This window comes from Fretibacterium sp., from assembly GCF_057312375.1.
Genome location: NZ_DBHLDX010000013.1, coordinates 1 through 43,147, shown reverse-complemented (window position 1 = coordinate 43,147; position 43,147 = coordinate 1). Strand labels below are relative to the sequence as shown.

The 43,147-nt window shown below is 61.3% G+C and carries 32 protein-coding genes, 6 tRNA genes and 1 pseudogene; 22 read left to right on the top strand and 17 right to left on the bottom strand.

Annotation, left to right across the window (positions count from 1 at the left end):
* Window positions 1–265: 265 nt before the first annotated feature.
* The 3 genes and pseudogenes from ACO41U_RS03720 to ACO41U_RS03710 form a co-directional block, all read right to left on the bottom strand.
* Window positions 266–3,256: pseudogene (locus ACO41U_RS03720) on the bottom strand (efflux RND transporter permease subunit); the annotation flags it as partial.
* A gap of 40 nt (window positions 3,257–3,296) precedes the next feature.
* Window positions 3,297–4,478, bottom strand: a complete 1,182-nt coding sequence (locus ACO41U_RS03715) for an efflux RND transporter periplasmic adaptor subunit (protein WP_485941702.1) — start codon at window positions 4,476–4,478, stop codon at window positions 3,297–3,299.
* A 206-nt stretch (window positions 4,479–4,684) separates the two neighbouring features.
* A complete protein-coding gene (locus tag ACO41U_RS03710; protein WP_485941700.1) occupies window positions 4,685–5,263 on the bottom strand; it encodes a TetR/AcrR family transcriptional regulator in 579 nt (192 codons plus the stop codon).
* A 305-nt stretch (window positions 5,264–5,568) separates the two neighbouring features.
* Here ACO41U_RS03710 and ACO41U_RS03705 point away from each other — a divergent pair, with 305 nt between their 5' ends.
* The 6 genes from ACO41U_RS03705 to ACO41U_RS03680 are packed head-to-tail and all read left to right on the top strand — an operon-like array spanning window position 5,569 to window position 11,480.
* Window positions 5,569–6,333 (top strand): dihydroorotate dehydrogenase electron transfer subunit, encoded by a 765-nt coding sequence (locus ACO41U_RS03705; protein ID WP_485941698.1) that lies wholly within the window; start codon window positions 5,569–5,571, stop codon window positions 6,331–6,333.
* A 14-nt stretch (window positions 6,334–6,347) separates the two neighbouring features.
* Window positions 6,348–7,289 (top strand): dihydroorotate dehydrogenase, encoded by a 942-nt coding sequence (locus ACO41U_RS03700; RefSeq protein ID WP_485941696.1) that lies wholly within the window; start codon window positions 6,348–6,350, stop codon window positions 7,287–7,289.
* A 20-nt stretch (window positions 7,290–7,309) separates the two neighbouring features.
* Window positions 7,310–8,527 carry a hydantoinase/carbamoylase family amidase gene (locus tag ACO41U_RS03695; protein WP_485941694.1) on the top strand — a complete coding sequence of 406 codons (1,218 nt, stop codon included), beginning with the start codon at window positions 7,310–7,312 and terminating at the stop codon, window positions 8,525–8,527.
* Window positions 8,524–9,807, top strand: coding sequence for a dihydroorotase (locus ACO41U_RS03690; RefSeq protein WP_485941692.1), 1,284 nt, complete (start codon window positions 8,524–8,526; stop codon window positions 9,805–9,807). Before ACO41U_RS03695 ends, ACO41U_RS03690 begins: the two co-directional genes overlap by 4 nt.
* A gap of 2 nt (window positions 9,808–9,809) precedes the next feature.
* Entirely contained in the window at window positions 9,810–10,019 is a 210-nt protein-coding gene (locus tag ACO41U_RS03685) for a hypothetical protein (protein ID WP_485941690.1), read from the top strand.
* Window positions 10,020–10,022: 3 nt separating this feature from the next.
* Window positions 10,023–11,480, top strand: a complete 1,458-nt coding sequence (locus ACO41U_RS03680; protein WP_485941688.1) for a sodium:solute symporter family transporter — start codon at window positions 10,023–10,025, stop codon at window positions 11,478–11,480.
* Between the two features lie 194 nt (window positions 11,481–11,674).
* On the opposite strand, the gene eno is transcribed toward ACO41U_RS03680, so the two are convergent.
* Window positions 11,675–12,970, bottom strand: coding sequence for a phosphopyruvate hydratase (gene eno, locus ACO41U_RS03675; RefSeq protein WP_485941686.1), 1,296 nt, complete (start codon window positions 12,968–12,970; stop codon window positions 11,675–11,677).
* Window positions 12,971–13,075: 105 nt separating this feature from the next.
* Window positions 13,076–14,710, bottom strand: coding sequence for a hydroxylamine reductase (gene hcp, locus ACO41U_RS03670; RefSeq protein WP_485941684.1), 1,635 nt, complete (start codon window positions 14,708–14,710; stop codon window positions 13,076–13,078).
* 531 nt (window positions 14,711–15,241) lie between these two features.
* Here hcp and ACO41U_RS03665 point away from each other — a divergent pair.
* Window positions 15,242–16,654, top strand: coding sequence for a uracil-xanthine permease family protein (locus tag ACO41U_RS03665; RefSeq protein ID WP_485941682.1), 1,413 nt, complete (start codon window positions 15,242–15,244; stop codon window positions 16,652–16,654).
* 263 nt (window positions 16,655–16,917) lie between these two features.
* On the top strand, window positions 16,918–17,748 hold the full coding sequence (locus ACO41U_RS03660; protein ID WP_485941680.1) for a hypothetical protein: 831 nt from the start codon (window positions 16,918–16,920) through the stop codon (window positions 17,746–17,748).
* A 233-nt stretch (window positions 17,749–17,981) separates the two neighbouring features.
* On the opposite strand, the gene ACO41U_RS03655 is transcribed toward ACO41U_RS03660, so the two are convergent.
* From ACO41U_RS03655 to ACO41U_RS03610, 10 genes are all read right to left on the bottom strand, one after another.
* A tRNA-Met gene (locus tag ACO41U_RS03655) sits at window positions 17,982–18,058 on the bottom strand.
* A gap of 8 nt (window positions 18,059–18,066) precedes the next feature.
* Window positions 18,067–18,143 (bottom strand) — tRNA-Met (locus ACO41U_RS03650).
* 13 nt (window positions 18,144–18,156) lie between these two features.
* Window positions 18,157–18,243 (bottom strand) — tRNA-Leu (locus ACO41U_RS03645).
* A 46-nt stretch (window positions 18,244–18,289) separates the two neighbouring features.
* Window positions 18,290–20,338 (bottom strand): FtsK/SpoIIIE domain-containing protein, encoded by a 2,049-nt coding sequence (locus tag ACO41U_RS03640; protein ID WP_485941678.1) that lies wholly within the window; start codon window positions 20,336–20,338, stop codon window positions 18,290–18,292.
* A gap of 4 nt (window positions 20,339–20,342) precedes the next feature.
* Window positions 20,343–22,364 carry an ATP-binding protein gene (locus ACO41U_RS03635; RefSeq protein WP_485941676.1) on the bottom strand — a complete coding sequence of 674 codons (2,022 nt, stop codon included), beginning with the start codon at window positions 22,362–22,364 and terminating at the stop codon, window positions 20,343–20,345.
* Complete coding sequence (locus ACO41U_RS03630) at window positions 22,352–23,092, bottom strand: hypothetical protein (protein ID WP_485941674.1); 741 nt, start codon at window positions 23,090–23,092, stop codon at window positions 22,352–22,354. The genes ACO41U_RS03635 and ACO41U_RS03630 overlap by 13 nt, the downstream gene beginning before the upstream one ends.
* A gap of 25 nt (window positions 23,093–23,117) precedes the next feature.
* Window positions 23,118–24,290 (bottom strand): amidohydrolase, encoded by a 1,173-nt coding sequence (locus ACO41U_RS03625; RefSeq protein ID WP_485941672.1) that lies wholly within the window; start codon window positions 24,288–24,290, stop codon window positions 23,118–23,120.
* Window positions 24,291–24,390: 100 nt separating this feature from the next.
* A complete protein-coding gene (locus tag ACO41U_RS03620) occupies window positions 24,391–25,275 on the bottom strand; it encodes a triphosphoribosyl-dephospho-CoA synthase (RefSeq protein WP_298779618.1) in 885 nt (294 codons plus the stop codon).
* A 28-nt stretch (window positions 25,276–25,303) separates the two neighbouring features.
* Window positions 25,304–26,197 (bottom strand): YitT family protein, encoded by an 894-nt coding sequence (locus ACO41U_RS03615; protein WP_485941670.1) that lies wholly within the window; start codon window positions 26,195–26,197, stop codon window positions 25,304–25,306.
* A gap of 82 nt (window positions 26,198–26,279) precedes the next feature.
* A complete protein-coding gene (locus tag ACO41U_RS03610; protein WP_485941668.1) occupies window positions 26,280–27,230 on the bottom strand; it encodes a hypothetical protein in 951 nt (316 codons plus the stop codon).
* Between the two features lie 309 nt (window positions 27,231–27,539).
* Between ACO41U_RS03610 and miaA the strand changes: the two genes are divergently transcribed.
* The 10 genes from miaA (at window position 27,540) to ACO41U_RS03560 (ending at window position 37,812) form a co-directional block, all read left to right on the top strand.
* A complete protein-coding gene (miaA, locus tag ACO41U_RS03605) occupies window positions 27,540–28,532 on the top strand; it encodes a tRNA (adenosine(37)-N6)-dimethylallyltransferase MiaA (RefSeq protein ID WP_485941666.1) in 993 nt (330 codons plus the stop codon).
* On the top strand, window positions 28,526–29,380 hold the full coding sequence (gene ispH, locus ACO41U_RS03600) for a 4-hydroxy-3-methylbut-2-enyl diphosphate reductase (RefSeq protein WP_298779606.1): 855 nt from the start codon (window positions 28,526–28,528) through the stop codon (window positions 29,378–29,380). Before miaA ends, ispH begins: the two co-directional genes overlap by 7 nt.
* Before the next feature lie 24 nt (window positions 29,381–29,404).
* Window positions 29,405–30,946, top strand: coding sequence for a S1 RNA-binding domain-containing protein (locus ACO41U_RS03595; RefSeq protein ID WP_485941664.1), 1,542 nt, complete (start codon window positions 29,405–29,407; stop codon window positions 30,944–30,946).
* Between the two features lie 109 nt (window positions 30,947–31,055).
* Window positions 31,056–32,234: an Mbeg1-like protein gene (locus tag ACO41U_RS03590; RefSeq protein ID WP_485941662.1), complete on the top strand. Its 1,179-nt coding sequence runs from the start codon at window positions 31,056–31,058 to the stop codon at window positions 32,232–32,234.
* Between the two features lie 562 nt (window positions 32,235–32,796).
* A complete protein-coding gene (locus tag ACO41U_RS03585) occupies window positions 32,797–33,936 on the top strand; it encodes a double-cubane-cluster-containing anaerobic reductase (protein WP_485941660.1) in 1,140 nt (379 codons plus the stop codon).
* Complete coding sequence (locus ACO41U_RS03580) at window positions 33,936–34,871, top strand: transporter substrate-binding domain-containing protein (RefSeq protein ID WP_485941658.1); 936 nt, start codon at window positions 33,936–33,938, stop codon at window positions 34,869–34,871. The genes ACO41U_RS03585 and ACO41U_RS03580 overlap by 1 nt, the downstream gene beginning before the upstream one ends.
* Before the next feature lie 97 nt (window positions 34,872–34,968).
* Window positions 34,969–35,649, top strand: coding sequence for an amino acid ABC transporter permease (locus tag ACO41U_RS03575; protein WP_298778906.1), 681 nt, complete (start codon window positions 34,969–34,971; stop codon window positions 35,647–35,649).
* Window positions 35,646–36,398 (top strand): amino acid ABC transporter ATP-binding protein, encoded by a 753-nt coding sequence (locus ACO41U_RS03570; protein WP_485941656.1) that lies wholly within the window; start codon window positions 35,646–35,648, stop codon window positions 36,396–36,398. Before ACO41U_RS03575 ends, ACO41U_RS03570 begins: the two co-directional genes overlap by 4 nt.
* A gap of 62 nt (window positions 36,399–36,460) precedes the next feature.
* Entirely contained in the window at window positions 36,461–37,186 is a 726-nt protein-coding gene (locus tag ACO41U_RS03565) for an acyl-CoA dehydratase activase (RefSeq protein WP_485941654.1), read from the top strand.
* 161 nt (window positions 37,187–37,347) lie between these two features.
* Window positions 37,348–37,812, top strand: coding sequence for a rhodanese-like domain-containing protein (locus tag ACO41U_RS03560; protein ID WP_485941652.1), 465 nt, complete (start codon window positions 37,348–37,350; stop codon window positions 37,810–37,812).
* A gap of 253 nt (window positions 37,813–38,065) precedes the next feature.
* Here the strand turns inward: ACO41U_RS03560 and ACO41U_RS03555 are convergent, their stop codons facing one another.
* Together ACO41U_RS03555 and pcp are read right to left on the bottom strand one after the other, a co-directional pair.
* A complete protein-coding gene (locus ACO41U_RS03555) occupies window positions 38,066–39,751 on the bottom strand; it encodes a methyl-accepting chemotaxis protein (RefSeq protein WP_485941650.1) in 1,686 nt (561 codons plus the stop codon).
* 207 nt (window positions 39,752–39,958) lie between these two features.
* The gene (pcp, locus tag ACO41U_RS03550; RefSeq protein ID WP_485941648.1) at window positions 39,959–40,609 is read right to left on the bottom strand and encodes a pyroglutamyl-peptidase I; all 651 of its coding nucleotides are present in this window, start codon (window positions 40,607–40,609) and stop codon (window positions 39,959–39,961) included.
* Window positions 40,610–41,019: 410 nt separating this feature from the next.
* Here pcp and ACO41U_RS03545 point away from each other — a divergent pair, with 410 nt between their 5' ends.
* The 4 genes from ACO41U_RS03545 (at window position 41,020) to ACO41U_RS03530 (ending at window position 42,912) form a co-directional block, all read left to right on the top strand.
* A complete protein-coding gene (locus ACO41U_RS03545; RefSeq protein WP_298779281.1) occupies window positions 41,020–42,510 on the top strand; it encodes an L-lactate permease in 1,491 nt (496 codons plus the stop codon).
* A 139-nt stretch (window positions 42,511–42,649) separates the two neighbouring features.
* A tRNA-Thr gene (locus tag ACO41U_RS03540) sits at window positions 42,650–42,725 on the top strand.
* Window positions 42,726–42,743: 18 nt separating this feature from the next.
* Window positions 42,744–42,829, top strand: a tRNA-Tyr gene (locus tag ACO41U_RS03535).
* 7 nt (window positions 42,830–42,836) lie between these two features.
* Window positions 42,837–42,912: transfer RNA gene (locus tag ACO41U_RS03530), tRNA-Thr, on the top strand.
* The last annotated feature ends 235 nt before the right edge of the window (window positions 42,913–43,147 follow it).

The following is a 43,147-nucleotide window of genomic DNA, read 5'->3' as shown; positions in this document are numbered from 1 at the left end:
CTCTTTTTTCGTCAAAGCCCAGAGCCTTTGAGCGAACATCGGTCCCATCTCCTTGCAGATTCCGGAAAGGCCGGCTCGCGCCTGCGGAGTCGGTCCTCCCGCAGGCGCGGCGTCCTGTCCTCTTAAACACCGTCCCTCAACTCAGTTATGATAGCACCAGGAAGCGGGAAAGGGACGGCAGTCCTCGCAATGTTTTTACGGGCGGCCGTCCCCACCGTTATTTTTATGTATGCGGACAGGGAACGCGGTAGACGACGGCGGTCAGGACGGGGATGACGATCAGCGTCAGGATCGTGCTGACGGTCAGGCCCGCCATGATCGTGACGGCCATGGGCCCGAAGAGCAGGTCCCAGGTCAACGGGATCATGCCCAGCACCGTGGTGAGGGCGGACATGGCGACGGGGCGCAGGCGGCCGACGCCGTCCTCGACGATGGCCTCGTAACGATCCCTGCCGGCTTCGAAATCGCCGCTCACCTGGTCGAGGAGGACGATGGAGTTCTTGGCCAGCATCCCCACGAGGCTGAGCAGTCCGACGGTGGCCATGAAGCTGATGTCCATGCCGGCGATCCACAGCCCGCCGACGACGCCGATCACGATCAGGGGAAGGCAGCAGAAGATGATCAGGGGCTGACGGAAGCCGTTGAAGAGGAAGAGCATGATCGTGAACATGACCAGCAGGGCCGGCCCGAAGGCCACGGCCATGCCTGCCATCGCATCGTCTGACATCTCCTTCTCACCGCCCCACTCCAGTGAGTAGCCGACGGGCAGCTCGATCGCCTCGATCGACGGCCTGACGCGCCTGAGCATGGCGTCCGCGTTCCTGCCGAGTTTCACCTCGCTGGCCACGGTGATCGTGCGGCTGCGGTCGCGCCTCATGACGATGTTGTCCTCGAAGGCCACGTCCAGCGACGAGACCACCGTACCCAGCGGGACGGAGCGGTTGGCCGCCGGCGACCAGACCGGAATGGAGCGCAGGCGGTCGATGCGGTTGCGTTCTTCGGGGTTCAGGACGGCCAGGATCGGCAGCGACCTGTCCCCGTCGCGGAAAGCGCCAACCGTCAGGCCCGTCGTGCCCGTCATGATGGCTTGGTTGATCTGCGGACGGGTCAGCCCCAGGCTCTGCATCTGATCCTTCAGGACCCTCGGTCGGATCACCTCCACCGGCTCACGCCAGTCGTGGCGCACGAACAGGTGGCTTGGATCGTCCTCCAGGATATCCCTGGCCCTTCGCGCCAGCGCCCTCAGAACCTCGGGATCGTCGCCCGAAAAGCGTGCCTCCAGCTTCGGCACCATGCCGCTGCCGCGGGCAAAGGGCTTGCACGCGCCCTCGACGGAGGGCATCCGCTCGTCGATGTACCTCTGGGCCTTCAGCAGGTTGGGCCGCGTCTCCTCCGGGGCCTTCACCTCCACGAGGAGCTGGGAGTAGGCGCTGTTGGGGTCCGGCGGAGAATAGGTCAGCATGAAGCGCAGGCTGCCGCCGCCGACGAAACCGGAGACGTTCTTCACCTCCGGCAGGGAGCGCAGGTATCCCTCCAGGTCCTCGGTGGCCCGTCTCTGGGCGTCGAGCGACGTCCCCTCGGCGCTCCAGAGGTCCACGGTGTAGTAGACGGTATTGGCGTCCGGGAAGAAGGACTGGTTCATGTTCATGAGGGCGACGACGGAAAGGGCGAAGAGCGCCACCGTGACGGCCAGCGTCAGGACGCGGTGCCGCAGGCACCCCTCCAGCAGGGCGCGGTAGGCCTGGAACAGGGGTCTGTCGTAGGGGTCTCCTTCCTGTTTTCCGGGCTTGAGCATCAGCTGTCCCAGGACCGGCGTCACCGTGAGGGCGGCTACCCAACTCAGCATCATGGAGATGCCCACCACCTGCAGCAGGCTTCTGCAGAACTCGCCGGTCATGTCCTTCGACAGGCCGATCGGGGCGAAGGCCAGCACGGCGATGAGGGTTCCCCCCAGCATCGCCCATTGGGAGCCTTCCACCGTGTCCGACGCGGCGTCCTCCACCGCCACGCCGCGCTCCACGCCGACCAGCATCCCCTCGGAGACGACGATGGCGTTGTCCACCAGCGACCCCAGGGCGATGATCAGGGCGCCGAGGGAGACGATCTGAAGAAATATCCCCGCGGAGTTCATGACCGCGAAGGTGCCTGCGATGGTCAACAGCAGGACGATGCCGATGATCAACCCCGTCCTCAGCCCCATGAAGATCAACAGCACGCCCACGACGATCGCCAGCGACTCCGCAAGGTTGACGAGAAAGTCCTGGATGGACTTCGTCACCTGCTCGGACTGCATGTAGATATCCTCCAGCTCGATGCCGATGGGACGTCTTGCCTCCAACGCCTTCAATCGCTTCGCGACGGCCGTACCCATGCTGACGACGTTGCCTCCGGTCACCGTGGCGATGCCGATGCCGAGGGCGGGACGGCCGTTGAAGCGCATCATGAAGGTCTGGGGATCGACGTAGTCGCGGCGTACGGTCGCCACCTCGCGGAGCCGGGTCAGCCTCCCACCCTGTCCACCGACGACGAGATCGCCGATGTCCTCCACCGAGAGGATGGAGCCCGTCGGCGATATCCTCACGAAGCGGTCACCCAGCGTCGTGGTGCCGACGGCCGAGAGGCTGTTCTGCTGGTTCAGTACCGAGAAGACAGCGCTCGGCGAAAGACCGAGGGAGGCCATGCGGCTCGCGGAGAACTCGACGTAGACGCCCTCCTGCTGTTCGCCCAGAATTTTGACGCTGGCCACCTCAGGCACGAGTACCAGCTGCTTCTTGAGGAAGTCCGCGTAGTCCCGCAGCTCCTTCATGCCGTAGCCATCGCCCACCAGGGCATAGTATTGGCCGTACACGTCGCCGAAGTCGTTGTCGATCAGGATGGTGCTGCCCGATGGCATGTCCGTCTGCACGTCGTACAGCTTCTGGCGCAGGACGTCCCATACCTGGGGAAGCTCCTTTGACGTGTACTCGTCCTTGATGTCCACGTAGATGATGGCCAGGCCCGGAGTGGAGCGCGAACGGATGTGCTCGACCTCCCCCATGGACTGGACGGCATCCTCCACGCGGCTGGTGGCCTCCCTCTCCGCCTCGTAGGCGGTGGAGCCGGGATAGACGATCGTGACGACGGCCGTCTTGATTGTGAAGGCCGGGTCCTCCAGTTTGCCGATCTGAAAGTACGCGGCGACCCCCGCCACGGCGGTCAGGACGCAGAGGAACAGGACGACCGTCCGGCGACGGATGCTGGCCCTGGCAACGTTCATCGCCGCTCACCCGCTTTCGACCGGGGAAGCTCGTGCCGCCTCATCGGTCCGTCTCCTCCATCAAACGCACTTTCTGCCCGTCCCGCAGGAAGTGGACGCCGACCGCGACGATCCTGTCCCCGCTGCGCAGGTCCGGGCCGGAGACCTCCAGCATCCCGTCGTTATGAGGGGCGCCCGTCGTCACCGGCACGCGGCGCACCTGCCCCTCCTCGAAACGCCACAGGAAACAGCGGTCCCCGCCCTCGTTCAGGATGGCCGTAGCCGGGACGATATAGCGGTCCTCCGAGCTCATTGCGCTGGCGGAGAAGCGCACCGTCACCGTCGCCGCCATGCCGGGCAGTATCCGGACGTCGTCCGGCTGCGGCATGGTGACGGTCACGGGATAGGTCTTCGTGGCCGGGTCAGCCTGGGCCGTAAACTCCTTCAACCGCACCGGAAACGCCCGCGAAGGGACGGCGTCGAATCGCGCCTCCATGGAGTAGCTTTGGGTGTCCTTCACCAGTGTCTTGAGGTCTGCCGACGCGGGAAGGGGGGCCAGAAGTACGTCGTTGTCGGGAAGGGCGAACACGATCTCCAACGTCGAAATGTCCTGAAGAGAGATCACCGGCTGCTTGGCCGTCACGTCCTGAAAGTTTTCCACCATGCGGTCGGTGATGATGCCGTCAAAGGGCGCGTACAACTCCACGTCCTTCAGGGCGTCCATGGCGGCGGCCGTCTGCGCCTGCGCCGAGCGCAGCGCCGAGCGGGTCACCTCCAGCTGAGCCTTGTACGTGTCGTACGTGGACGCGGCGACGATCTTTTGTTTGTAGAGATTGTCATAGCGCCTGAAGTTGGCGGAGGCGTCGTCGTACTGGGCCTGCGCCTGAGCCTGGGCCCCCTGCGCCTGCTTCAGCCGCGTCCGGAAATCGCGGGGGTCGATGGCGGCCAAAAGCTCTCCTTTCTTGACCGAGGCCCCCTTCTCCACCCGAACCTGCTTCAGCGGACCCGAAACCCGGAACGAGAGCTCAACGCGCCTCGCGCCCTGCACGGTCCCAAAATAGCGTTTGGCCTTCTCGCCGCCAACGCTTTCAAGGGCGACGGTCCTCACCGGGCGATTCACCTCCGGCTCTGCCTCGGAAACCCCTTTCATGCGCAGAGCGCCCAGGCCCGCGCAGACGGCGAGGATGACGCAAAACCCTGCCGCTGCCCTCATCGGAGTGCCCAAAAAAACTCTTTTCATCATTTCACCTTCCTCAACTCTGCAGGACCGGGACGCCGGAGCGGAACGATCCTGAGCATCCGGCCCGTCCTCTTCATGGCGCACTATTCTATCAACAGACCGAACAACCGGATGGACACCTTTAGCGTTCTGTCAAGGAATACCGGCCCACCCTGGGCCGATGAGGTGTGCATGAAATGACGAAGCCTTCGTCGTCGCTTCCGAATTTTTCAAAAACGATCTTTTACGAGGGGTGCAGGCGGTCGGCCCCGTGGTTCCGGACCGAACCGAGCCTCCAGCAGAAGCTTGATCTCTCGAATGATGAATTCGGGCACAAAATTGCTCTCGTCGGATTTTTCGACAATAATGCCGACGATGCCGTATGCCAGAAAGGTGACCAGCGCTTCCCGCCGTTCCGTGTCAAGGTAAGCCGAGCTGACGTAGCGATACAGCAGGGGACGTATGTTTTCCTGTATGGCGTCGATGAGGACGGGCATGAGCCGGTCGCGCAGTTTTGCCGAGTTCAGCACACTCTTCAGGACGCTGCTGTGCTCCTTCATCGTCAAAACCACCGCGACAAGTGGATCCTCCACGGACTTTGCGCGGAGGAGCCGCGCCATCCCCCTCTCAAGCTCCAGGGATATCTTCCACTTGAAGACGTCGGCAATATCCTGAAAGTGGTAATAAAATCCCTGCCGCGAGATGCCGCAGCGTTCGGCCAGCTCGCGAACCGTGACCTTATCCAGTCCCTTGTCCCGAAGGATGTCCTTCAGTGCGTCGTAGACCCGCGCCTTTAAAACGTCCGACATTCTGCACCTCGCCAATCCGCAGACCTGTTTATTCCCCTCGCCCCTGAATTATACCAGCAGTGCGCCTTGCCCATGGCTGCACCCTCGGTGCAAACTCGCAGTGTCTTTTCCCGCTCATCTATGATAAGGTAAATCCAATGGGTAGAGCCCATGGGGGGGTCGATTCCTCCGTCATCGTCCGGCGTCATCGCCCCAGCGAATTTTCCGGCGCCCGTGGGCCGTTTTTTCACCGCCTGCGCAAGGGGCTGCAGGGCCGGGTGTCGATAAAGTTTTTTAGACGGAGCCGCAACGGGAAGGAGGCAGCAATGTACCTGAAATGCCGTGTGCTTCAACAGGTGAAGGTCGGCGCGGAGGCCTTCGCGCTCGACCTCGACGTACAGGATATGGCCGGGCTCTCCCGCCCGGGGCAGTTCGTCATGGTCCGCTGTTGGGAGGGCGACGATCCCTTCCTGATGCGTCCGTTCAGCATCAACTCGGTGGACAGAAAGAATGGGGTCATGACGTTGCTCTATCAGGTCAGGGGCCGTGGAACCAGCCTCATGTCCGCCCTGAGGCCGGGCGACAGCGTCGCGGTCCTCGGCCCGCTGGGGCGGGGTTTCCCCGTTTGGGAAGGTGCCTCGTGGGTCGCCCTCATCGGTCGGGGCATGGGGATCGCGCCGCTCCTTTTGCTGGCGCAGGACTACGCCGCCCATGGCACGGAGCTGCACGTCTACCTCTCCGCAAGGAGCGAGGAGGGCCTGTTCAACCGATCGCAGTTTGAGCGCCTTGGGGCCAGGGTGACGACGACGACGGCCCCCTCCCTCAACGTCACGGACCGGATGGCGGAGGACTGCCGCAGCCTGAAATTTGACGCCGCCTATTCCTGCGGTTCTCGTCGCCTCGGTCTGGGCATGAAGGAGCTGCACCTCAGGTACGGTTTTCCTGCCTACGTCTCCCTCGAAGAGCGCATGGCCTGCGGCCTTGGAGCCTGTAAGGGGTGCGCCTGCAGGACGCGACGCTCCGAGGCAGGGGGAGGGTACGCCCTGGTGTGCAGGGACGGTCCGGTCTTCGACGTGGACGAAGTGCTGTGAGACGGGGGACGACGATGTCGGAGCTCAAGTATCGGACGGATCTGTCGGTGAAGGTCGGCGGCATCACCTTTAAGAATCCGGTCATGCCGGCCTCCGGAACCTGGGATTGTTTTGAGAACAACGCGGGCCTTTTCCCCATGAGCGAACTCGGCGCGGTCATGGTCAAGAGCGTTCATCGCCTCGTGCGGCAGGGCAACCCGCCGCCGCGCATCGCAGAGGTGACGGGCGGCATGATCAACGCGGTGGGCATCCCTTCCATCGGCATCGAGGCCTTCATGACACAGGAGTTGCCGCGCTATGAAGGCATCGGTGCTCCGGTCGTCCTCAGCATATCGGGCAATCGAAAGGAGCACTACCGCGAGGCCCTGGAGATTGTCGCCAACGATCCGCGCATTGCAGCGGTGGAGCTCAACCTCTCCTGTCCCAACATCGGCACGGGGTTGGCCTTCTCCTCCACCCCGGACGTCCTTCGCGAGACCCTGAAGGCGGCGCGGGAGGCGACCCGGCTCCCGATCTTCGTGAAGCTCGCCCCCAACGTGACCGACATCCGCGTCAGCGCGAGGGTCAGCGAGGAAGAGGGGGCGGACGCCGTCACCATCGCCAACACGTGGCGCGCCATGCTGATCGACGTCGAGACGCGCTCCCCCGTCCTGAGCAACGTCTCAGGCGGCATGTCGGGGCCGGCCGTGAAGCCCCAGACCCTGTTCCTGGTCTGGCAGGCCCGCACCGCAACGGCCATTCCGATCATCGCAAGCGGTGGGATCGCGCGCTGGCAGGACGCGGTCGAGTACGTTCTCGCGGGGGCTTCGATGGTGCAGGTCGGCAGTGCAAACTTCCGAAATCCCGCGGCCATGATCCAGGTCATCGACGGCATAGACCGCTACCTTGCGGAGCACGGCTACAGGGCCCTCTCCGAGATACGGGGGCTTGCCCATCAGAGCCGTGGGATTTCCTGAACGGAGGCAGGAGGGATGTCATGCAGCACAGCGTTTCGGAGATAAGGTACTGCGGAGAGCTCTTTGAGGCCTTTTACGACGTGGGGAGCACGAGGGAAGGAGGGGTCACGCGGCTTGGGTACTCGGCCGTCGAGGACGAGATGCACCGCTGCTTCGAGGCCCTCGCCAGGGAACTGGGGTGCCGCGTCTTCGCGGACGAGGTGGGCAACACCTTTGCGTCCAACGGGGAGGAGGGGGACTACTACCTGCTGGGCTCTCACCTGGACTCCGTCGTCGATGGGGGGCGGTACGACGGCGTCGCAGGCGTCATCGCCGGCCTGATGGTCGTCAGGCGGCTGCGGGAGGAGGGGGTCCGAATTCCCATCAGGGTCGCGGCCTTTCGGTGCGAGGAGTCCAGCAACTTCGGGCTCTGCACCATCGGCTCCGGCCTGATCGCCGCTCAGGAGAAGTACGCTGTGAACGTCGGGAGCCTGAGGTCGCGGGACGGCGAGCGACTCGACGAGATATTTCAAAAGCGGGGGCTGTCCTTCTCGCCGAAGAAGATATCAGGGATAAAGGAGTACCTGGAGCTGCACATCGAGCAGGGCAAGGTGCTGGAGGAGACGGGAACGGAGGTCGGCATCGTCAGCACCATAGCGGGGCCGCGGCGTTTTCGGTTCATCCTGCGCGGCATGGCGGAGCACTCGGGCGCCACCCCCATGGGCCTGAGAAACGACGCCCTGTGTGCCGCGGCCGAGGTCATCCTGGCCGTGGAACGGATCGGGCGCGAGGAGGCGGCGAATCAATCCGTCGCGACCGTCGGCGTGGTGGAAAACCGCCCAAACGTCCTGAACGTGATCCCTGGCGAGGTGGCGCTGGGCATCGACCTGCGCGGCATCGAGGAGGATAGCCTGGACCGGATGGAGCAGGCCGTTCGCTCAAGGGCGCAGGACATCGCCAAGAGCCGCGGTGCGGCCTGCCTGGAGATGAAGATCAGCAGCGTTTCGCCCGTCGCCATGAGCTCTCGCGTTCAGCAGGGGCTGGAGCGGGCGGCATCACGCCTTGAGATCAGCTCAAGGAACATGCCGAGCGGCGCAGGACACGACGCGATGTCGTTTGCCGCGCTGTGCGACACCGGCATGGTCTTTATTCCCTGCCGGCACGGCGTATCTCATAACAGGAAGGAGTTTGCCTCGCTGTCCAGCATCTGCGATGGCGCAGCGGTGATCTGCGAGTACCTGAAAGGAGAAGCGGTATGATCCTGATTCAAAACGGGAGGGTTCTCGACCCCAAAAGCGGCCTGGACGAGGTTCTGGACGTCATCGTCCGGGACGGTCGGATCGCCGGCATGGGGAAGTACGCGAGGGGCGGGGAGTTCACGGAGGTCATCGACGCCGAAGGCTGCATCGTTGCGCCGGGCCTGGTGGACACGCACGTACACTTTCGCGACCCAGGGCTCACCTACAAGGAGGACGTTGCGACGGGGGCGGCGTCCGCCGCGGCGGGCGGCTACACGACGGTCATCTGCATGGCGAACACGAAGCCGCCGTTGGACGACGCGGAGGCGCTGAAGGACCTCAGGCGGCGCGAGTCGGACCTCCCCATCCACGTCCTGAACACGGCGTGTGTGACCCGCGGCATGAAGGGGCAGGAGCTGACGGACATGGACGCCTTGAAGGCCGCGGGGGCGATCGGCTTCACGGACGACGGCCTGCCCATCAAGGACGTCAAGCTGATGATGAGGGCGATGGAGCGGGCGCGGGAGCTCGGCGTGCCCATCAGCCTGCACGAGGAGGACCCGGACCTCATCGGAAGCCCCGGCATCAATCAGGGGAGGGTATCCAGGGAGGTCGGAGTGCCCGGCGCCCCTGCCGTCGCGGAGGAGACGCTGATGGCCAGGGACTGCCTTCTGGCCCTGCACACCGGTGCCAGGGTCAACATCCAGCACCTGAGCTCCGGCGTGTCCGTGGAGGTCCTGCGCCTGATGAAGAAGCTGGGCGCGGACGTCTGGGCGGAGGTCACGCCGCAGCACTTCTCCCTGAACGAGGAGATCGTCCTGGAAAAGGGAACGCTGGCCAAGGTCAACCCCCCGATTCGGACCGAGGAGGACCGATACCAGCTCATTCGCGGGCTGAAGGAGGGCGTCATCGACATCATCGCAACGGACCACGCGCCGCACGCCTCCGAGGAAAAGGCCAGGGACCTCATGGACGCCCCCAGCGGGATGATCGGCCTGGAAACGGCGCTGGCGCTTGGGATCACCAACCTGGTGCGAAAGGGGCACCTCACCCTGCTTGAGCTCCTGGAAAAGATGACCGTAAGGCCGGCGGAGCTCTACGGGCTCTCCTGCGGCAGCCTCCGAGAGGGCGGAGATGCGGACCTGGTGGTCTTTGACGAGCGGGAAAGGTGGACCGTGGGGAGCCGCTTCTTCTCGAAATCCTCCAACTCTCCCTTCACGGGAATGACGCTCTACGGTCGGGTAAAGTACACGCTCTGCGGTGGCAGGGTGGTCTATACGAATGGAAAGGACGTGAGGTAAACATGAAGCAAAAGCTGTTTGGTTGTGTCTTTCTGGTGCTGCTCCTGCTGGGGGCGCTGCCGCTGTCGATGACCTGGGGGGATCAGGGATACCTCTTCGGGTGGTTGCCTGTGGCCCTGGCGTACTGGTGGACCCTCATGCTCGTGAACCTGGCCTTTGTCCTCCTGGTCTGTCGGGAGTTCGTCAGAAGCAGCAAGAAAGGGGAAAAATAAGGCATGAACACAGGGGTATTGAGCCTTGGCGTGATCGTCGTCTACCTGGTGGCGATGCTGGTCATCACCGTCATCCATGGGCGACGCAAGAAGAAAGCCTCCGCACTGGACTTCTTTCTTGCGAACCGTGGGGTGAACTCCATCCTGCTGCCGCTCACCATGATCGCGGCCATGCAGAGCACCTTTGCCTTTCTGGGCTCGCCCGGAATGTACTACACCCACGGGATATCCTTCATCGTCCTCGTCCTGAGCCAGGTCTGGGTGGCGCTGATGGTGGTGTACTTCGGGAACAAGATTCGACTGCTGGCCAACGAGCGCGGCTACATGTCCCTTGGGGACTACCTGGAGGACCGCTTTCAGAGCCGATATCTGAAGGTCATGGCGGCCTGCGTCTCCGTGCTGATGACCATGATCTTCCTTGCGATGCAGTACGTGGGCAACGCGCGCGCCATGAGCGTGGTGAGCAGCGGGGCCATCAGCTACAACGCGGCGATCCTGGTCAGCGTGATCTTCTCCCTGCTCTACGTCCTGATCGGAGGGGCGGGCGGCGTCGTGCTGCTGGACGCCGTACAGGCCGTCATTCTGCTGACCGGCATCGTCCTCGCGGCGTGGGTCGCCCTGGTCCCATCGGGAGGCATCGTCAACCTGTTCACCCAGGTTCGCCAGACGGCCCCGGAGCTCCTGTCGCGGCCCGGCCTGAAGGGGCTGTACACGGACAAGTACTGGGTGATGCAGTTCATCGTCCTGCCGTTCGGGATATGGCTCTGCCCTCACGTCTGGAACAAGTCCCTGATGGCGCGGGACGAGGAGGCGCTGGCACGGTCCGCCATCAGCATCCCCATCTCGCAGCTCCTGATCTACGGCTTTTCGACGCTGTTCATCGGACTTGCGGGGCACATCCTGGTGAGCGCCTCCGAGGTCCACGCTGCGGACAACATCTTGCCGATCCTGATGCTGAAGTACTCCAACTGGTTTATTGCGGCGCTGATCATGGCGGCGGCCATCGCGGCCGGCATCTCCACCATCAACGCCATGCTCCTCGTGAGCTCGCAGCTCGTTTCCCAAGACCTCATCCTGCTGACCCGAAGGGGCCAGATCTCCAATGAGCAGAACATGCGGATATCGCGGATCATCGTGTTCGTGGTCGCCGCGATCTGCGGCCTGATCGCGCTGAAGCCGCCCGCAACCTTCGTGCAGGTCATCCAGGACGTGGCCTATACGGGCCTTGCGCAGCTCGCGCCCCCCTTCCTGCTGGGGATGTACTGGAAGAGGTGCTCTCGGCTGGGGGCCTCCGTGGGGCTGACGGCAGGGATCGCCATCCTGTTCGGCACGCGCATCCTGGGCGTTTCCCCGCTGGGGTGGCCGGGGTTCATGTGGGGTTTCTTCATCAACATCATCCTGACGGTCGTGATCTCCCTTCTGGGGAAAGAAGGGGAGGCGCCGACCGCCGAAGTGCGCTGACGGGAGCTGTGGGCTTGATTCAAACCGGGGCCGTCGAAATCCATCGACGGCCCCGGCTCGTACCCTGCTCCCGAGTGAGGGAGGCGGCGGACCTGCCGCGGCAGATCATTCCAACTCCCCCCTCATCGTGATGCTTCGTTGTTTTTTTGCTCTCTTTGCTGGGCGGTTTCGTCGCTCAGCCGGCCCGGTGCCCTTCAGCGATTGAACGCGTGGACGCCCGGATAGACGGCCGCGTTCCCCAGCGCCTCCTCGATGCGCAGGAGTTGGTTGTACTTGGCGGTGCGCTCTCCCCTTGACGGCGCCCCCGATTTGACCTGGCCCGTGTTCAGGGCGACGGCGAGGTCCGCAATCGTCGTGTCCGCCGTCTCGCCCGATCGGTGGGAGACGACGGCGGTGTACCCCGCCCTGTGGGCCATGCGGACGGCATCCAGCGTTTCGGACACGGACCCGATCTGGTTCAGCTTGATCAGGATGGAGTTTCCGCAGCCCATCTCGATCCCCCTGGACAGACGTTCCGTGTTCGTGACGAAGAGGTCGTCGCCGACGAGCTGCACCTTCCCGCCGAGCTGTCGGGTCATCTTTTTCCAGCCGTCCCAGTCCTCCTCGTCCAGCCCATCCTCGATGGACCAGATCGGATACCGATCGACCAGAGCCTCCCAATGGGCGATCAGCTCATCGGAGGTGAGGTCCAGGCCGGACTTCGGCTGATGGTAGAAGCCGACGCCCTTCTCGCTCTTCCACTCGCTGGACGCGGCGTCCATGGCCAGGACGAAATCGCGTCCCGGCTCATAGCCCGCCTTCCGGATGGCGTCGAGGATGGACCGAATCGCATCCTCGTCGTCCTTCAGGTCGGGGGCAAAACCGCCCTCGTCCCCCACGCCCGTCGCGCAGCCCCGCCCCTTCAGGATGCCCCGAAGGGAGTGAAACACCTCGGAGCACCAGCGGTACGCCTCGCGGAAGGACGGCGCGCCGACGGGCATGACCATGAACTCCTGGATGTCGAGGGAGTTGGCGGCATGGGCGCCCCCGTTCAGGATGTTCATCATCGGCACGGGGAGGAGGCTCGCGTTCACGCCCCCCAGAAAGCGGAACAGCGGCACCCCCATGGACTCCGCCGCGGCCCTGGCGCTGGCGATGGACGCGGCGAGGATCGCGTTGGCGCCCAGCCTGGATTTGTTGGGTGTCCCATCCGCCTTCAGCATGGCGAAATCGACGGTGTGGATGTTCTGAGGGTTCAGGCCCCTCAGGACGTCGTTGATGACCGTGTTGACGTTCGCCACCGCCCTGGCCACGCCCTTGCCGCCGAAGCGCTTTTCGTCGCCGTCCCGAAGCTCGACCGCCTCGAACTCGCCCGTCGAGGCTCCGCTGGGGGCGATCCCCCTCCCGACGGTTCCGTCCGACAGCATGACCTCCGCCTCCACGGTGGGGTTGCCGCGGGAATCCAGGATCTCCCTGCCCGTTACTTGCTCAATGGATGCATGTTTCAACATCGTTCTACGCGCCTCCTTTAACTGTTGTCCCCGTACCGCAATCCGGAAGGCCGCAGGGCAGTGGGCAGCAATCTGCCCCGTACCCCTGCGGCCTTCTTTCGGTCGTCAGGCGATCAGCAGTTTCAGGTCCTCATCCACGGTGCCGATCCCTGCGATGCCGAAGTTCTTCACCAGCACGCCCGCCACGTTGGGGGACAGGAAGGCGGGGAGCGTCGGCCCAAGGTGAATGTTCTTGACCCCCAAGTAGAGGAGCGCCAGCAGGACGATAACGGCTTTCTGCTCGTACCAGGCGATGTTGAAGGCCAGCGGCAGCTCGTTGACGTCCTTCAGGCCGAAGGCCTCCTTCAGCTTCAGGGCGATGAGGGCCAAGGAGTAGGAGTCGTTGCACTGCCCGGCGTCCAGCACGCGCGGTATGCCTCCGATGTCCCCCAGGTCCAGTTTATTATACCTGTATTTCGCGCAGCCCGCCGTCAAAATCACCACGTCCTTCGGAAGCTTGTCGGCGAACTCCGTGTAGTACTCCCGCGACTTCATCCGCCCGTCGCAGCCGGCCATGACCACGAACTTCCTGATGGCGCCGGACTTCACCGCGTCCACCACCTTATCGGCCAGCGCGAACACCTGCTCGTGTGCGAAGCCGCCCACGATGCTGCCCCGCTCGATCTCCTCCGGCGCAGGGCACGTTTTGGCCTGCGCGATGATGGCGGAGAAGTCCTTCACCTCGCCGTAGGCGCCGTCGATGTGCCTGCATCCGGGGAAGCCCGCCGCCCCCGTCGTCCACAGTCGGTCCTTGTAGCTCTCCGCCGGAGGGACGACGCAGTTCGTCGTCATCAGGATGGGGCCGTGGAAGCTCGCAAATTCCTCTTTCTGTTTCCACCATGCGTTTCCGTAGTTGCCGGCGAAGTGAGGGTACTTCTTGAAGGCCGGGTAGTAGTGCGCAGGCAGCATCTCGCTGTGCGTGTAGACGTCCACGCCCGTCCCCGCCGTCTGCTCCAGGAGCATCTCAAGGTCCCTCAGGTCGTGTCCGGAGATCAGGATGCCCGGGTTCTTCCTGACGCCGATCTCGACCTTCGTGATCTCCGGATTTCCGTAGGCTCCCGTGTTCGCCCGGTCCAGGAGCGCCATGCCCTCCACGCCGTGCTTGCCCGTTTCCAGCGTCAGGGCGACCAGGTCGTCCACCGTCAGGGCGTCGTTCAGCGTGCTCGCCAGCGCGTGCTGGATGAAGGCGTCCACGGCCTCGTCGTCCTGAAGCAGGGCGTTCGCGTGCTTGGAATAGGCCGCAAGGCCCTTCAGCCCATAGACGATCAGCTCGCGAAGGCTGCGAACGTCCTCGTCCGATGTTGCCAGGACGCCCACCTTCGCCGCCTTCGCCTCGAATTCATCCTTCTCCCCCTTCCAGGACGCCGCTTCGGGCAGGCCCGACGCATCCTTGACGCGCGCCAAAAGCTCCTCCTTCAGCCTCAGCGTTTCCTCGATTCGGGAAACGATCGCCTCCCGGTCGAAGTTCGCGTTTGTGATCGTTGTGAAGAGGTTCACGGTGACCCAATGGTTCACCTTCTTCTCCACTTCCTGCCCCTCGCTTCGCAGGCGCTCCGTGACGCAGGAAAGCCCCTTCGTCACATAGATCAAGAGGTCCTGCATCGCCGCCACGTCCGGCTTCTTGCCGCATACGCCGCTTTTGGTGCAGCCCTTTCCGCCCGCCGTTTCCTGACACTGAAAACAAAACATGCTGCAATCCATCTTCATATACCCCCCCATGTTTAGTTCCTGATCTGTTTTTGGCCCCAAGCCCAATGTCCGCTCCTTGCGCTTCGGGCTCGTGGCCTCCTGACGACAGCCTACGAACGTCTTTCTGCAAACACTATAGCCCCGCCCCGGCGGTTTGTCCGTTGTTATGACAACGAACCCTTGCTGACGTGTTGTGATGCGGTGAATTTTTGTCCGGAGGGTCGAAAAGACGCCTTGACGAAACCGGAAATGCCCGCTAGAATACCGTGAGTTTTAGAAATCGATCCATTGGGGGCAGTGAAGTGGCCGTTATCAAAGGGGAAAATTCTAACTCAATACAGAAATGCAGAGGACACACCGGAAAGATTTTTTCCGAGTGTGTCCTTTTTTTATACAGGGCTTTGGAGGCATGACCGCGCGGCGACAGGAGGCTTCCTCTCTGTGTCGCCCGACTTCCGGCTCCTGGCAGACGGGAAGGTCCGTTCTTGGCGTCGGGTTCGTTTTTCGCGGCCGTTCTTGACGTTGAAAGGAGATTAAATGACGATGATTGGGGAAATGAAAAGTATCGGCGATGAGGCCATCTACGACGCAAGGTCCCTTGGCGTGGGCAGGATGCTGATCTTAGGCCTGCAGCACCTGTTCGCCATGTTTGGGGCCACCGTCCTCGTGCCCCTTTTGACGGGGCTCAGCGTCAGCTCGACGCTCCTCTTTGCGGGGGTGGGCACGTTGTTGTTCCACATGATCGCAAAGTGGAAGGTGCCCGCTTTCCTGGGGTCCTCCTTTGCCTTTCTGGCGGGCTACGCGGCGATCGCGCCGAAGGGCGACCCTGCGCTTTTGCCCTATGCGTGCTTTGGGGTTGCCTGCGCAGGGCTGGTCTACCTCTTGCTGGCGGCGGCATTTCGCGCTTTTGGCGCCAGCAGGGTCATGCGATATTTTCCGCCCATCGTCACGGGGCCGATCATCATCGCCATCGGGCTGACCCTGTCGCAGTCCGCGATAGAGAACTGCTCGAAGGACTGGTTCGTCGCCCTGGTCGCCATCGTGGTCGTCATCGTCTGCAACATCTGGGGGCATGGCATGGTGAAGATTGTCCCGATCCTGCTCGGCGTGGCGGGTTCCTACCTGGCTGCGGTGGCGACCGGCGCCGTCGACTTCAGCACCATTGCAGCGAAGCCCTGGTTCGGCTTCCCCGTCGAATACGATCAAACGGTGTTCTCCATCTTCACCAACGGAACGGTCAACTTTGCCCTGTTGATCTCCTCGGTCATCACCATCGTGCCCATCGCCTTCGCAGCGATGATGGAGCATATCGGCGACATCTCCGCGATATCCTCCACAGTGGGTATCAACTACATCAGGGACCCCGGCCTCCACAGGACGCTGACGGGCGACGGCCTGGCGACGACGGCGGCCTCCCTCTTCGGTGCGCCGGCGAACACGACTTATGGCGAGAACACCGGAGTGCTCACGCTCACGAAGGTCTACGATCCGAGGATCATACGCCTGACGGCGGTCTTTGCCGTCCTACTCTCCTTTTGCCCCAAGTTCGCGGCGGCCATTGAGAGTATGCCCACGGCGACGATCGGCGGGATATCCCTCATCCTCTATGGCATGATCGCCTCCGTCGGCGTCCGAAACATCGTGGAAACGAACGTCGATTTCTCGCAGAGCCGCAACGTCATCGTCGCCGCTCTGATCCTGGTGCTATCGATCGGCATCAACTACAGCTCCGCCGGAGCCCTCAACTTCACGCTGGGTGGCATCAGCATCAAGTTCTCCGGCATCGCCACCGGCTCCCTGGTCGGCATCCTGCTGAACGCCGTCCTTCCCGGCAAGGACTACAAGTTTGACGATGACGCGCCCAACCCGACGGGGGTCAACCTGGAGATCGCTCAGGGCAAGAGCCTGGAGTGGGGGACCGATGGCGCAGAGGGGCAGGGGACGGTGCTCTCCTAGGAGAAACGGCTCAGCCGAAAGGGCGATCAGAAAACCGTAAAGCAAGGCCGCCGGCGATCGCGTGAGGACTGCAGAAGACGGTCCCTAGGCCGGATAGGGCGAAGTGAAGTGCCCGAAGTGTGGAGCAGGGATCATCCTGAGGAACAGGAAGAACGGGCCGTTCCGGTTCTGCGGCAGCTACCCGACGTGCCGTTCAAGCCCAGACAACGGCGGAAAATCCGTGTTCAAAAAAGCAGCATTAACGGGAGAGGAGAGTGGAATCCATGAAGAAATTTCGCGGAAGAGATATAGCGGTTTTTGTTCTGGGGCTAGGCATCCTGGCTGCCGGAGCGTATTTCCTGATGGGCAGCGGCTCCTTCATCAGTACGCCGGCTGCCGCTTCGATGACGCCCGAGGCGCTGACCGCAGAGAATGAGATGTTGATGAAGCAGGTTTATGATGCGTCAATGCAATTGCAAATGATCGCCTATGGCGGCTCGGAACCTGCAAAAGTATGGGTGGAAAAGTATTGTAAAGACGGGCGTGATGCTCCACTTCCGGAGGCTCCTGAAGCTGCCAATGCGGAGTTGAAAGCCCGTGTCCATGACGCACGAATCATATTTGAAGGACTTCAAGCAGAACAGAGAAAAGAAATGCACTGGCTGGCGCAGTATTATGGCGAAGAGAATGAAGAGACCCTGAAAAAGTTAGGAATCAGGAGCAAAAAAGCACAGATTCAGGGGGAGAAAATCACTAGCAAAATTATCACTAATCTCCGCAGCACAAAAGCGGCTCTTATTCTGTATTATGCAGATCATTTGGATGAAATTGGTAAGCAGAAAAATTATGACCTTGGCGCTGTTCTCGACACGCCGGAACACATCCAAGCTACTCTTGGCGTTTATGTAGAGGGTGCTATTGATTACAGCGATGGACGTTGGATATTTCGGAGTGAGGAGGAGCGTTGGTGGATAGGCTATAAGCTTGAAGGGGTATCTGAGGCGGACCGCCAAAGGCTCGTAGAAAGAGCTTCTGTGATAGGGCTTTTTAAGGCGCCTGACAGCAATAAAAATTCTTATGACGGTGGGGATGTTGTATTCATGATAGCCAGGTGATCATGCGAAGCGGACATAAGATGGCGGTCCGTGTACTTCTTAAGCGGGGCGGCGTTTGCCGCCCCGTTCTGTTCCGGCCGACTGCTCCTGAACATGAGGCCTTCCGCCAATTACATTGGTACGGATACAGGGGCAGCGTTCATAGGGAAAATCACAGTTTGGAATAAGGATAACAAAAAACCCCACTCAGAGCGGGGTTTGTAAATTCTATAAGACGTGGAAAAATTAACGAATGGTGGCGGCGACTGGAATCGAACCAGTGACACTGCGGGTATGAACCGCATGCTCTAGCCATCTGAGCTACGCCGCCCTGAAAGTTGGTTGCGGGGGCAGGATTCGAACCTGCGACCTTCGGGTTATGAGCCCGACGAGCTACCTGACTGCTCCACCCCGCGATGTCGTGTCCGCTGGTGCCGAGCGCGGGACTCGAACCCGCACGGACAAACGTCCACAGGATTTTAAGTCCCGTGTGTCTACCAATTCCACCAGCCCGGCGACACTCGAACATTATACCATCTTTTCTCGATACGTCAAACTTTTTTCAGCCTCTCAGAAATTCCGGGCCCAGGAGTGAGACGTCCGCAATCGGGCCCTGAAGGCGCTCGACAGCCGCACCGTCCCCAACCAGCATGTCGCCGTGTCCCAGCAGGTGCTGTGCCTGGGTAAATCCCTCGCCCAGGATGATCTGGCTGTTGCTCTTGCTCGCCACCTTCAGCGCCACGCGCAGTTGAAGGTTGGCCTTGATGACGCCGGTGACGATCTTCGCGTCCGGGCGTTGTGTCGCCAGCAGCAGGTGGAATCCGGCGGCCCTTCCCTTCTGGCAGAGTCGCTGGATGAAGTACTCGAGGTCCTTGGCCGTCTCCTTGCGCATCATGAGGTCGGCGTACTCGTCGATGATGAGGACCCGTCGCCGCAGCCGCTCTCCGGCGACGGCGTTGTAGTCCGTCAGGTGCGAAACCTTCGCCCCCTCCATGAGCTCATAGCGCCGCTCCATCTCGTCAACGGCTTTCTTCAGGGCCTCCATGGCTTCCTCGACGTCGCAGAGTATCCGCCCCTCCTCCAGGGCCCTCAGTGCCGCCAGATCGACGAAGGTGACTCGCTTGGGATCGATCAGGGTGAAGTTCACGCTGTCCTTCGGCGCGCAGAGCAGGAGCCCAATCACCACGGAGCGAAGCAGGACGCTCTTCCCGCTTCCGGAGGTTCCGCCGATCAATATACTGGTCATGGTCGGTTCCGACAGGTCGGCCCAGAAAACGCTTCCATCCACCCTCATCCCCAGGGGGAAGGCGGCCTCCGAACGAGGTCGGCTCTCCTCGCCTTGTCGGATCAAAGTTTCAAGGGAAAGCACCTGGCGGCTGGACCGTGGGACGTCAACGCCAACGTAGCCACCATAGGCCTGAATCACGGGGGGCACGGGAAGGTCCATCTGAACTTGAAGGTCGTCCGCCCGGTTATCTATCTTCTTCACGGTCGTCCCCTTGGCGGCGTCGGGTCGGACCTTCAAGCGTATGAAACAGGGGCCGCAGACGACCCCAGCGTCGGTGACCGACAGTCCAAGGTCCTTCAAGGCCTTAAGCAACTGTACCATACGCTCAAGTCCTTCTGCATTACAAAATATTTCTTGAAGGCCTTTGTCAAGGTCATCACGGGCTTTGCTGCCAGATTCGCTTCCTGGCTTCTCCAGAACAGTTTGAGGAACGGGGGGCGCGTCCCAATCGTTGGCGCAGTCCCCGCTCCACGGACACTGCAGGCAAAGCGCGGAGTTCACCGCCACGGGCAGGGGCAGGCGCCGCTCCAGAACGTCGAGGACCACGTCAAAAAGGCCCGGCAATGCGGAAATCATGCTCTTAACGTCGGACGAAGGGAAGGTAGCGGGATGCTCCTCCTCCAGATAGACAACCTGAACGGCGGGAAGGATACCCGTCGCGCTGTGAACCAGCCAGGCGTAGATCAACGCCTGAGAAAGGGCTACCGTCGGGTCGGAGCACCGGTGCCCCTTGAACTCGAACAGGGTCGCCTCGCAGGAGTCGGGATTGAACAGCAGCGCATCGTAACGCCCCGAAAGCTTCAGCACCCGTCCGTCGGAGGAAACATAGCTGGCCTGAAGCGTGCGCTCCGGCTCCAAGAACACGCGGTCCATCATCTCGCTGGGGGCGAGGTGCTCAAAGGGGATTTTGGCCAGGAAATCTGCCATACAGCCAGCCCAGACCGACGTCCCACGGGCCATGGATAGCGCCTGCTTTGTGGATAGCCCCGGCGCATACTGTTCCATAAAGGGGTTGAAAAAACGGACGCGGATGAGCTCCTCCAGGCGCTCTCGAATCGGAGCCTCCCCGGCACGCGTTCCGGAAAGGACCGCGCGAATCTCGCCTCTCACGGGGTTTTGGGGATCGGACGCCGCATCGAAGAAGGCTCCGGCGATGTGCTTGTGAAACAGGGAGCCGTACTTCTCGCCGCTCCCCTCGATGCCGACCTTCCAAGCCCCGCGCTCCCCCTCCCCGCGATAGGCCAGGAGTCTGGGGCAGCGCTGGCACAGCGCCGCGTCGCTGACGGAAACGGGGAGAGCTTTTTTCTGCGTTTGGGCAGTCATCTCGCTATACCCTCGAAATCAACGTGCCGTTTCCGGAGGAGTAGAGGCAAAAGAGCGCCTTCTGGCGGTTCAGCTCGGCCAACAGCGTTTCATGGACGACATCGAAGCCCTTATGGCGGAGCTCTTTTACCATAAACTCGGCGTCCATCATCTTCATGGGTGACCCCTTCAACAACGAAAGGACGGCGCCCGCCAGGCCTTCCTCCTCCGGCGCGCTGCCGCTCATATCCTTCAATCCACGGGTGGGAGGTGTGGGGCCTTCCACGCTCCCTGCGTTCCTGCTCCGGTCGCCATCACCGGTTTTCCCGCTCTCCCCGTCAAGGCCGAGAAGGTTCAGACGGAAGCCCTCCTTCATGTAGCCCGAAAGGTCCTCCGGCGTCGCCAGGCGAGGTTCACCCGATGGCGGGTAGAGGGTGACGTCTCCGTTGCAGACCTTGTTTTGGAACGCCACGAGGCCGTACCAGGCCGCGCGCCCATCCGGCTGGAGGACGACCGTCCTCCCCTTCAGGGCCCTGAACTGTCCGAGGAGGTCATGCACAGCCCTCCAGTTTTCGGGGCCCTTGAGCGCCCGTCCGTCCGTGACGTAACAGCAGAACCCGTTGGGATTTTTTTTCAGAAAGTTGATCCCCCTGTTGATTGCGGCTGCCGCAGAACTATGATGCCGGGTCGTCATGAAGATGAAGGCGCATGGCACCTTCGAGCCCTCGGCGGAGCGCTGTCCGGACAGCCGCACGTATTTATCGTCTGATCGGGAAACGGTAAATTCCGGCCGGGACTCCAGCCACAATGCCAACGCACTCAGAAGGTGCTCCGCGTTGGGGGGCCAGGAATTGGGGTCCGCAGCCACCTTGTCGCACTCCTCGCGGTAGGCCGCGGCCAGGGTGCGTTCGACCTCATGGGCTGCGTCCACCTCATCTCCCGCCTTCTGGATTGCCCGATTGGCCAGGTTTATGACCATTCGAGGAGAGTAGCCCGGCTTCAGCGTCGTATTGAGGCGCGCCATCAGCCATTGGTACTTCTGCTCCACCCCGTCGTCGAAAAAGGCCTTGATGCGATCTTCGATCAACTGCTTCGCCTGCTTCAGGCTGCAGTTTGCCATGGGGAAGCAATGAAGTTCGAATCTATGCCTCACAGCGTCGTCCAGCCTCTTGGAAAAACGCTGTGCCCACGTATCGGCGCGGAGAAAGGCCAGAGGCAGAGCTTCGTAAACATCGTTGATCAGGAGGCTTGCCGCCCTCCCCCAGGCGTTGATCAGGTCCTCTGAAATCATGCCGTCGAGCTGATCGAAGCAGACCAGCATCGGGACGTTGGCGTAGCGCAGGACGTGCCCCAGGGAGCGGAGCCTGTCCCGTGCCTTCTTCTCCCGCGCTGCCGGCGTCATCTCGTCCCAGTTGCAGGCGGGCACCTTCAATTTCTCGGGGAAGCTTTCGTCGGACTCTCCCCTCATCCAGGAGAGGATATCCTCCTTCAAGGAGGCGTCCTCCGTGCTGGCGTAGAGCAGCAGGCAATGAAGGAAATCCCTGTCTATCCCCAACATCTGTTGCCTGATGGAATTGAACCGGTCCATGCCTGATAAGACGGGATGTCCTTCCTTTTGGCAGTGCTCTCGGTAGCTTCCCTCCAGCGCATCGAGCAGCCGATCAATTTGCCGCTTTCCGTCCCCGTGCTCCCGCCCCATGCTGATGAAGACCTCCCGCAGCAGGTCCTGCATGACGCTCTCCGGGTCCATGAAAGCCATGACCGTTACGAAGATCGCGATTTCTCCGCTTTTGCGAATCCTGCCGAGGACGCGCTTGAGCGTGTGGGTCTTGCCCGCTCCCGCCTCTCCGAGGATCAAGCCGGCAAAGGTCTCTTCAGGTTTTTCTCTCGTCGTCCTCAGGAGCTGGTCGATACGATCGACGACGTCACGGTTCAGGGAGTCGAGGTCGGGGTTGGCGTTGTCCCAGGGATTGGGGGCCGCGGACGAGGCAAAGGGGTTGTTCGCCGCCAGTTGGCTGCGAATCACGCTGTCGTTCAGCCTATCCATGTCATCGTCCCCATCATGAAGCCGTTCTCGTCCACAAAGCTATCCTCGACCTGCTCCCGCGTCATCAGCGACACGTCCCCGGCGTGGAGCTGAATGACCTCCTCGTCGTTCAGCCGGCGGAGCATGTCGTCGAAGACCTCGCGCGGCCAGCCCAAACGGCGGCGCAGGTCGCAGATGCGGACGAAAATGCTCTTTTGATTGAGCTCCCGAAAGGCCGCATGAAGCTGCTCCCTGCGTCCGTCGAACGTGTCGTCCTCCGCGGGCAGGGTCGAGTTCTCGGCCCTCAGCATACCCAACCCCTCGGAAACGAAGAAACGCGCCTTGTAATCGTCCTTGAGAACGGCGTAGAGGCGCGCCTTCTTCAGCAGGCCGTTGAGAAGGCTCAGGAAGTCGGCCTTTTTGAAGGGCAGAGAGGTGGCCAGCCCTCCGGCCATCCTACCGGGGTGGCTTCGTACAAAATCCGCGATCAGGTCTTCTGGATTTCTCGCGACGACGAGATAGGTATAGCGGCCATTCATTCGGATCTCCAACGTTTCATCCAAATGGGGCTCAAAAATCTTCTTCAGACTTGGAGCCGTCAGCCTCTTACCCGTCAGTCCCAGACGCTTGCGGAGCTGGGAGCCCATCGCCTCCCGCATCGCGCTCAGGGTCATGAAATCCTTTCCGCTGAGGCGCAGGACCTCCAGCAGCTCGCCGGCGACACTCAAGTCCCTGTCCTTATTGTTCATGCCGTTCCCCCTCGTTCCTCGCCGTTTACGCGCTCGCCAGGAAGTCCGCCGCAAACTGGGCCATCACCGCCGCGCCGCGCTTCAGGATGCCCTCATCCACGGTGTACTTCTCGTGGTGGTTCGTGTACGTGATGTCCTTCTCCTGATTCCTGCTGCCGATGAAGGCGAAGATGTAAGGGATCTTTCCGCCGTCGGAGAGCCAGGGGAAGTCCTCGCTGCCCATCATAGTGGGCATGTGCCCGACCGCCTGCTCCCCGTAGAGCTTCACCACGGCCTCGCGGGCGATCGCGTTGAGCTTGTCGCTGCCGTTGATGAGGGGCGGGGTGAGGCGCTTGTACTCCAGGGTCCCCTTCGCTCCGAAGGCCGCGGCGGTGTCCTCGATGATCCGGCGCATGATCTCCGACTTGCTGAGGTCCTCGTCGAAGGTGCGGACCGTCCCCTCCATGCGCACGCGGTTGGAGATGACGTTCCAGCGGGGGCCGCCCTCGATGAAGCCGATCGTCAGCACGAGAGGGTTCAGGGGGTCGTTCATGCGCGAGACGCACTGCTGCAGGTTGTTGATGATGGCCGCCGAGACCGTGATGGCGTCCACGCCGAGGTGGGGGGCGGAGGCATGGGCCGCGACGCCCTCTACCTCGATGGTGAACTTGTCGCAGCAGGCCATGCGGCTGCCCGGCGTCACGTCGATCAAGGGCGCGTCGAAGTTGCCCCAGACGTGGGCGCCGTAGATCGCGCTGACGCCATCGAGCGCGCCGCCCCTCAGCATGTCGAGGGCGCCCGTGGCGACCTCCTCCGCCGGCTGGACCAGAAGGCGCACCGTGCCGCGCAGCTCGGCCTTCACCTCGTTCAGGATCTGCGCGGCCCCCAGCAGCATGGCGACGTGGCTGTCGTGCCCGCAGGCGTGCATGCGCCCCCCGTTTTTGGAGGCGAAGGGCAGCCCCGTATCCTCCTTGATGGGCAGGGCGTCCATGTCGGCCCTCAGGGCCACCGTGGCACCCTGGCTCCCCCCGCGGATGTCGGCGACGAGGCCGTAGCAACCGGGGACCTCCCGGACCGCGATCCCCATCGCCTCCAGGTCGTGCCGAATTTGGGCGCTGGTCTCCTTCTCCTCGTTGGAGAGCTCCGGGCACGAGTGATAATAACGCCTGCGCTCCACGATGTAGGACTCGTACTTCTCCGCCAATGCCTTGATGTCCATCCTAATAAGACCCCTTTCTGAAAATTGAGCCAAAACTTCAGGTCGGGAGACAGTATAGCACTAAGGAAGCGTTTGGGATAACGGGGGTGGGGCCCCGCAGCTATTCCTCGCGGCCGGACCTCGTGGGGCGGAGCGCCTCGAGGTCCCGGACGAACAGTGCGGCGGCCAAGGCGACCTCGGCCCCCCTGGGACTTGCACCCGCCTCCCGCAGCCGCCTGTCCAGGGCGTTTACAGCCTCGCGGCCCTCTGAGGTGAGGACGCCCCCTGCCAGGAGGGCGGCCTTCGCCTCCGCCTGAACCCGGAGCATCCCGTCGAGCCCCACCCTCTCCGCCAGGGCGGAGTCCGAGTTCCCGGCCAGAATGTCAAGCAGCGCCTGAGCCGCGCGCTCCCTCCCGGAGAGGGCGTCGTTCCCCTCCTCAAGCTGCCGCAGGAGGTCTGCAGCCTGAAGCGCGACGGGGAAGCCCCTCTCCGCCTCGCCTCGCGCGCCGTCCACCCCGTAGAGCGTCCAGGCCCTTTCCCCCGGCGTCAGTTCCGCACTCTCTTCGTCCAGCCCGCGCAGTTCGCGCTCCACCAGGCCGCGAGCGCAGGAGGAGGCCGTCAGGGTCAGGGCCAGGGGCGTCAGGTTCCGCTCCTGTGCAAAGAGCCGGCCGGCCGCCGCGCTGAGCAGCCCCAGGAAGAAGATGCTTCCTTTAAAGGAAGTGCTCCCTCGAACGATCCCCTGCACCTCGCGCTCCCCCTGCATCCCCGCGGGCCGCAGCAGCGTCATGACGTCCTCGGGGTTCATCGCCTCCGTCTCAAGCCCGATGGAGGCGCAGTTGAGAAAACAGGGGAGGAGCCCTAGAGCGCCCTCGACGATCGTCTGAAACGTCGTCCCCGCCGCGTCGGCCAGGGGCGTGACCAGTCCCGGTTTGGGCCAGGCCGCCCCCGCGTTCAGCATCGACTTGACGGCGAGGCGGGCTATGTTGAACACCAGGATATCGTTCATGAGGCCACCTCACCCTCTGAGGTTCCACTCATGCCCGCAGCCAGCTCTTGAAGCCTTCCCCAACGACCTCGGAAACCTCGGAGAAGATGACGAACGCGGTCGGGTCCAGAGAGGCGATATAGCGCTTCAGGGACGCGACCTGCCGCCTCGGCAGGATCACCAAGAGCATCTCGAGCGGTGTGTCCCTGTAGGCGCCCTTCGCCGGGATCAGCGTGGCCGTGCGCTCCAGGTCCGTCATGATGTAGTTCTTGATCTCAGGGGCCCGGCCGCTGATGATCAGGGCCTGGGTGCGACGGTGAAAGGAGTGTACTACGTTGTCGATGGTCAACGTTTCCACGTAGAGCATCAGTGCTCCAAAGAGGATCTCCTCCAGAGAAACCGCTACGAAGGAGGCCAGCAGGATGACGAGGTTGATGTAGAGGGACATCGTCCCGATGTCGGCCCCCCAGCGCTTCCTCGCGGCGACGGAAACCACGTCCATCCCTCCGGAGCTGGCGTCGACGCGAAACAGCATCCCGTAGCCGATCCCGCCGATGATTCCGCCAAGGATGGCGGCCAGAAGCGGCTCCTGAATCACGGGGTATCGAAACATCTCGAAGATGGGCAGGACCAGGCTGGTCAGGATGGTGACGTAGAGCGTCCAGAGGGCGAAGCGCATTGACAGGTAGTGCCAGCCCCACAGGAGAAGGAGCGCGTTGCCCACCGTGATCACCCAGACCGGTGAGAGCCCCCAGAGGTAATTGGTGATGAGCGCCACCCCGGTCACTCCGCCTGAGGCGAATTTGTAGGGCATCATCAAGGCGATGATGGCAAAACAGGTCAGCACCGTTCCAATGGTCGTGCTGATCAGAGTGTCCAGCTCCTCCGTCATTAGCCTGTACAGAAAATCCGCCACGCGGCCCCGCTGCGTCCTCTCGCCCATCTGAAATCCACCGTCCGTCAAGATAAAATTAGGCCCCGAAGCGGGGCCCTTCAATCATAACACAGGCCGTGCGCGGCGTGGGTCAAGCTCTCCGCGCCATGCAGTACATCGAGGCTCGACGGTACGCCATGTCCAGGAGCTGAAGCGTACGGACGGCATCCTGATACTCGGCGCTGCCCATTGTGAAGGACGCAGGATTAAGGCGCTCCTTCCCTCGTTCGTAGGCCCGTTGCACTTCCTCCATCGTGGCGCTTGGAGCGATCCCCAGATAGCTGAAGGCCTCCTCGTCCGTGACGTCCTGCGGTGCTCCGAACCCACCGCTGGCGGGAGGCACGTTCGCCGGCTGCGCCTGAGGCGCCGCCGGGCCCATTTCCCAGGGGGGCAACAGGACCTGGCCTCGAATGGGCGTTGCGGCGGGGCCGGAAGGGGAGGGGGCAACGCCCCTCGCGGCGCCTTTCGCGTTTCGATAGGAGCTGAACGTGTAGCAGAGGGCCATGATCGAGGCCACCGCCTGGGCAACTTTACGGTTCAGCGTTTCCTCCTCGTCGTCAAGTACGACGCACCAGCTCGCCAGCAGGGTGACCGTCAGGCCCGTAAGGGCGAGCAGCCTGCCCGTTGAAATCGTGTTTTTTCCGGAAGATCGATACGTGAGGACGTTGTAGGCGCTGAAGATGTCAAAGACGAGTGGAAAATAGGGTTCCTCGTACACGAGCCAGCAAGCCGCGATGGAAACGGCGACCGACAGCACCGTGCAGACATAGGTTTCCACTCCATACCGCGTCCCTCGCCTCAGGAGCAGAAAACGCATCACCGTGGGGAACAGGACGCCTCGAAACAGGACGTAAAGACACGTGTCCAGGATGAGCTGCATCACGAGCTGCGAGGTCAGGCGCTCCGCACCCCGCAGCATCATAAGCGGGAGCAGAACGGGAAGAAGCGAAAGAAGGGGAAAGACGAGATAGGCCAGCCACAACTTTCTCCTGTCGATCGCGTTCTGTGCCTCGATCGGGCCTCGTTTGTTCTGCATCCTCATGCTCAAGCGCCTCCTCAATATTAAGAAATAAATTTTACCGTTTTACATACCTTACCATCTTACAATATATCAAAAGGGTTGATTCCGCAAGTCCGGTCCTTCTGCGCCAGCGCCTTGTTGGATGACGCAAACGTGCCGCCCCTCTGACGGAAATACGGTTTTCGGGCTGGTCCTGCCACCGTTCATTCGCGGCGCGACGTCATCGTCTAGAGGGCGAACCCTTGAATTGGGCGCAATGTGCTATACTTAACAAGCATTTACCTGATTTTATTGAAGGGGTCGGACGGATGGCGAAGGGTGGCTGCTCTTTTGAATAACGGTGAACGGCAGCCTGTCATTGCGCTGATCGGGCCCACGGCCGTGGGCAAGACGGCCCTGAGCCTCGACGTTGCAAAAAAGTTGAACGCGGAGATCATCTCGGTGGACTCACGTCAGGTCTACCGCTATATGGACGTGGGCACGGACAAGGTGCCTGCCTCCGTTCGGCGCGAGGTCCCGCACCACATGATCGACGTCGTGGACCCCGACGTCCACTTTTCCGTGTCCTCGTTCGTCGAGGGCGCGATGGATGCCGTTCGCCGCATCAACGCGCGCGGGCGGGTCCCCCTCTTTGTCGGAGGAACGCCCTTCTACTACAACGCGCTGTTCGGCGCCTCCATGAACGCATCCCTTCCCCATGATTCGAACGTCCGCCGCCGCTACGAGGCCATGGCGGAGGCCGAGGGCTCCGCAGCGCTGCACGCGCGCCTCATGGAGCTGGACCCAGCTTCGGCTGGCCGCCTGCACCCCAACGACGTTTTGAGGGTCTCGCGGGCCCTGGAGATATGGGACCTGACCGGAACGCCGCCCTCGCGGCTCTATGCGGAGGGGACGAAACTGGATTCCGGCCTGGACGTCCTCTACGTCGGGCTGGTTCGCCCGCGGGAGGACCTGGCCCGACGCATTGCCCTCCGGCTGCGCGCGGAGTTTGACGGAGGGTTCCCGGAGGAGGTCGCCTGGCTGATCGACCACGGCTTTGACGAGCGATTCCCTCCCATGCGGGGGTTGGGGTACCGTGAGCTTGCGGCCTGGAGATGGGGACGGATGAGTTTGGACGAGGCCTTTGAGGGAGCGGTGTGCCGGACCCGTGCCTTTTGTCGAAGGCAGATGACGTGGTTCCGTCATTTTCGGCCCGCCTTGTGGTATGATACGTTCGCCCTGTCCGCCGAGCGGGTGGAGGAAGCTCTCCTGGAGGTGGCCCTTCGTCACCTAGAGGGGTGCTCTGTCGAGGCCGAAGGCTGCGCGGAGGCGCCGGCATGGTGAAGCAGGTCGTCATGGCGGAGCACGCCGGCTTCTGCTTTGGCGTGAAGCGGGCGGTGGACGCCATCCTGGAGGCCCTGAAGGAGGGACGAGCCGGTCGGCCCGTGTGGACGATCGGGCTGCCGATCCACAACCCCCAGGAGGTGGATCGGCTCAAGGGGATGGGGCTTCGCGTGGCCCAGGACGAGAGCGAGGTCCCGCCGGGGGCGGACGTGTTTATCCGAGCGCACGGCGAGCCCCTTGAGGTGCTGGAGGCCCTGAAGAAGAAGGGCGCGCGGGTCTTCGACATGACCTGTCCCTTCGTGGGCCGCGCTCAGAACCTGGCGGCGGAGTTGTCGCAGGCGGGGTGGCACGTGGTCCTGCTGGGCGACCGTCAGCACCCGGAGATCCGTGGGATCATGGGGCACACGGACGGGCCGTTGGACGTGGTGAAGGACGAGGACGAGGCGGCCCTCTTGCCGGAGCGGCCCCGCATGGCCCTCATCTCTCAGACCACGCAGCAGGAGGAGCGCCTTGCCGCCGTGGCGGGGGTGCTGGTCCGGCGCGCGAAGGAGCTTCACGTCTGCAACACGATCTGTCGCGCTACGATGGAGCGTCAGGAAGCGGTGCGGGCGCTTTTGAAACGGGTGGATGGAATGGTCCTCATCGGCGGACGCGCAAGCGCCAACACGGGCAAGCTGCGGAACATCGCCGAGGCGAACGGCATGGATGTCCTTTGGGTTGAGGATGCTCAGGAACTGGATGACAGCCGGGGGTGGTTTGAGGGCAGGAACAGGATTGGTATTGCCGCGGGGGCGAGCACGCCCGAGTGGCTTATCACAGAAATAAGCAATAAAATCGCGAGAATGTAGGCAGGCAAGGGGGATATGTGGATTATGGAACAGGAAATGAACAGGGATATGGAACTGGAGCAGGCTTCGCAGAGCGACGGGCAGGAGATGGATCAGGGCAAGCTGATGGAGGAGTACGACGTAGCGACGCGCCTTCATCCGGGCGAGATTATCAAGGACGGCACCGTCGTCGCGGAAACGGAGAACGGCTGGCTCGTCGACGTCGGCTATAAGTGCGAAGGACTGCTCCCCGAGAAGGAGTGGACGCACCGCATCCTCATCGAGGACGTGGAGAAGCCGAAGACGGGCGACAAGATCGAGGTCCAGGTGGTCAAGATCCGCGACGGCGAGGAGGCGCAGCTTCTCCTGAGCCGGTGGCGCAGCGAATTTGACCGTCGATGGGCCGAGCTTGAGGCCCTGCTTGAGGGGAACGAAACGGTTCAGGTGAAGGGGCTCCGCAAGGTCAAGGGCGGCCTGATGGTGGAGTGCTGTGGCCTGGAGGGCTTCATCCCCATGTCCCATATCGCCGAGAACGGCCGAGGCTCCAACCTGTCGAGCTTCATCGACGAGACCTTTGAGGTCAAGCCCCTGGAGCGGGACAAGCGGAAGCATCGCCTGGTCTTTTCCCGTAAGGACCTCGTGGCGAAGGAGAACGCCGAGAAGCGTGCGAAGTTCTACGACGAAGTCCACGAGGGCGACGTCCTGGAGGGCGAGGTCAGCAGCATCACGGACTTCGGCATCTTCGTGAACCTCAAGGGCGCCATGGACGGCCTCGTCCACGTCAGTGAGATCACGTGGAAGCGCAACGTCCGCATCCGCGACCTCTACAAGAAGGGCGACAAGGTCACCGTCAAAGTCATCGGCCTCGACAAGGAGAAGGACCGCATCTCCCTGAGCATCAAGCAGGTTCAGGGGGACCCGTGGCTGACCGTCAGCGAGCGCATCCACAAGGGCGACGTCATGAAGGGCGTCGTCACCAACGTGACGGACTTCGGGGCGTTCGTCGAGCTGGAGCCGGGCATTGAGGGCCTGATCCATATCGGCGACATCAGCTGGTCCCGCATCAAGCATCCAAGGGACACCTTCCGCAAGGGGCAGGAGGTGGAGGTCCTGGTGATGGATATCGCCCTGAGCGAGGACCCGAAGAAGTGCCGCATCAGCTTGGGCTACAAGCAGCTCAACGACCCGTGGAAGGACATCGACAAGCGCTACGCCGTGGGCCAGGACCTCAAGGTCAAGGTCGTGCGCCTCGCGGAGTTCGGTGCCTTCGTGGAGGCGGAGGAAGGCGTGGAGGCCCTCATCCACATCTCGCAGCTCAGCAACAGGCGCGTCGAGAAACCAGGCGACGTGCTGCATGAGGGGCAGGAGGTCGTGGCGCGCATGATCGAGGTCAACCCCGAACAGCGCAGGATGCGCCTCTCCCTGAGCGCCCTGGAGGAGCCGGTGGAGCCCCAGCAGCCCAAGCGCGACGAGCGCCAGCAGCACAGGAAGGAGTCCCGCGAGGATCGCCGTTCCGACGCGGGGCTGGACGAGGGCGGCCTGTACCAGAATCCCTTTGTCGAAGCCTTAAAGGATAAGAACTTCTAAATAAAGGAAACGACGGCGTTGGCCGTAAGCGAAAACTTAAAAGGGGCGGCCGGTCCGCCCCTTTTCGTATCTGTCCTCACGTTCAGGGGACGGTAAAAGGGGGAGCGTTATGCGGAGGAGGCGAGGACAGAGGGCGAACCTCTTTGACTACCTTGAGTGGCGGGGCGACATCCCCTTTTCCGCGGACCCCTTCAACGAGGTGGACAACCTCGTCCTCTCCGAACTGGCGTATGCGGACTTCGAGGGCGTCGTGACGCCGTGGGGGGACCCCGTTTCCGTCCGCACAGTTCGCGACCGGTACTTCCGTCTGCACACGCGCGAGGAGGTGCGGGCCAGGAGGACCTTTATCGGTCCCGCCCCACTGCTGCTGGACCCGCTTGCGGACTCCGTCCGGTATCGGGACATGCGGATGGCCTGGTACTGCAACCACGTTTCCGCGGAGGAGATCGCGCAGATGGCGGCCATCACGCTGTGGCCCGGCGACGACACGATCTATGCCGCCTTCCGTGGCACCGACAACAGCCTCGTCGGGTGGAGGGAGGATTGCACCTTCAGCTACCTGGCCGAAACGCCCGGTCAGAGGATGGCCGTGGAATACCTGAACGACCACTTCCAAGGCGGCTCCCTGCCTCTCCGCGTCGGGGGGCACTCCAAGGGCGGCAACTTCGCCGTCTACGCCTCCGTCCTCTGCGATGAGGAGATCAGGAAGAGGATTCGGAACGTGTTCACGAACGACGGTCCCGGTCTCGCGAGTGCCGTCACGCGGCTGCCGGCCTACCGGGATATCGCCCCCCGAATCCTCAGCATCATCCCGGAGAACTCCCTCGTCGGCATCCTGATGGACAGCGCCGTGGAGCACAGGATCATCCGGAGCGCGAACGCGGGGCCGACCGCGCACGACGCGCTGTCCTGGCTGGTCAGGGGAAACCATTTCCTCCCGGCGGAGGGGAGGAGCGGCTTCAGCGTGTTCTTCGAGCGATCCGTGCGGGCCTGGCTTGCGGACCTCTCGGATGAGGAGAAGCGTCGCTTTGTAGAATCCGTCTTCGGCGTCCTCGAGTCCACGGGGGCGTTGACCCTGGAGGAGATGCGACGAACCCCGGTGCGGAGCACCTTCGCCATCCTCAAAGCCTCGCGGGCCCTCTCCCCCGATCGGCAGAAACAGGTGCGTGCGGTCCTGGCGCGGCTGGCCGAAAAGGGCGGGTCGGTCTTCGCCCAGACGTTCGGCGGGAGCGCGGCAGAGCTGCGCCGGCGCCTGTCCGCGTGGCTGAGGGGCGATCCACAGGGCTGACGTTTCCTTCACCACCCCTCTGATTTCGTTGATTGACATTTCACCGGCGGTAAGGTATAAGTATCGCGAAGAGTTCTTTAGAGAGGAGGGGCCCCGAATGCGGCGTTGCGGATACACCTGAGGATATGGCTTGGATGCACGGGATGCATGCCGTGAGGGGATTCCTTCCATAAAGGAGTTGTCCGTTCGGGCCAAGCTCTTCAGGAGTTGACGCACCGGCTTTGTGCGCTGTCGTTCTTTTGATTTTCCTTTGAGGGGAGGCCGCTGGAGCGGGCTCCCTTTTCTCTCGTCTTCATCCCTTCACGGGTTCTCTCATTCCATAATTCTCGTCAATCAAGCCAATAGAAGCCTTGAAAATCGCTTTCCCAAGTATTTGCAGGGGGAGGTGGGGCTGCGGGCGTACCTTATTGGGGATGTGCTCCCTGAATCGTGCGCAGAGGGAGAGGACCTCGTTTTGCGATGCTGAGCCGAGAAGTGTCGAAACCTCATGAGCTTCTTTATGTACGAAAGAAACGCGCGAAGTTTAAAAGCCTTCTCGTGTGTCTTTTAGGGGGAAAGAACTATGCTTTCGCTGCCGAAGAACTTCGAGAGTTACGATGAAAAGAGAAGGAACGCCTTTCTGGCCCTCTACGAGGTCAAGAAGAAGGGGAAGAAGGTCGTCGGGACCTTTTGTTCCTACACCCCTACCGAGTTGATCCACGCTGCGGGGGCTATCCCCGTCGGCCTCTGCGGCAACAGCGAGCAGGGCATCCTTGAGGCGGAGACGAGGCTGCCCAAGACCCTGTGCCCTTTGATCAAGTCCAGCTACGGGCTGGCGATGACCGATCAGTGCCCATTCTTCTATTTCTCCGACGGGGTGCTTGCCGAGACGACCTGCGACGGAAAGAAGAAGATGTACGAGCTCTTGGGCGAGATCAAACCGGTGCACGTCATGAAACTGCCCCAGGGCAAGGATCAGGCCCTCGCCGTAGAATCCTGGACCGAGGAGGTCCGTCTTGCCGCAAAATTTCTGGAGGAGCTCTTAGGGGTTGAAATCACTGACGAGAAGCTCCACGACGCCATCGTCTACCGCAACAACGTTCGGAGGGCGCTGATAGAGCTTTATGAGGTCGCCAAGGCTAAACCGTCCCCCGTCTCCGGGTATGAGTTGACGACGGTCTCCGAGTCCGCCGACTTTCATTTTACGGACGACAGTCTGATAGAGAAACTTGAGGAAAAGACCAGGGAGTTCAGGCTTCGCGTCCGAGAGACGACGCCGGATCGTCCCAGGGTCCTTCTTACGGGCTGCCCCAACACGGGGCTGCGTGAGAAGCTGATCCGCAGGATGGAGGACATGGGGGCCGACTACGTTTGCTCCGACCACTGCGCCGGGCCAAGGACGCTCCGATTCATGGTGGATGAGGACAAGGACCCTTACGAGGCGCTGGCCGAACGGTATTTGAAGATCAACTGCTCCGTCATGACGCCCAACAAGGGGCGATTTGGCGATCTGAAGCATCTGGTTGCGGATTACAGGGTCGATGGAGTGGTCGAGGTGGTCCTGCAGGGGTGCCACACCTTTGCCGTGGAAGCCTGGAACACGAAGGCGACGGTCTACGAGGAGTTGGGGCTTCCCTACCTCCGAATCGACACCGACTTCTCTCAGTCGGATCGAGGGCAGATCGAAACGCGCCTGGGCGCCTTCATTGAGATGATGACGTGATGCAGGCCGTACAGGAGGCGGTCAGGAGAAGCTCGAACGAACGCGGATGGTTGACCTTTGCGTTGGTGGACCGTGGCTTTGTACAGGAGAGGAAGATGAAGATGAAAAGAATTTTGTTTTTGGCGTTGGCCCTGGGATTGGGCTTTGTCGTCGGCACTGCTGTGTGGGCCGTTGCCGCGGAAAAGGACGCGGAGCGGGTCATTCGGGTTGCGACTCCGGGGAACTACGCTCCTTTTACCATCTTTGATGAAGCGACGCAGGAATGGTCTGGCTTTGAGATCGAGTTCTGGCATATAGTCGGCGAGAAGTCCGGTTATGATATCCAATTTGTGCGGCTCGACAACCCGGCAACCTTTGCAGAGCTGGACCTGGGGCGTGTGGATACCGTCGCGAAGCAGATCAGCATAACTCCGGCTCGCCAGCAGAAATATGACTTCACACAGCCGTTCTTCTTTAGCCCCTACTGCCTGACGGTTAGGGAATCCAACGAGGACGTCAAGTCCTGGAAGGACATGGAGGGTAAGAGCATCGGCTTGGCCGAGGGCAGCGCGATGAACGAGTTCATCGCGGCTCTGGACCCTGAAAACAAGGTTAAGAAATCCACCTATGAGTCGGGTGGGATTCTCCTTCAGGAGGTTGCTGCGGGGCGCGTGGATGCTGTCCCCTTCGCTTATCTCATACTGCCTTGGCGCTTGAAGAAAAATCCTGAGCTGAAACTCAAGTCCGTGGATGCCGAGAACCCGATCTACATCGAGGTCAACGCCTATCCCTTTGCCCGGACCGATCGGGGTCGTATGCTCCTGAAGTTGACAGACGACATCCTGACGCAGATGATTGAGGACGGCAGCTACGCCAAACTCTGCGAGAAGTGGTTCGGCATGAACGTCATGGACAGCAAGTATGCGAAGGAGTATCGGGAAAAGCAGGGGAAGTAACCCTGACGCGTGAAAACGCGGATGAGGCGGCAGACCTCCGTTGCCGGATTGTCTGCCGTCTTTTGAATTTCGATAGAAAAAGAGAGGGAGAGAGTCCATGATTTTTCAGTTTGACTATTTCTTAAAGATGTTCTCCATCATCTTTCTGGGCTTCAAAAACACGGTCTCCATGGCGTTCCTTTCGCTCTTTTTCGCCGTGCTGCTCGGGTTTGTCCTCGCGGCGTCCCGATACTATAACATCCCCGTGCTGAAGCAGTTCTCCGTGGTGTTCACCTCCTTTTTTCGCAGCACCCCCTTTATCGCTCAGCTCTTCGTCTTTTATTACGGGTTCGCACAGGTTTCGGCAACCATCAGGGGGCTCTCCAGTTTCTGGGCCGCGGTGATCGTCCTCTCCCTCAGCTTTGCGGCCTACATGGGCGAGAACATCAGAGGGGCCATCAGCTCGGTGGACAGAGGGCAGTTCGAGGCGGGCATCTCCATCGGCATGACCCCGTGGCAGACCATCCGCCGCATCGTGATCCCTCAGGCGGCCCGCGTGGCTCTCCCCGGCATGGTCAATTCCTTTGCCAACCTTTTCAAGTCCACGTCCCTCGCCTTTACGGTCGGCGTCATGGACATGACCTCCTGCGCCAAGAACGAGGTCAACCTGACGTATCGCTACCTGGAGGGGTTCGTCGCCCTGCTCATCGTGTATTGGGTCATCCTCGCCCTCGTTTCCTACGGGCAGTCCCTCCTGGAGCGATATCTGAACAGGCCCTACCTTCAGGAGGCCCGATGATGGAACAAAAGACCGTTCTCACCGTTTCCGGGCTCGTCAAAAAGTTCGGTGTCCTGGAGGTCCTTAAGGGGATCGACTTGACCGCTCAGCGCGGCGAGGTCGTTTCGATCATCGGCCCCTCCGGGACCGGCAAGTCTACGCTCCTGCGCTGCATCAACTTCCTGGAAAAACCCACCTGCGGCAGCATCGCCATCGGCGATGTCGTGGTGCGGGAGCCAGGGGGAAGCCGCAAGGACATCGCCCGCCTGCGCAGCCGGACCGCCATGGTGTTCCAGAACTACAACCTGTTCCGCAACAAGACGGCGCTGCAGAACGTCATGGAGCCCATGACGCAGGTGCAGGGCGTCCCTGAGGCTGAGGCGCGGGAGGAAGCTCTGCGCATTTTGCGGGTCATCGGACTGGAGGAGAAGAAGGACTCCTATCCAGCCCACCTGTCCGGAGGGCAGCAGCAGCGCGTCGGCATCGGCCGGGCCATGGCGGTAAAGCCGGAGGTCATGTTATTCGACGAGCCCACGTCGTCCCTGGACCCGGAGCTGTTGGGCGAGGTGCTGGAGCTCATCCGTTCTCTTGCGGCCAGGCACACGACGACGATGCTGATCGTGACCCACGAGATGCGCTTCGCCCGGGAGGTTTCCGACCGCATCCTGTTCATGGACGGGGGTTATATCCTGCAGCAGGGAAGCCCGGAGGATATCTTTGGCAGCGACAACCCGCGCGTTCAAAAGTTCATCCATCGCATGAACACGTGAGCCGAAGCCAATTCGCGCTAAAAAGGACTTGGCCCCCGCACAGGGGCAGGGGGGTACATCACATGCTCTACGCAGGCATCGACATCGGCTCCACGGCCAGCAAGGCCGTGGTGATGAATGACGGCAAGGACGAGATTCTGGCCCGCAAGCTCATGCCCAGCGGGTGGAACGGCCGAGAAACGGCGGGCTGCCGGAGGGAGGAGCTCCGCATCACGGCCACCGGCTATGGGCGCGTTTCCGTCCCCTATGCCGACGACACGTTGACAGAGATCACCTGCCACGGCAGAGGGGCCTGTTTCCTCGGCGGCGAGGACCTCACCGTCATCGACATCGGCGGCCAGGACACCAAGGTGATCCTCGTCAGAAGAGGCCGCGTCGCGGACTTCATCATGAACGACAAGTGCTCCGCCGGGACGGGCAAGTTCCTGGAGATCATGGCCAACCGCATGGGGGTTACCCTGCCGGAGCTGTTCGAGTTGGCGGAGCGCGGACGGGAGATCACGATCTCCTCCATGTGCACGGTCTTTGCCGAGTCCAAGATCGTGAGCCTGATGGGGCAGGGCACGCCGCGGGAGGACATCGCCTGCGGCGCCGTGGGCTCCGTAGTGGCCAAGGTGGCGGTGCAGGTGGCGCGAAAGGCCGCAGACGATGCCTACTTCCTCACCGGAGGGTTCTGCGACAGCGCCATGATGCTACGCAAGCTTTCTAAGGTCCTGAATGCGCCCGTGCGAACGACCCCGGAGGCCCGCTTTGCGGGCGCCATCGGCGCCGCCCTGCTGAGCAAATGAACCTGTTTGAAAGGCTGGAGGAGCAGCGCCGCGAGGCCTACGTCCGCGCCGTGCTGCGGGCCCCCGGGACGGACGATGTCGTGGGCGTCATCGGAAGCTGTTGGCGGCGTGTTCGCGCCGTTTGTGTGATCGTATCTATTTTTCAGGGAGAGTGGTCAGTGATGAGAAAGTGTAACAGGTCGTTGCTTGCGGTGTTGTTCGTGCTGTGCCTTGTGGCGTCGGCGCAGGCCTTCTGGGGGCCGAATATCGACGCCGTCGATCAGGCCTACGTGAAGGAGAAGGTTGGGCAGCCGGGGTTCGTGCTGGTGGACGTCCGCACGGAGGACATCTATAACGGCAAGTCGCCGCGCGAGGGGATCCCCGGCGGGCACATCGCCGGGGCCGTTAACTTCCCCCTGGCGAACCTGAAGGCGGAGGGGGCCGCGGAGGCCCTGGAGAAGGTCGGAATCGTCAAGGACGCCGAGATTATCGTCTACTGTAACAGGGGGAATCAGAGCAGCCAGTTTGCCGAGGCGCTGGTGAGGGATTTTGGCTTTGACGCCAAAAAGGTGAAGAACTACAAGGGAAGCGTTATCGATTGGAGCAAGAACCCAGCCAACAAACTGGAGCCGGAAGGCCACGAGTAGTTTTTTGCCGAAGCGGGATGCCGGCACACTACCCCCTGGCTTCGGCTCTCTCCTGGGCACTGTCCTCTGTGTGGCCGCGGCGACGATCGGGGGCTTGGCCTTTTCGGCCGGTCGCTATTTCCTCGGGGATTCCGTCGCCTCCTTGGTGGAACGCAGAGGAGTAGGGGATAGGGCCAGCCCCGGTAAAAGGCAACAAAAAGCCCCGATGAGGCTGACGTCAAAACGCCAACCTCATCGGGGCAGGAGTTTGCCGTTAATACTTGAACCGGGTGATGGTTTCCATAATACGTTCGGCCATCACGGCAACCTCGTAGCTGGCCTTTGAGAGGATGCTGATCGAGGCCGCTTGTCCTTTGATGGACTCCGCTGCCTTGAGGGTAACTGCGGCGTTGTCGTTGGCAAGCTGCGAAAGGGTTGAGATGATATCCACCACCTGAGCCTTCTGGTCGTTCATCTTCAATCCACCCTCGTTCAACTCCTTCGAGGTTTGGATGACGTTTTTGATCGCGTTCGAGATCCCGTTGAAACGGTCGTTTGTATTCTGAATATGGTCGTTTTGAATCTCCACCAAAGCCTGCGTTTGTTTGATCAGGTCGACGGCCTCCTGCGCTCTGTTGAGCAGTCCGCCGATCGTTCGGGTGATCTCGTCCGTAAAGGTCGAAGTTTCCTCCGCCAGCTTCCGTACCTCCTCAGCCACCACGGAGAACCCCTTTCCTGCCTCTCCTGCCCGTGCCGACTCTATCGCTGCGTTCAGCGCCAGGAGGTTGATCTGGTGCGCGATGCCACGAACCATCTCGCTGGCCTTTGAGATCGCGGAAACGCTCACGCTGGTTTCGGTGATTGCCTCGTACACCTTTGTGGACAGCGCGGTGCTCTCGGAAGCCGACGCATTCAGTTTCTTCAGGGCTTCGATCCCCTCCGATACCAGCGCCGTAACCGTGTCGGCATCTTGCCCCAGAATGGCGACTCGCCTCAGATCCTCGTCGATCAGGTCCCCCAACACTTTGATATTCGAGGCCCCCGCCTCCGCGTCCCGGGCCTGCGTAAGAGCGGCTTCATTCACCTTTCCGATGGAAACATCCAAGCTGCTGGCGACGTCGGCGGTCTGGGTGCTTGTGGAGCTCAGCTCCTCTGCCGAAGCGGTCAGGGAGGCCACCGCGTGGGCAACCTCCACGACGATCTTCTGGACCGTTTCGATGAAGTCATCGACATGGGAAGCGATCTCCGCCACCTCATCGCTTCCGGACACGCTGAGGCGCTGGGTCAGATCTCCGGCGCTTTGGGACAGGTCGTCCATCAGGCGACTGATCCGGGACAGCCTGCGGTACAGGATGACAAAGGTTCCAAGGATGAGGAGGATTAAAAGCACCGTGCCTGCGACCATCAAATTGAGATCCCGAGTGAAGACACTGGAAATTGCTTCCACCCGCTCAGCCAGCATCTGACGCACAGATTTTTGAAAGTTGCCAACGTAGCCTTCGATTACGTCCTTACTTTTTTCGTAATCCTGCCCAAAAAGCAAGCGCTGAGCCTCGTCGCGATTTCCGTCTTCCAGTGCCTTCATCGCAACGCCCTCCAGCTTGGCCAAACTGTTGGATTCCGCCGCGCCCTTTTCCAGAAGCTCCAGATACTCGGCAGGCGTCCCCAGCTCCTTCAGCCTCGCAATGACCTTCTCCCTGCGGCGCGTTTCGTTGACCTCACGCCAATAGTTGTCGAAATGCTTTTTGTCCTCCGTCTGGACGTAGTAGCGCACCTCCTGCGTCAGATAGTCCGACGCCGCGCTCAGGGAGTGGGAAAGCTCGATAAATTCAAGTTGTTCTTCAAAAGCCTTGCGTTGCTCGGCTTGGCGCAATTGAAGAAAGACTATCCCCACCAAAACAGCCGCGGCAAACACTGCTGTGAACGTCCCGGTCACGAACAATAATTTCCTGATCCTCATGAATAGAAACCCTCCTGTTCAATTTCTTTGAAATGCAATGCTTCACTACTTATATCGGGGAAGACATAAGACCGGCTTCGGTCGGCTGCCTTCGTAGATGCCTCCGCTCGGGAAGCGGGGTGCACTGTGAATCGAGGTAGGCTCGCTTAAACTCCCATGAATTTTATTTCGTGGGAGTACGTCAATAATCTTATCCAAATTCAAGCCCTAATGGAGCCGGCCGCCGACCTCACGGATGTCCTCGCGGGCGGTTAGCGCCGCTCGGATCGCGACCTCGATTCCTCTGGCCATCGTCGCCACAGGCAGGCCGTTTTCTTCTCCCAAACGCCTGGCCTGTTCGGCCATGTATGGAATGTGAATGAATCCCCCTCGACGCGCGTTGCCTTCTTCCGCCAAGAGGTGCATCAAGCCATAAAAAAGGTGGTTGCATACAAAGGTACCCGCACTGTTTGAAACCGAAGCGGGAATCTCTGCGTCCCGTATTGCCCGTACCATGCTTTTGACGGGCAAGGTGGACCAGTAGGCCGTGGAAGCGCCCTCGATCACGGGCTCATCCACCGGCTGATTCCCGGCGTTATCCGGGATGCGAAAATCATCGACGTTGATGGCGACACGTTCAGGCGTGATCTCAGAGCGCCCTCCCGCCTGCCCCAGCGAGATGACGATCATCGGGTCTTCACGGGCCACGGCCGACCGAAGCATCTCCAAGGAGAGAAAGCGCACCGTAGGGATTCCCTTCGTGACGATTTGGCATCCCTCCACCGTCTTCCCCTCAAGGAGTTTCAGAACTTCGCCAGCAGGGTTGATCGGTTCGCCGCCGAAGGGTTCAAATCCTGTGACCAGAACTTTATCTTGCATCTCCCTGCCTCCAGACCCGACGGGCCGTTTCTCAGTTAGCTCAACCATAAAAAAAGATCGCTGGCGAAACAGCCGCCGAAAAGTGCCGCGCGTTTTAATTTTAAGATTCTACCATGCCGAAAGCCGTTATTTTGGGTTTTTCTTCAAAGACACAGGCAAAAAAGATGAGTCGCCAGATGGTCTTCTTAAAACTGTGATTTGGGGGTATACTTCATTATTTAGCGTATGGGGCCTGGAAGATCGTTGAAAGGATGGCGTATCCGGGACGAATCGTTACCCGACGCTGCGAACTGAACCCATATGCCAGATTTGAGGATAGTTCCGAGGAGGCTGATCCGTTTTTCCCTTAATTATTGCCGCGATCCCGTTTCTAACTTTTCAAGATGATTTTAAGAAAAGGATGTGGATTCATGCTTCATTTTGTTCTGGCCCTGCTGCCTATAGCGGCGATCTTGATCGGGATGGCCGGTTTCGATCTTCCTTCTAAGGTCGTAGCCCCCGCCTGTTGGCTGATCGCTTTCCTCAGCGGATTGCTCTTCTTCTCAGGCTCCGCCTCGGGCCTTCTTGAAACCAGCGCATCCGGCATCGTAGACGGACTAAGGATCGTCTGGATCATCTTTGCGGCGTTCACCATGCTGCAGGTGATGCTGAAGGCCGGGGCCATGGACCGAATCCGCAACGGCCTCGCTCATGTCACCTCCGACAAGAGGCTGATGGTGCTGTTGCTCGCCATCCCTTTCGGGACCTTTTTGGAGGGAGCTGCAGGGGCCGGTTCTCCCGCGGCGCTAGCGGCTCCATTTTTGGTTGGACTTGGTATGAACCCCGTAATTGCTGCGGCGGCCTGTTTGATGGGGAACTCCGCGCCGGTTAGCTGGGGAGGTGCAGGAGTTACCACGGTCGTTGGCGCGGGAAAGTTTGTGGATTTCATGCAGGCCTCTGCCATGACCGGACGTCTGGCCTGCTTCGAGTACATCCTGCTACCCGTCCTGATGATCGCTTTCGTCTTCGGCCGCAGGGCCTTCAGGGGGATATGGAGAGATATCCTGGTCCTGGGGCTTCTCACGGGAGCCATCAATTTTGCCATCAGCAACGTTTTCATTCAGATTACAGAGCTGACCAGCCTTTTGGGCGGATTTGTGAGCACCCTCCTTTACAGCACCTACCTGACCCTCCGCCGGGAGGACCTTCTTGCCATACCGGCGGAGTATCGTCTGGAGCACACCGAGAGCCAGGAAGCGCACTCCTTGGGGAACTTCCTCTTCTCCTTGTCCCCATACTTCATCCTGTGTGTGCTGTTGGTGGTCGTCCGCCTCTCCGTCCCGCTCAAATACCTGATCGCCTTCGGGGGCGGCTACACGGTTTGGGTTGGCTGCGTCATTCTGGTCAGTGCCGTCCTTGCCTCTTTCATCTTCCGCCATGCCTATTATCTCGTCGAGGCCATGAAGGACTCTTTCAAAAAGGTCGTCCCGGCACTGTTAGCCATGGGCTTCCTGCTGGCAATGGTCAACTGCATGAAGCTCTCCGGTCAGATCAGTGCTCTGGCTAAAACTCTCAGTGCGGCTGCAGGCATCCTGTATCCCATGGCCGCAGTCCTGATCGGGCAGATCGGAGGGTTCATCACAGGGACCAACTTGGGGTCCAACCTTATGTTCAATCCTCTGCACATGGAGGCGGTGAAAACCCTGGCGCTAAATCCCGTCACCGTGGTAGCTGCCCAAAATACAGGCGGCGCGATCGGGAACATGATCTGCCCGAATAACGTCGTGGCGGTCTGCGCCTGTGTCGCGATCCTGGGACGCGAGGGGGAGGTCATCCGGAAGACCCTGATGCCCTCGATCCTCCTGATGTTGTTCCTCGGCCTGCTGGCGATGTTCTACACTTATGTCCTGTTCCCAATTTGAACTGAGGACCAACTCCAGACCTGCCTTGAACCTTGCTTTGCGGGACTGTAGCCCTCGCTTGACAAAAGGACGGGCTGACGGTACAATGCATGACCGTATTGTGCGAGATTGAGGGGCTTCTTCCGAGGGCTTCCGTTTTGCCGGTGTAGCTCAGTTGGTAGAGCGGCTGACTTGTAATCAGCAGGTCACAGGTTCGAATCCTGCCTCCGGCTCCAGTCAAACCAGTACGAAGTGGTGGAATGGCCGAGCGGTCAATGGCAACAGACTGTAAATCTGTCGGCGAGAGCCTACGTTGGTTCAAATCCAACTTCCACCACCATATTTGTGCCGACTTAGCTCAGCAGGTAGAGCACATCCATGGTAAGGATGGGGTCCCCGGTTCGAGTCCGGGAGTCGGCTCCATGATGCGAGCGAAGTCCGGAAGATTGTTTCTTTCGGACTTTTTGTTTCTTTCGGGCGTTTGCATGTGGGATATGTGGCGTTTCTTTGCTACAATATCCGGACGATTGGGGGCGCGTCGCTGTCGCTTGAGCGTAGCATCCGGTGTCGAACCCCCTAATGACGGAAGACGAGTACTTTTGGGGAGGAATCGGAGATGGCAAAGGAGAAGTTTGAGCGCACGAAGCCGCACCTGAAC

Bases quoted from the DNA above. Each gene is read 5' to 3' on its own strand.
- ACO41U_RS03715 (WP_485941702.1), bottom strand. From the start codon at position 4,478: ATGATGAAAAGAGTTTTTTTGGGCACTCCGATGAGGGCAGCGGCAGGG.
- ACO41U_RS03710 (WP_485941700.1), bottom strand. From the start codon at position 5,263: ATGTCGGACGTTTTAAAGGCGCGGGTCTACGACGCACTGAAGGACATC.
- ACO41U_RS03705 (WP_485941698.1), top strand. From the start codon at position 5,569: ATGTACCTGAAATGCCGTGTGCTTCAACAGGTGAAGGTCGGCGCGGAG.
- ACO41U_RS03700 (WP_485941696.1), top strand. From the start codon at position 6,348: ATGTCGGAGCTCAAGTATCGGACGGATCTGTCGGTGAAGGTCGGCGGC.
- ACO41U_RS03695 (WP_485941694.1), top strand. From the start codon at position 7,310: ATGCAGCACAGCGTTTCGGAGATAAGGTACTGCGGAGAGCTCTTTGAG.
- ACO41U_RS03690 (WP_485941692.1), top strand. From the start codon at position 8,524: ATGATCCTGATTCAAAACGGGAGGGTTCTCGACCCCAAAAGCGGCCTG.
- ACO41U_RS03685 (WP_485941690.1), top strand. From the start codon at position 9,810: ATGAAGCAAAAGCTGTTTGGTTGTGTCTTTCTGGTGCTGCTCCTGCTG.
- ACO41U_RS03680 (WP_485941688.1), top strand. From the start codon at position 10,023: ATGAACACAGGGGTATTGAGCCTTGGCGTGATCGTCGTCTACCTGGTG.
- eno (WP_485941686.1), bottom strand. From the start codon at position 12,970: ATGTTGAAACATGCATCCATTGAGCAAGTAACGGGCAGGGAGATCCTG.
- hcp (WP_485941684.1), bottom strand. From the start codon at position 14,710: ATGGATTGCAGCATGTTTTGTTTTCAGTGTCAGGAAACGGCGGGCGGA.
- ACO41U_RS03665 (WP_485941682.1), top strand. From the start codon at position 15,242: ATGATTGGGGAAATGAAAAGTATCGGCGATGAGGCCATCTACGACGCA.
- ACO41U_RS03660 (WP_485941680.1), top strand. From the start codon at position 16,918: ATGAAGAAATTTCGCGGAAGAGATATAGCGGTTTTTGTTCTGGGGCTA.
- ACO41U_RS03640 (WP_485941678.1), bottom strand. From the start codon at position 20,338: ATGACTGCCCAAACGCAGAAAAAAGCTCTCCCCGTTTCCGTCAGCGAC.
- ACO41U_RS03635 (WP_485941676.1), bottom strand. From the start codon at position 22,364: ATGGATAGGCTGAACGACAGCGTGATTCGCAGCCAACTGGCGGCGAAC.
- ACO41U_RS03630 (WP_485941674.1), bottom strand. From the start codon at position 23,092: ATGAACAATAAGGACAGGGACTTGAGTGTCGCCGGCGAGCTGCTGGAG.
- ACO41U_RS03625 (WP_485941672.1), bottom strand. From the start codon at position 24,290: ATGGACATCAAGGCATTGGCGGAGAAGTACGAGTCCTACATCGTGGAG.
- ACO41U_RS03620 (WP_298779618.1), bottom strand. From the start codon at position 25,275: ATGAACGATATCCTGGTGTTCAACATAGCCCGCCTCGCCGTCAAGTCG.
- ACO41U_RS03615 (WP_485941670.1), bottom strand. From the start codon at position 26,197: ATGGGCGAGAGGACGCAGCGGGGCCGCGTGGCGGATTTTCTGTACAGG.
- ACO41U_RS03610 (WP_485941668.1), bottom strand. From the start codon at position 27,230: ATGAGGATGCAGAACAAACGAGGCCCGATCGAGGCACAGAACGCGATC.
- ispH (WP_298779606.1), top strand. From the start codon at position 28,526: ATGGTGAAGCAGGTCGTCATGGCGGAGCACGCCGGCTTCTGCTTTGGC.
- ACO41U_RS03595 (WP_485941664.1), top strand. From the start codon at position 29,405: ATGGAACAGGAAATGAACAGGGATATGGAACTGGAGCAGGCTTCGCAG.
- ACO41U_RS03590 (WP_485941662.1), top strand. From the start codon at position 31,056: ATGCGGAGGAGGCGAGGACAGAGGGCGAACCTCTTTGACTACCTTGAG.
- ACO41U_RS03585 (WP_485941660.1), top strand. From the start codon at position 32,797: ATGCTTTCGCTGCCGAAGAACTTCGAGAGTTACGATGAAAAGAGAAGG.
- ACO41U_RS03580 (WP_485941658.1), top strand. From the start codon at position 33,936: ATGCAGGCCGTACAGGAGGCGGTCAGGAGAAGCTCGAACGAACGCGGA.
- ACO41U_RS03575 (WP_298778906.1), top strand. From the start codon at position 34,969: ATGATTTTTCAGTTTGACTATTTCTTAAAGATGTTCTCCATCATCTTT.
- ACO41U_RS03570 (WP_485941656.1), top strand. From the start codon at position 35,646: ATGATGGAACAAAAGACCGTTCTCACCGTTTCCGGGCTCGTCAAAAAG.
- ACO41U_RS03565 (WP_485941654.1), top strand. From the start codon at position 36,461: ATGCTCTACGCAGGCATCGACATCGGCTCCACGGCCAGCAAGGCCGTG.
- ACO41U_RS03560 (WP_485941652.1), top strand. From the start codon at position 37,348: ATGAGAAAGTGTAACAGGTCGTTGCTTGCGGTGTTGTTCGTGCTGTGC.
- ACO41U_RS03555 (WP_485941650.1), bottom strand. From the start codon at position 39,751: ATGAGGATCAGGAAATTATTGTTCGTGACCGGGACGTTCACAGCAGTG.
- pcp (WP_485941648.1), bottom strand. From the start codon at position 40,609: ATGCAAGATAAAGTTCTGGTCACAGGATTTGAACCCTTCGGCGGCGAA.
- ACO41U_RS03545 (WP_298779281.1), top strand. From the start codon at position 41,020: ATGCTTCATTTTGTTCTGGCCCTGCTGCCTATAGCGGCGATCTTGATC.